Raw genomic sequence first — 41686 nt, forward strand, 5'->3', positions numbered from 1 at the left:
ACAGCGACTGTATGGAAAAAGTGGGCTTTTAAAGCAAGGTGAATTGACTTTTCATACAGGTGGTGGGTTACGTATTAGTGGACCTTTTTCTTTTGATGAAGAAGGATATTTGACAGCAGAATTCGAACTTGTCCATATTCAGCCCATGAAGCTTCTTAACACTTTGCAGCGCTTATTTCCCGCGCAGGACAATAATCTTCAAGCGTTATTTTTTATTTTGGGTGCACTGCCTAAAAATGCCGATGGCGCTCCCGTTCTCCCCTTGCTCATTAATAATGGGTGGGTAAAATTAGGTTTTTTAAAACTTGGTCGTCTCGCTCCACTTTAGGTTTTGTACCCAAGCCTTTTTTCATTTTTACCACCAAATTTCGATTTTTTCTGATTTTTACACTTTTTTTGCAATTTTAGAGTGTCAAAATCTATTTTAACAAAATGCGTATTTAATGGTAAAAAAATAGCTGTAAAAATAAAAAATTACCACTTACTCCTAACTAATCCCACCTCTTTTCACTTAGTACAAAATCTTATGTCAAACTACATATAGCAACAGTGTTTGTGTGGAAAAAGTGGCATTTTAAAGTATGCTGAATTGCCTTTTTATACAGGTAGTGTGGTGCCGTGTTAGGAACCTTTTTTCTTTATGTATGGAATTTTGAGCATATTGCAGATGTCTGTTTAGAGTGACCTTTGAAATAGGTAAAACAGCTTAGTTGGATGAGAATATGAAGTTGTAAAGAGGAGAATGGACGTCCGTTTTTACTGTCGTTTTTTATTTGATTTCACGTATTTCAAAAGCAGTTACAGCCATATCTTTTAAATAATGGATTAAGCATATCCTTTTGTTTCTGATGTTTTTTAATGCAGCCATATGTCTTCCACGTAAAACAGAATATATTTGTATTGCATATTTACGCATTTGTTAAAAAAATATTTCTCAGTGCTTTCTATTTCACGATGTTGCCTATGAATGGTATAATGATAAAGCCATTAAGCACCACCATCTTTTCGTTTATGGAGTAAGAAGCTAGAAGGGGGCATTTAGTTCTTTCTTTAATGTTTTTTATCTATACGCTTTTCTCATTTGCAATATGCAAGGGGCAATGCGTTTAATTGATTGAATATAAACAGACTTGAAATAAGAAAAACTTAGAATATCAGCTTCTCCTTCAACATAAAAATAATAAAACTATGATTGTAAATCAATATATTATATTTTTATGTTGAAGGATATTTGACAGTAAAATTTGAATTTATTTTTTATTTTAAGTGCTTTGTCTCAAAATGCGGGATAGCGCTTCCGTTCTTCCCTTACTAATTAGTCATGTATGGATAGAACGGGAGATTGAATGGGTTGTTTTGTATCTGCTTTAGGTTTTAAAGCCAGTATTTTGAAGTTGAGAAATCAATCCTGCTGCAAAAGTAAAACGAGAAATATTGAGATCATTTTCAATAAGGGCACTAATGCGGTTTGTAATGTTGTGAATATGATTTTCTTCTGTTTTTTTCCAAGTGTCAAAAGGATCTTTTTTCTTTCCATAATTTTTGAGGATTTTCATAACGATTTGCCGTAAGCTTTCAGAAACATTTTCTTTGGCTTGGCTTAAAGCCATACTATCATAATAATCTACTACAGGAATTATACGACTTGCTTCGTTAATGCGGTTTATACGAATGATTTGTGCAAGTGAAAAATAGATCTCTGCGGTTTTAATAAGATCACTGTTGCTTTTTTTTGCAATTAAAGAAATATCACAGATTGTTGAAGCAGCTTCTAAGAGAGCTAATTGCTTCGCTAATGCTTTTGGTGCTCCCTCTTCGCTGTAGTGTAATGCTTTTTCCTCAATCTTTTGCTTAATATCGTTGTCGTGAGAATGCATAAGCTCTTTTTCAATAATGCTACGGGCTTGCTTTATTGTTTTTACGATTTCTTCTAATGGACGTGAGAGATCTATGTTGTGTAAACCCCAACTGGTTGTTTCAAAGAGCATTGGGGTCATTGCTGCGTAGAATTTGTTTTGGACAAGACCGGGTATTTTATTATCAAGCTTATCAATTTGCTCAGACAATTGAGGAATTTCAAAACCATCGCGAATGGCAATGAAAACGCGAATAATATTTTCAGCTTTTTGTTCTGTTGCATCGTGTAGTCTATTAACAAAAGTGGGGCCTCCACGATTTACAATATCGTTGGCAATCAGCGTTGCTATAATATTACGACGCAATTGATGGTTAATGACTTCCTTCTTAAAATTTTCTTGAATTTGTGTTGGAAAATAGTTCAGCAAGGTTGTATTGAAATAGTGATCATCAACAATGGGGCTATTAGCAATTTCTTCTTTTAAGGTTAATTTAGCATATGCAAAAATAACAGCGAGTTCTGGACGGAGAAGACCTTTGCCTTGGGTTGTTCTTTGTCGTAAAATTTGCTCATCAGGGAGTATTTCAACTCTACGATCTAGAAGCTTTTTTTGTTCCAAATCGTGCATAAAGCGTATTTGATAGGGCAAATCAGTAGTGCTTTGATTTTCCGCCAAAGAAAGAGCAAGGGGTTGTAGATAATTGTTGCGCAAAACGAGTTGCTCGACTTGAGGTGTCATTTTTTTCAAGAGCTTATTGCGATCTTCGCGGGTTAACGTTTTGGCACGTAGTGCTGATGCAAGAACAATTTTGAGATTGACCTCAATATCAGAACAATTCACACCAGCAGAATTGTCAATGGCATCCGTATTGCATCGACCACCATTTAAGACATATTCAATCCGTCCGCGTTGTGTAACACCAAGATTAGCCCCTTCGCCAATAATTTTTGCACGCACTTGCTCTCCGGTAATGCGTATCGCATCATTCGCACGATCACCTACTTGGGCATCATTTTCTGTTGCTGCGCGGATATAAGTACCAATGCCGCCGAACCATAAAAGATCAACAGGGGCTTTGAGAAGAGCAGATATAATTTCAAAGGGTGTTCCTGTTTGTTTTTCGAAACCAATGGCTTGTGCTGCTTCAGGTGAGAGAGTAATGGTTTTTTCTTTTCGTGAGAAGATACCACCGCCCTTTGATAATTTGCTTTGATCGTAATCTTGCCAGCTGGAGCGAGGAAGTTTAAAAAGGCGCATACGCTCTGCATAGCTTTCGTCTATGCTTGGATCTGGATCAATAAAGATATCGCGGTGATCAAAAGCGGCAATCAATTTTGTTTGTTTGGAAAGTAGCATCCCATTACCAAAGACATCGCCAGACATGTCTCCAACACCGACACAGGTGAAGGGCGTTGTTTGAATATCCTGATCAAATGTTTCTCTAAAATGTCTTTTGACAGCTTCCCATGCACCTTTGGCTGTAATACCAATGGCTTTGTGGTCGTAACCTGCTGAGCCTCCAGAGGCAAAAGCATCATCGAGCCAAAAGTGATTTGCTTGGCTGATGGCGTTGGCGGTATCAGAAAAAGTTGCTGTTCCTTTGTCTGCTGCGACAACAAAATAGGGGTCAGGGTCATCATGACAGATGACATTGGGGGGAGAACTTATTTTGCCGTTAATTAGATTGTCTGTGATTGAGAGCAAAGCTGTGATAAAGTCTGTATAAGCTTGTTGTGCTGCTTCTATAATGAGAGCACGGTCATTTGTTTGGGGAAGCCGATGGGGATAAAAACCCCCTTTTGCACCTGCAGGAACGATAACTGCATTTTTAACTTGTTGGGCTTTGACTAAGCTGAGGACTTCGGTACGATAATCTAATGCGCGGTCAGACCAACGAATGCCACCACGAGCGATAGGTCCAAAACGCAAATGTACCCCTTCAACTTCCGGTCCATAAACAAAAATTTCTCGGTAAGGGCGTGGTTCAGGCAAATCCTCAATTTGGCGCGGATTTAATTTGGTGGCTAAAATACGCCGTGGACTTCCATCGTCAAGAGGCGTAAAGGCATTCGTTCGTAAACTCGCATCGATAAGGTTGCAATAACGGCGTAAGATGAGATCATCATCTAAACCAGACACTTTCCGTAATTTTTCTCCAATACGCTTTTGAATAACCTGTTGGCTTTTTTCCCGTTCTTTTTCTGTATGGCTTTGGTGAAACTTTAAATGAAATAAAGCATAAAGATCTTGGGTAATGTCAGGATAAGCATTTAAAGTTTGGGCAACGCGATCTTGCGAATAAGGAATACCAGCTTGCTGGAGATAGCGCCCATAATGGCGCAAAATAACAATTTCATGCCAATCAAGTTCAGCTGTTTGGGTGAGTGCATTAAAAGCGTCATTATCAGCATTTTGTGCCCAAATTGCCTCAAAGGTTTCGGCGTGTTTTTGACCGTTTTTTTCAAAATCGATATAGAGCTGGAAAGTACTTTCCAGCTGCATATCATGAAGATACACAGAGTGCCCATAGCCATCTGGTAATTCAAGGGTTTGTTCGGCAATAACGCGAAACCCCATGTTTTCAAGGAGTGGTACGCGTTTGGAAAGGGCAAGAGCTTCATGGCGGTGAAAAAGCCGAAGAGAAATAGTACGTTTTTCTTTATTTTGTGTGTGATAAAAGTTCACGAAAAGGGGCTTCTCATCATGAAGATTTAAAATATGTCCTGCATCGTTAATAGCGTCTTCAGCTGAAAATAAATCACGATAGCTGTTGGGAAATTCGCTGGCTAGACGTGTTTGTTGCTCTGTTGTTTTCTGAGTAAGAGCGATGGCTTGAACGCTGTCTTCCCAACTTCGTGCAATCGAACGTACATGTTGTTCAAGTGTGGAGCGCTCGTGAAGGGGAACAGTCTCGTTTCCTTTGCGATGGATGATATAATAGACACGTATAAGGGTGCTTTCCAAAAATAGCGGATAAGATTCAAAAAAGTCGCCTTTATAGAGCTCAACAAAATGTTCGCCAACTTTTTCACGCAGGCTGCTGCTATATTGGTCACGCGGTACGTAGACAAGGATAGAAACAAAGCGCCCAAAAGAATCAGTGTGGGCAAGAACCCGTAAACGTGGGCGCTCATCTAATTGTAGAATAAGTTTAGTGTTTTCTGTCAATGTATCAACATCAGAGCGAAACATTTCATCTCTTGGATAGGTTTCTAAAGCACTGACGAGTGCTTTTCCTGAATAATCGGCGTGATTGTGTCCAAGACGTTGAATAATAGTTTGGGCTTTTTCTTTTAAGAAAGGAATTTGCAAAATAGAACGTGTATAAGCTGAGGAGGTAAAAAGCCCTACAATGCGTAATTCTCCACAGAGTTGTTTTTCTTTATCAAATATTTTAAGACCAATATAATCGAGCCAGACAGAACGGTGAATTTTGGAGCGACTGTTAGCTTTTGTCACGATAAACAGATTATCGCTTTCCATGAAGGATAAAACTTCTTGAGGAGGTTCTTTCATACTTTCATCGTCAACAATATGAATAGAAGCATCCGTGAGTATACCAAGTTCAATATTACTCGCTGTAAAGGATTTTAGGGGTTTTTGGTCTTTGATGAAGTTGTAAGTGCGCATACCAAGGAAAATGAAATTATCGTCCATTAGCCAGTGAAGAAATTCAATAGCCTTTTCACCTTCTTGTTTGTAGTGCGGGGGAAGGCTTATTTGGTAGGCATGAATATGCTTTTTAACTTCTTCAAGCATAGGTTTCCAGTCTTGTACAGCAGCATTAACCTGTTCAAGAACTAAGATGAGTTCATTTTCAAGTTTTTGTATTTGCTGTTTGTTTAATGACTCGATGTGAATTTGCATCAGACTGATGCGTTTTCCAGAAGTACAATCAAGAATAGGGTGCGCAATTAAATAGATATGGTTTTTGTGTTGATTGAAAACATTTAAAATAGAATCGAGAAGGAAGGGTTTGTTATCATTGACAAGCGTGATAGCGGTTATAGGCTTGTTATTACGGGTCAAATTTTGGTCAAAGTAGATAGTATTTTTTCCCGTCTGATGGAGATTAAAAGCTTTTACTGCGATGGCTGCGGCTTTTTGAAGTTCTTTATTTTCGTAATAAACAATATCTTCTTCATCTGTTTGAGCAAAAAGGATTTCTTCTATTTTATCTTGGGTGTTTTTTGTTTCTGTTTTTTTTTGTTGCAACACATTCACTCTCCCTTTTTGCTCTTAGGGGTCTTCTCTTCTCTTTTTAAAAGCAGACCATTATATTTTTGTATACTGTAACACCTTCTTCTTGAAGAAAATAGCTCTTTATTTGGAAAGAATGAGTTTGTTTTTGCTGTTTTTTAGTAATATTTTGTACTTTAAAGAAATATTTTGCTTCAAGGAAAGGGCACTTTTAGTATTTTTGTATGTTAATAGTTTGTTTTTTAAAATATACAAAATGAAAGTAAAAAAAGAAGCAAAAGTAAAGAGAGAATGGCGCGTTTACCAGAAAGACTTTTAAGTGGTTACCAAAACTTTATAAACAATCATTTTTTATATAAAATAGCAGATTATCAGCAATTGGCGATTGAGGGGCAGAAACCTGAAGTTTTGGTCATTGCTTGTTGTGATTCGCGTGCAGTACCAGAAATGATTTTTGATGCTAAGCCAGGGGAAATTTTCACTTTGCGCAACGTGGCGAATGTGGTTCCTCCTTTTTCTCCTGATGACCAATATCACGCAACATCAGCAGCTCTTGAATATGCTGTGCAATTGCTTAAGGTGAGACATATTGTCGTTTTTGGTCATGCCCATTGTGGAGGCATTCGTACTGCTCTTAATGAGACATATAAATCTTTATCATCAAATGATTTTATTGGTCAATGGATAAGTCTCTTAGCACCAGCAGCAGAAATCGTTTTGAATAATAAGTCGCTGTCGTGGCCAGAAAAACAGACGGCATTAGAGCAGCTTTCTATTCGCCATTCGTTGAGAAATTTAGAGACGTTTCCGTGGATAAAGCTTCGCAAAGATCAAGGTTTTTTGACATTGCATGGGGTTTGGTTTGATATCTCTAGCGGAAAATTATGGAGTATAGAACAGGAAACAGGTTGTTTTATGCGTGTTGAAGTTGAAAGTTTTGAAGTATAGTATTTGCTGTTTTTATTTCTTCGTATAAAAAGACATTTTATGATAAAACTTGACAAAGCTGGGGTTTTATTGTTTGAAGGAGCAAGCTTTCAGTGACAAAATTAACTTGGAGCCACCGACTGAGACCCCAGTTTAAGGGTATAAAGAGATCTCAGAGGTCAACATCCGACGGCGCGATGCGTTCTCGGATGTTATTTTGGTTTGTTTGTTATGCAACAATGAGGTAAATGATGTTTGAATCCTTGCAAGAGCGACTTGGTTCTATTCTGTCTCATTTGACGGGACGTGGCGCTTTATCGGATCAGGATGTTGTAGAGGCGCTGCGTGAAATTCGTCGCGCTTTATTGGAAGCTGATGTTGCTCTTGATGTTGTACGCTCTTTTACCGATAGGGTTCGGGAAAAAGCTGTTGGGGCCGAAATCGTTAAATCAATTAAACCAGGCCAAATGGTGGTTAAAATTGTTCATGATGAATTGGTTCATATTCTTGGAAATGAAAGCGTTCTGAGTGATTTAAATGCACCAGCTCCAGTTGTTATCATGATGACTGGTTTGCAAGGTTCCGGAAAAACAACCACAACAGCAAAGCTTGCAAAACGTTTTACTGATAAGCATAATAAAAAAGTTCTCATGGCGTCATTAGATACACGCCGTCCCGCTGCACAGGAGCAATTGCGCCAATTGGGAGAACAGGCAAAACTTGCAAGCTTGCCTATTATTGCGGGTCAGCTGCCTGTTGATATTGCATCACGTGCCGTGCAGGCTGCTAAATTAGGTGGTTATGACGTGCTTCTTCTTGACACAGCAGGACGTAATCATATTGATGAAGCTTTGATGCTTGAATTGGCTGAAATTAAAGCATGTGCCCTTCCTCATGAGATTATGTTGGTGGCTGATAGTTTGACGGGGCAAGATGCCGTTCATCTTGCTCGTTCTTTTGATGAGCGTGTAGGGATTACAGGGATTATTTTAACACGGATGGATAGTGATGGGCGTGGTGGTGCTGCTCTTTCTATGCGTGCTGTTACAGGTAAACCAATTAAAGCAATTGGAACTGGTGAAAAAATAGATGCCTTAGAAGAATTTCATCCCAGTCGTATTGCTGATCGTATTCTCGGAATGGGGGATATTGTTTCTTTGGTTGAAAAAGCTGCTGAAACAATGGATCATGAGAAAGCTGCTGCTTTTGCAAAAAAAATGCAAGCCGGAAAATTTGATCTGAATGATCTTGCAGAACAGTTGCAGAAAATGAAAAAACTGGGTGGAATGGGCGGTATTATGGGCATGTTGCCAGGAATGGGGAAGGTCAAAGAGCAGATTGCGGCTGCGGGGTTTGATGATCGTTTGTTTGATCGTCAATTGGCCATTATTTCATCTATGACACTGCAAGAGCGGGCGAATCCAGAGCTTTTAAAACATAGCCGCAAACAGAGAATTGCTAAGGGATCTGGTACAACGGCAGCTGATATTAATAAACTTTTAAAGATGTATCGCCAAATGGCTGATATGATGAAAGCCATGGGTGGTAAAGGAAAAAGTGGTTTGATGGGAAAAATGTTGGGAGGACTTGGTTCCAAAATGGGTTTTGGTGGTATGGGAAATTTGGGGGGGGATTCTCCAGCGATGCCTGATTTGTCAGGATTGGATCCAAAGCAATTCTCAACGCTTCAAAAGCAAATTGAAAATGGTAATGGAGAGAAGTTCTTGCCCGGACTTCCCAAGCGTGGACCTATATTTCCTGGTCTTTCCAATGGCATTGCCGATAGGGGAAAATTTCCTCAGCATCCTAAGAAAAAATAAGATGTGAAGAGGGAAAGGAATATGATGCAGGAAACAGTATTAAAAGAATTAGCACATTTACGAGCATCTATTGATAATTTTGATGCAACTTTGATTCATATCTTAGCAGAGCGTTTTCGTTGTACGAAAGCTGTTGGGCGCTTAAAAGCGCGTTATGATTTGCCTAAAGTAGATCCTCTGCGTGAGCAATATCAGGTAGAGCGTTTGCGGCAATTGGCTATAGATAGTCATCTTGATCCTGATTTTGCTGAAAGATTTTTAAAATTTATTATTAAAGAAGTTGTGAGTCATCATGAAGTTATTGCTGAAGAGCAAAAAACAAAAAAGTCAATTTAAACGAAAGCCAGAGCTGACAATAGGAGATAAAATATGGCATTGAAAATTCGTTTGTCCCGTGGAGGTTCAAAAAAACGTCCTTATTATCATATCGTCGTTGCAGATGTTCGTAGTCCGCGCGATGGGCGGTTTCTTGAGCGTGTTGGTGCATGGGATCCAATGTTGCCTAAAGATGGACCGAGGGTAAAACTTAATGAAGAACGTATCCAATATTGGCTTGGGCAAGGGGCTCAACCAACAGATCGCGTTTTACGGTTTTTAGATGCAGCTGGCTTGAAAAAGCGTCCAACTCGTAATAATCCACATAAAGGTGAACCGGGTAAAAAAGCACAAGAACGTATAGCAGCAGCAAAGCAAGCGGCAGAAGAAGCAGCGGCAGCGGCTGAAGCAGAATCTGCTTCAGCATAAGAAGCATGGTTGTTTATCAACGTGTCTTTAAAAGCTTTAGAAAAATAAATATTATCCGTTTTTGTTTATCAAAAACGGATTTTCTTTAAAAAGTGGCTTGTTTAAACAGCGCTGGTTTTTTAAAAATCAATGGTTTTAAAAGTCAATAGCGCGGCCTTTAATTTCCCAGTCTCCATAGCGGGAAGGGTCTTTTCCGCCGCGTCCGCCGTTTTCTAAAGGTTGTTCTTTTTTTGCTGCGCTTTTTCGCCTTTCTTCAGCTTCTTTAAGGGCGCGTTGTGCTGCGGGAGAAAGAGATTGCTGTTTAACGACAGTTGCGTTTTTTTTGCTTGTATTCTCATCTTTTTTATTCATTTTACACCTATTCCATTGAAGAAGCAGAAAGAAAACACCATCATATAATATTGATTGACTTTTATCATGGAGTTTTTTGAGTAATGAATATAATGCGTACAGCCATGCTTTTGGCTTTTTTAACTGCTCTTTTTATGGGAGTTGGTTATCTTGTTGGAGGGGGCGGTGGCATGGTCATTGCTCTTTTGATGGCAAGTGGTTTAAACTTTTTTTCTTATTGGAATTCGGATAAAATCGTTTTACGCATGTACGGGGCGCGTGAAGTTGATCAGCATTCAGCACCAGTTTATTATAAGATTGTAAGCGATTTAGCACAAAGGGCTTCTCTTCCTCAACCAAAGGTTTATGTTATTGAGAATGCACAGCCAAATGCTTTTGCGACGGGACGTAATCCGCAAAATGCTGCTGTTGCTGCAAGTACTGGGTTGTTAGAGCGGTTGAGTTCAGAGGAAATTGCCGGCGTTATGGCGCATGAGCTTGCACACATTGAGCATCGTGATACCTTAACAATGACTCTAACCGCGACGATTGCAGGGGCAATTTCAATGCTTGGTAATTTTGCTTTCTTTATGGGAGGACCGCGGAACTCTTCAGAAGATTCTCATGGCGCTGGGGCAATTGGAGGATTTATTGCATTGCTCGTGGCACCTTTTGCAGCGATGCTGGTGCAAATGGCGATTAGCCGTACGCGGGAATATGCTGCGGATCGGAGAGGGGCTGAAATATGTGGTAATCCTTTATGGTTGGCTTCGGCATTGCGTAAGATTGCTGATGGGGGACGTGGGGTATATAATGAAGAAGCAGAGCATAATCCAGCAACCGCGCATCTGTTTATTATTAATCCTTTGAGCGGTGAGGGAGCGGACAGTCTTTTTTCGACACATCCAGCAACTGCAAATCGTATTGCTGCTCTTTATCAGCAAGCAGAAGAGATGAAAGGGGCTCTTGCCAAAAGTGTGGGATGGAATAAAGAAGACGCTATACATGAAAAAAGCAGCGGGATGAGCTATGCGGATTTTCATAGTGGTCAGGCTCATACATTAGGTGAGCAAGAAAACAGTCCTTTTCAGCGTGTTACAAAGCGTCCTTCTTGGCTTCGTTATGAAAATTCAAAAAGATCTCGTTCATAGAGTTATTGAGGGATTTTTTAAGGAAATAGTGATATAAAGGTGGTGTTTTGAAACACAAAAAAGCGGGGCATGTGTCTGAAAAAAATGTTCCAGGGTTAGCTGTTCGACAGGTGTGTGTGCGTCTTTTGGGGGCGGTAGTTGATAAGTACACGCCTCTGTCTGGTTTGACGGATAATGAACACGGACATCCACAATATTTAAAGCTTTCACAGCGAGATCGTTTGTTATGTCGGGCTATTTTAACAGCTTCATTGCGTCATCGAGGGCAGATTATGGCGGCTCTCTCACGCTTTTTGGCGCGTCCTTTGCCTTCACAAGCACTTTCACTTCAGCATCTTTTGCATATCAGTGTTGCACAAATTCTTTATCTTGATATTCCCGATCATGCGGCTATTGATTTAGCTGTGCGTGTGGCGAAACTTGATCCTCGAATGCGCCGTTTTTCAGGGGTGGTGAATGCTCTTTTGCGCAATGTTGTACGTGAGGCAGAGCCTTTACGTCAACAAGTTCCTACCATTGAAGGTGTGCCAGCGTGGTTTGGACAGCTTTTAATATCAGCTTATGGAACAGAAAAGGCGCATCAGATTATAGCAATTCAAAGTGTGGAACCCCCTTTCGATTTGACAGTGAAATCTGACAGTGTTGGATGGGCTAAAAGGCTTGGCGGTGTGGTGTTGCCCAATGGTTCTGTTCGATTAAATCGTCTAGAGAGTTCTGTTTCTGATTTACCAGGCTATAGTGAAGGAACTTGGTGGGTTCAAGATTTCGCTGCAGCGTTGCCTGCTTGTTTACTAGGAACACTTCGGGGTAAACGAGTTGCTGACCTTTGTGCGAGTCCTGGGGGAAAAACAGCACAATTGGCTTTACAAGGGGCAGAGGTGACAGCAATTGAGCTTTCTGCTAACCGCGTAAAGCGTTTAAAAGAAAATATGGAACGGCTTCGTTTTTCAGTTCACATTTGGCAGGGTGATGTGAGAAATTTCCATCCCACACAGCTTTTTGATGCGGTTCTTCTCGATGCTCCTTGTTCTTCTACTGGAACGATCCGTCGTCATCCAGATATTTTATGGACGAAATCGAGGGGAGATATCATCAAGTTAGCGGCGTTGCAAAATGATTTACTTGTCGCAGCAATTTCCTTGGTAAAGGTGGGGGGACGGATTATTTTTTCCAATTGTTCATTGGCAAGAGAAGAAGGTGAAGATCTTATTGAAAAAATTTTATCGACACGCAATGACATTGTTTTAGAACCTATTTATCCAGGGGAAATGGGAGCACTGGCACATTTGCTTTGTGGGGGGATGTTACGTACAACGCCTGCGGATTTTTGTCATAAAAATTTTGATGCTGAGAAAACCGCATTTTTAGGAATGGATGGTTTTTTTGCTGCGCGCTTACGAAAAATTGCTTAATTAACGCTTCATTTACAAAAATGGTCGAAATTGTATTTGATTCAGCATAAATGGAGATGAAATTTTGGCGGTTGCGGTAAAAGCTCCTCAGGTAAAAGTGGCAGCCTGTATCGATACGATACAGAATATTATGCGGCGTTTATGGGTTGGACCATTGTTTCGTTGGCGGTTTTCAGGGTTTCGTCCTCATAAAATTTTAGCGCATCCCATGGATTTGCATGTAGCAGACCCTATGATGGCGCATGAATTTTATCATGGTCGTTTTGCTTTTGCTGGTCACATTGTTCATTCTGGTGCTGTTTCGCCGTTTTCATTGGTTCCACCAACGCTAGAATGGGAAGAGGCTCTACATGATTTTCATTGGTTGCGCCATATGGAGGCAGCAGGAAGTGATTTAGCTTCTGCACATGCACGCTCTCTTTTAGAAGATTGGTTTGACCATGCTGGAAAGAAGGTAAAAGGGCTTGCTTGGAGTGGTCCTGTTGTGGCGCGGCGCTTGATTTCATGGATTTGTCATTCGAAAATGTTGTTAGAAGGGGCAAGTGAACGGTTTGAAAAACGCTTTTTACGTGCGCTTGGTTTGCAATTTCGTTATTTGCGCGTAACAATTTGCAGTATGGAGCATGATGACCGACGTTTACAAGCAGCAGCGGCTTTGACGTTCGCATCTCTTGCTTTGCCTGTTTCTGTGGCAGTGAAAAAAAAGGTACAAACCACACTTATAAAAGAGCTTTCCCGTCAAATCCTAGTTGATGGTGGGCATATTTCTCGTAGTCCTGTTATTTTGCTGAATTTGTTATCGGATTTATTGTCGTTACGGCATCTTTTTATGCGTAGCAATGAAACAGCACCACGTATTTTGATTGATTCTGTTGAGCGTATGTTGCCAGCTTTACGATTCTTTATCCATGAGGATCAAACGTTGGCTCATTTTAATGGGGTTGGTCCCCTTGTGTCGGAACGGTTATCGTCCCTTTTGAAGCTTGATGAAACAGGAGGGCATCCTTTTAGTTATGCCCGTTATTCAGGATTTCAGCGCTTAAAAGCCAATCAAACAACAGTGCTTGCAGATACAGGAAAGTTTCCACCCCGCTTTGTAGCACAGCAGGCTTGTTCGGGGTGTTTGTCTTTTGAAATGTCTTCACAAGGGCACCGTTTTATTATCAATACTGGTGTTAATCCTGATGGTCGGGAAGATTATCGACATTTAGGGCGTGTTACTGCAGCACATTCAACAGCTACGCTTAATGATTGTTCAGTGGGTGCTTTTTATCATAAAAAGAAAAATGGCGCGCCATTTTTGTTTGATGGACCCAGGGAAGTTCAAGTGCGCCGTATAGAGGATTCAGAGAAGACGGGTTTTATTGCGAGTCATAATGGTTATGTGCGACCTTTTAATCTTATTCATGAGCGTGGTGTTATTTTGGCGACAAATGGAGATATGATCGAAGGTTTTGATCGCTTTTTTATGCCAAATAAAGGGGGAAAGAGACACAAGAGTGTGCAAAATGAACAAAATCATGTTGCTGTTCGGTTTCATCTTCATCCACAAGTTGAAGTTAACTATGATGGCAAACGTGTCTGTTTAGCCGTAAAGAACGAGAACGTGAAGAGCGAACAAGTATGGTATTTTATATCGCCTGATGCAGATATTTTTCTTGAAGATTCGATTGATTTTGCAGAATTAACAGGTCCACAACGGACACAACAGATTGTTTTATATTTTCGTCCTGCATTTCAGGAAAAAGTTCGTTGGCGTTTTATCCGTAAAGCGTTTGATAAAAAATCAGAACATTGTTCCAACCCATAGTATATTGCGTTTTATCTTCGTGGCGCAAAACATCATCGTTTATTGTGGTAATATTCTCAAAATTTGAAGATCATATAAATTTTATACATGAAGCATTTTGTTAGAGTATAGGTTGGATGTTTTTAGGCAAGGTTTGCTCATAGAATCTCATGAGGTGATGCTAAGAGGGATTGGCTCCCGAAAAAAGAGTTTTTAACAGACCATTGTTGACAGATGAGTACTGGTTAAGGATCTTCATTCTTTAAAGCTGTGGAGAGAAAATAAAGCTGTTGCTTATCTTCGATAAGTTCTTAAGTGTGCTGTTGGGATCAATATTTCTCTCTGAGAGAGTTGCATTAATAGGGTTACGTTCCTCACAAAAAACAGAGCGCTATTTATTGCATATTCACGGACTTATATTAAAGAAAAATCCCTTAATACTTCCAAGCCTATTTCGCGACGATGTCTGTGATGGGTATAACGGTAAATCCATGAAGCACCTCATCTTTACGCAAGGAGCAATTCGGCACTATCACACTATTTATAGTGCCCAATATTTGTAACAAGCTCTTAGCATTAGAGATGGTTCATAAGAGGCATTTTTAGAATTTTCTTAATAGTTTTTATCCACACAGGACCCCCTGCTTGTAACGTGCAAGCGAATGGTTTTGGTTGATTCAACACACATAGATTTTGAATGGGAGAATCTTCGGTATTCGGGGTTCTAATTCAATATGAATAACGCTAAATTATTAATCAAATATTATACATCACAGAAGCACTGAAAATTCAAGAAACAATACATAGCAGCGCCCGAAAAAGACAGCCCCTCCGCTCTTTGTTATTATACTAAAAATGAAGTCATAATAACAAACCACAAAATGAGTGTTTTTTCATAGCAAAGCACTCTCTCAAATGCTTCAAATAACTTTTATAAAGATTTACGCGAATAACGCCGTGCAATCGAATCAATATCACCGCGACAAATTCCAAGATCGCTGAGTTCATATGTTGAAAGACAACTTAATGCATTAACGGTTCGACGATAACGGCGCCAATTACTATAAAAACGTAGAATATTCATATCCTCTACTCAAACTTTTCATTTCACTCTTTGGTTTAAGAATAGAGCATATTACTAAAAAGAGTTGTGTTATAATATCATAACAGGTATGCATCTACATACAAAATAATACCCTTTTAACATTTTGCTCATGTGAAAGGGAAACCATTAAAAATATTAACAACGACAATATCCTATCCCTAAATAATGATTAAATTATGTGCATTTTCTGTGGTGATAAACTTCTTCACGAGTAGATTCTTTGGATTGAATAACTGCTTCCATTTCAACAGTTATCAATAGTCATACGATGATTATGAACAGTTCCTTGAAACATTTGTCTCATATAATAGAGAGAATCAGCAAAATTATTAATGGCGGAAGTGTCGTGTTCCTGTGAAAACCATCGCTAAACCCTGCGCATCAGCAGCCGTGATAACTTCTTCATCACGCATGGAGCCTCCTGGTTGAATAACTGCTGTTGCTCCTGCTTCAGCTGCTGCTAATAAACCATCTGCAAAAGGAAAAAATGCATCTGATGCAACAACCGATCCTTTTGTGAGAGTTTCTGTTAAGCCTGCTCTTTGGGCACTTTCTGCTGCTTTACTTGCAGCAATTTTTGCTGAATCGATGCGGCTCATTTGTCCGGCTCCAATTCCAACTGTTGCGCTATTTTTCGCGTATACAATAGCATTTGATTTAACGTGTTTTGCTACACGAAAAGCAAATTGAAGATCACGCATTTCATCTTGAGTTGGTGCCCGCTTTGTCACTACTTGCAATTTAAGATCATCAACCACTACGTTATCACGCGATTGCACTAAAATCCCTCCTGCAAGTGTTTTCGCAAGAAGTCCTGCACAGCGTGGATCAGGAACTCCACCTGTAATGAGCAAACGAAGATTTTTTTTCTTGGCAATAATTTCACGTGCCGCCATTGTGGCATCAGGAGCAATAATCACTTCTGTGAAAATTTTAACAATCTCTTCAGCACATTCCTCATCAAGGGGTTGATTTAAAGCAACAATTCCACCAAATGCCGATACATTATCACACATAAGAGCTTTCAAATAAGCTTCTTTCAAATTTTCTCCTTCCGCAACACCACAAGGATTGGCATGTTTAATAAGAGCGACAGCAGCGGTTTTTTGCGGATCAAATTCTGCCACAAGTTCAAAGGCTGCGTCTGTATCATTCAGATTGTTATAAGAAAGCGCTTTGCCTTGTAAAAGTTTTGCTGTTGCAATACCAAAACGTTTTTCATTATTGCGATAAAATGCTGCCTGTTGATGTGGATTTTCTCCATAGCGCATAACACTTTCAAGATGACCAGAAAAACTCTGCCACGATGGAGTTTCAATTTTTAAATCCCGTGCAAACCACGATGCTATTGCCGTATCATAAGCAGCCGTGTGTGCATAAGCGCGCATTGCTAGCTGATGACGCATAGATAAGCTTAAACATCCATTATGCTGCTTTAATTCAGCTAGAATCGAATCATAATCTTTTATCGCTGTTACAACACCGGTATAAGCATAATTTTTTGCCGCGGCGCGAATCATCGCCGGTCCACCGATATCAATATTTTCAAGAATCGTTTGTCCATCGGCTCCCGATAGGATCGTCTCTTCAAAAGGATAAAGATTCACCACCAAAAGATCAATTCCATGAATGCTGTTCTTTTCCATAGCTTCCCTATGGCTAGGATCTTCTCTTACCCCTAACAAAGCACCATGAATCAAAGGATGGAGTGTTTTTACACGCCCATCCATTATTTCAGGAAATCCAGTAACTTCAGCAACATCTTTTACCGGTAAACCAGCCGCTATGAGGGTTTTGGCTGTTCCTCCTGTTGAGATTAATTCAACATTGTAAGTCGCATGGAGGGCTTGTGCAAAAGCAACCACACCCGTTTTATCAGACACAGAAAAGAGAACACGACGAACCCGATGAAGATCAGGTATGGGAAAATTTTTGGCAACAACACCCATAACAGAAGCCTTAAAAATTAAAGAGTTAAAATTCTAGTAAAACACGCTTATACATTTATAGCATAAGCCTTTAGCAAAATACACTGAAAGGATAAACTGTCTTTTTAGAATATAGGATGACTCATCTTTTTTATTATCCTGTAAAAACACTCTCATTTGAGGTGTGGTGGTGGGTGTAAAGTCTCATTGAGACATTAAATGTTTTTTTGTTGCTTATAACTCAACATCTCATCTTCATAGCAGTTTTGAAACAAAAAATGCATCCGTATATTCTCTGCTATATTAGCTTTTATACTAGATGAAGGCGAAAGTATTGCGTATATCAGTTGGAGTAATCTCTGAAATGGGAAACAATCTAATGAAGCAAGAATATAAAATTATAAAAGCAAAAATGAGTGCCTATCTTTCCTATCATTTTTAAATTTGGCTTTATGTTTTTCAAAAGCGTTTATGACAATGTTTTTTTAGAATGAATTTTTTTAAGAGTGGAGATAATGCGTTGTTTCACATTTTTGGGCATTACATTTTTAATGAATCATCCCTCGTTTTATGATGGTTTTTTAAAGAGTGTCGCGTAAATCTTTTGTGGATGGTATAAAGATCCATTGTATGCCTATGATCTTTATTTAACAAAGGCGCAAGTTAGTAGATTCTATTCTCTTTATCACTTGAGATAGAAGAGATCTTTTTTTAGTTTTTTTGCCGTAGCAGAAAAAGAAAAGCTCCTAACACACCAGCAGCTAAAATAAACCACGTGATTGCATAAACGAGATGATTATTTCGAAAATGGATAATCGTAAGACCAACGACGGGAAGGTTTGCTTGTGGAGATGTTTTTCTGGCATCAATGAAATAAGGGGCAACAGTGGACAAACCAAGTTTTTGTGCCATAGCGGGGAGATCGCGCGTATACCATAAATTTTTGTCCGGATTATTTTTACGCGGGAAAAAACCATTTTTTTCACTCATGCGTAATAAACCTATAATCGTTGTTTGTTCTGTGTCCGTGGTAGAATTTTGCTGAGATGAGGCATTTGTATGCGATTGCTCTGGGTTTTGAAAATTGTTACGTTCATCCATGGGGATAAAGCCACGGTTGATAAAGATCAGTGCATTATCAGTAGTCTGTAAAGGAGTCAAAACCCAATAGCCTGTAGTATTTTGAGCGGCTGCAGTGACTAAAATATTTTTGTCTGTTAAAAATTTTCCTGTGATAACAACAGGTTGATATTCATTTTTTTCAAAAGTAATATCTGACCATTGATTTTTTAGGGGGGCTTTTATGGGGGGCAAATGAACGCGCTGATTGGCACTGGTGATAAGATTTGTTTTCCAGTTTAACCGTTGTACTTGCCATATACCTAATGCGCTAAAGAGAAGAAAAAAACAAATACATAAAGTCCCAAACAAAAAAGAAGAAAAACAGCAAGAATTTCCCTGAAGCTTTGTCATGGGGGGCACTTTTTTGCTCATGATTTATGCTTCCTTTCGGGACAATAGGCTTTTATTCTAACATGGTATGTATTTAAAAAAAACATTTTGTACGCTTTTTGGCAGAATTTGCACGCCTTAATTGAGAAAAAAGATGAAGAATGAGCCCGTAAGAGATGAAAAAGGTTTTATAAAAGACTTGACCTTTTGTTGTCGACCCCCTATTAGAAAGAAACTTCCCAATGATGCCCGTTCAAGGTTGCATTGTGCGTGTTTTGCGTTCATTGTGTCTTTTGGGTATGGGAATTTGAAAGTTTCTTAGAGTTTAAGGGTGAAGTTTATGTCTCGTGCATGTGAATTGACAGGGAAGACGGTTCTGTATGGTAATAATGTTAGCCATGCAAATAATAAGACTCGGCGTCGTTTTTTACCAAATCTTTGCAATGTGACATTGATTTCAGAAGTGTTACAGCAAAGTTACCGCTTGCGCATTTCAGCAAGTGCGTTGCGTTCTGTTGAGCATCGTGGTGGACTTGATGGTTTTTTGGTCAAAGCAGACGATAAAGAGTTGTCGCAACGTGCGCGTTTGCTAAAACGCCAAATCATTAAGAAAAAAGCTGAGCAAGAAGGTGAGCAAAAGGCTGAACAAGCAGCGTAATTGCTATCGTCATTCTTTTTTGTTTATTGACGCTTTTATTCCGGTTTTCTGTTCTAGACGTTAAGTTTTTTGCAGGTTGATCGTTTTATTTTATTGGTCCCGTATCCTAGGTTTAAAAAATGCCCTCAAGCAGTCTTTTACGAGAACAGCAAAAGAAAAGGTATATTGTTTTTTCTATTTTAGCAATGTGCCTTGCTGTCACTGCTTCTAATATTTTTGTTCAATATCCTGTTTATTGGTTTGATTTAAATGAGCTGTTGACTTATGGGGCTTTTACCTATCCATTTGCTTTTCTGATCAATGATTTGACCAATCGTTTTTATGGTCCATCTGCTGCGCGGCGTGTGGTTTATGCTGGTTTTTTTGCGGGGGTCTTTGTTTCTTGGATATTGGCGACGCCACGGCTTGCCCTTGCTTCTAGTTTTGCATTTTTATTTGGACAACTCCTTGATATTGTTGTTTTTACTCCTTTACGACGTAAAACATGGTGGAAAGCACCTTTAGCAGCAGCGTTGGTTGGTTCGGCTTTGGATACAGTGCTGTTTTTTGCTCTTGCTTTTTCTAGCTCTTTTGCTGTTCTTGATAAGATAACAGGGTACGCTGATAGTTCACTGGTGGAGAGTACTGTTTTGGGAGGGATAGGCATGCCAGTTTGGCTCTCGCTTGCTTTTGGTGATTTTTCGGTAAAAATTATTATGAGCCTGTTTATGTTGATTCCCTATGGAACAATTCTTAATATTGTAAAGCTTCCTCTTTATCAAAGTCATTCAAAGAATGATTCTTCTTTTGTTTGTAACAAATAATGATCTTTGTCTTTTTGTTTTGCTAAAGAAGAGAAGGTTGTGCGTTATGCTTCTGCGAACAGAATTTGAGTGGATTCAAAAAAGGGATTTTGATTCTTTTCTCAAGTTGTATTTATCCATACATCATTTATGCTTATGATGTGTAAGGAAGTGCTTTTGACTGATTCAGTATGAGATAAGAGCATCTTATCAGTATTAAAAACAGATAATCAAGCTCTTATAAAGGATCAAAAATGTCTTGTTAAGAATTGTGATTTCTTACTTATGATTATTTGAGTTATAAGAAACTTGGTTCTTATAAAGGAAAAAACATTTCGATAGACATTTGGGTAGTATATAAATAGAAAAATAAATACCAATGGTATCAAGTCCTTTTTGACAGTTTTAAAATTGGGTTATACTGGTATTTATCATTATTTTAGTAACAAATGTTTGTGCAGATATGTTAATGAATTTACAATTTGTTATAATGCGATCTCTGTAGAATTTGGCAAACGCTTCGAGTATTTATTTTAGACAATTGTAGGTTAGAAAATGCGATACTTGGAGCTGATAGTATGAATAAAATGATAAATCAAACAGATCATACAGAGGCTTTATTTGATAATTTTGTATTAACTTCCTTGAAAAAACAGAGAGAGACTAGGGAGTTGCCTATTGTAAAATCACCTCTTCGTTATCCGGGAGGGAAAAGTCGTGCTGTTCCTATAATTATTAATAACTATATAAGGAAATAAAAAACTTTATGTTCTCCTTTTGTAGGAGGGGGGACAATTGAATTAACCTTAGCAAAAAGAGGAACAAAGGTTTATGCTTATGATGCTTTTAAGCCGCTTGTTATTTTTTGGCAGATGCTTTTGAAAGCTGCTTCAGCTCTTGCAGAAAAAGTAAGAGAATATGAAGATATGACTCCCGTAATGTTTTATAATCTCCAAAAAACTTTTGGGAATATTAAAAATCAATTAGAGATTACTGCTGTTTTTTCTTACTCTTAATTGCTCTTTTTTCCGGAAAAATACTTTCTGGCGGTATGTCTCCAGGACATCCTCGATACAATTATCGTTCTATTGAATGGCTTAAAGATTTTAAGATTGAAAATTTCACAATGGAACACAGAGATTTTACAGAAAGTATTCCTAAACACTCTAACGATTTTCTTTATTGTGATCCTCCGTACCTTATTAATCAAAAACTTTATGGTCAAAAAGGCGATAAACATCATCCTTTTGATCATCAATCTCTTGCTGAGCTTTTAAGAAAGCGTCACAGATGGGGTTTTATCTTATAATGATTGTCTGGAAATTAGAGAACTTTATAAAGGACATACAATACTTAAATCCTGAATGGACTTACGGTATGGGAAACAATAAAAAATCAAATGAACTCGTAATTTTGAGTAAGGATCTTTAGGAAATTGCATGAAACAGGTAAGAAAATGGAAAAGCCTTTGAATATGCTTTGGCTATGGGTTTTAAAAAAGCAACAAAGGCTTCTATAGAGTTTAACTCGTCTTTTCAAATAGCGGTGTCTTTTTATAATTTATTTAATAATACTGAAAAAAAGGCTTTTAAATCTTGCTTCTATTGAAGCAGCCGTTTTTTTACAGTTACATGATAAAAATATTAGAAACACGAAAACTTTTGTTCTTTAGGAAGATTTTGTTGGGATCAAAGGAGATGTCCGTGATATTATTTTAAAAGTTCCTGAAAATCCTATTGGTATTTCTGCAAAACATAATCATAGCGCTATCAAACATCCTCGCCTTTCTGGTAAAATAGATTTTGGTAAAGAATGGACGGGTTATTCTTGTAGCAGCGTTTATTTCAATGAAGTTAGGCCTATTTTTGATTATTTAGCAGAGCTTAGAGATAAGAAGATGTTCTTTAGAGATATAGAGGATAAAGACAGCAGAGTTTATCTTCCAATCCTAGAAGCTTTTTCTAAAGAACTTCAAAGGCTTTGTTTAGATTATCAAGATAAATTTGTGAAGCTATTGTTTCAGTATGTTATAGGTTCTTATGATTTTTATAAGATTATGATAGATACAAGATCTAAACAAAAACGGGTTATTATTCAGTCTTTTAATTTGAATGGCACTCTGGGATATGGTCGTAAATGGAAAATTCCAAGCAAAATTTTATCAGTTGCACTAAAACCAGAAAGTAAAAACAAACTTATTATAATTTTTGAAGATGGTTGGAGCATTTCTTTTAGAATTCATAATGCATCCAGTAAAGTAGAAGCTTCTTTAAAGTTCGATATTCAGTTTGTGGGATTATCTTCTCAGGTTGTTAGTCATCAAATTCCGATGGTTTAATGCCGATGGTTTAATGATGGAGATAATTTTTTAAGATGTAATTGTTGGCTGTTTCAAGGCAGATTTATTTCTTATGAATATGAGGCTTTTTATCACTAAAAAGTATTTCTAATTGTTTTGTTATGGCGTCGGCGAGTTCTTCAGCATTCATAATTGTTACAGCACGTTGATAATAACGTGTGACGTCATGACCAATTCCAATGGCAATGAGTTCGATGGGGGAGTGTGTTTGGATTTCTTGAATCACTGCGCGTAAGTGTTTTTCTAGATAATTGCTGGAGTTGACCGATAGTGTCGAATCATCAACAGGAGCACCATCAGAAATGACCATGAGGATACGACGTTGTTCACGCCGCGATAAAAGACGTTGATGAGCCCAAATTAAAGCTTCTCCGTCGATATTTTCTTTTAATAATCCTTCTTGCATCATCAAACCTAAATTGCGTCGTGCGCGACGCCATGGGGTATCAGCACTTTTATAGATGATATGGCATAAATCATTGAGGCGTCCAGGATTGTGGGATTTGTTTTGGGTAAGCCATTGTTCTCGCGATTTTCCTCCTTTCCACGTTTTAGTGGTAAAACCTAAAATTTCAACTTTGACAGCACAACGTTCAAGAGTTTGTGCCAAAATATCAGCACAGCTTGCGGCAACGCTAATGGGGCGTCCGCGCATTGAGCCAGAATTATCAATGAGAAGTGAAACAACCGTGTCCCGAAATTTGGTGTTGCTTTCCATTTTAAAAGAAAGGGGTTGCATGGGATCAATAATTAGACGTGGAAGCCGTGCTGTATCAAGATACCCTTCTTCAAGGTCAAAGCTCCAGTTGCGATTTTGTTGCGCCATCAAGCGGCGCTGGAGACGGTTTGCTAAACGTCCAACGATGTTTTGAAGATGATTGATTTGCTTATCAAGATAACGGCGTAAGTGATCTAACTCGTTTTCAGAACAAAAATCTGTTGCTTCCAAAATTTCATCAAATTGACGGGTGAAGATTTTATAATCACCAAGTCTTTCCATTTGTTCCGAATCGGAAAAAAGGCGTTTGGGTCTGCTTGGCTTTTCTTGCCAAGGTTCATTTTTTTGTTCGCCGTCAGCTTGATCATTGTTGTTTGATTGTGTCGCTTGTGTTTTTCCGTCGTCTTGCACATCACTTTCTTGTTCAGTGCTGGTTTGTTCTTCACTTTGAGCGTGTTTTTTGTTTTCACTCTCTTCTTCTGCTTGGGCTTGAGGTTCACATTCGTTTTTTAATTTTTTATTGTTTTCACTGTTAGAAGCTTCAGCTTGTTGCACTGTCATTTTGAGTGTAGCAAGCATTTGGCGAACAATCTGTGCAAAAGTTTGTTGGTTGTAAATATGATGAGTGAGTTCATCGAGTTCTGCTGCTGCTTTTTGTTCGAGTTCTTGACGCCACAATTCTAAGACAGGACCTGCTTCTCTTGGAGCTGTGCGCTTTGTTATTTTTTCACGCAATAAAAGTGCAATCGCTTCTTGGATGGGGGCTTCACTTTGGTTGCTAATCTTATGATAATGGGCTCTTTTGTATTTATCGGCGAGCATGACATCAAGATTTTTTGCAAGCCCCTCCATGGCTAAAGTACCAATTGCTTCAACGCGTGTTTGTTCTAAGGCATCAAAGACAGCACGTGCTTCTGATTCTAGTGGAGCAAATTGCATGTGAATGCGGTTATCATGCCATGCTTTGCGTAGAGCCATGGAATCACCTAATCCGCGGGTAATGGTGATGTCTTTATTCGTTGCGTATTGAGATAATTCTGGTAAACGCGCACAACTTTCGCTTAAAGATGGTCGGTTATGACTAAAGGAAACTTCAAGGTTTTTTGTGCCTGCAATTGCACGCATACAGGTGGAAAGTGCTTTTTTAAACGCTTCAGCATTAAGAGTGTTGTTGGAAGAATCTTTTGCCAGATTTTTGTTGTCGCCAATATCGGTAGCCATGAGTGACAGATTCCTTAAGGCGAAACACCATGAATGAGTGATTCGGGAAGCTCTTGTCCAAAGGCGCGTTGATAAAATTCTGCAACAGTGGCACGTTCGAGTTCATCACATTTATTGAGAAAGGTTAATCGGAAGGCAAAGCCGACATCTTGAAAAATTGTTGTATTTTCTGCCCAAGTAATGACGGTACGTGGACTCATGACAGTTGAAAGATCTCCATTGATAAAAGATTGGCGTACCATATCAGCAACATGAACCATTTGTGAAATTATCTTTTTTCCTTCAGTCGTTTGAAAGGATTTGACCTTTGAACAAATGATATTAACCTCTTTATCATGGGGTAAATAATTGAGTATTGTAACAATAGACCAACGGTCCATTTGAGCTTGATTGATCTGTTGGGTACCATGATAGAGACCGGTTGTATCACCAAGACCAATGGTGTTTGCTGTTGCAAAAAGACGAAAGGCTGGATGTGGAGAGATGACACGGCTTTGATCAAGTAAGCTTAATTTTCCAGAGGTTTCAAGAACGCGTTGGATGACAAACATAACATCGGGACGCCCCGCGTCATATTCGTCGAAAACAAGAGCAATATTATTTTGATAAGCCCATGGCAAAATGCCTTCTTTAAATTCAGTGATTTGTAAGCCATCTTTTAAAACGATAGCGTCTTTTCCTACAAGATCGATACGACTTACATGACTATCGAGATTAATTCGGACACAAGGCCAGTTGAGGCGTGCAGCAACTTGTTCAATATGTGTTGATTTCCCTGTACCGTGATAGCCAGAAACCATTACACGACGGTTAAAGGTAAAACCTGCGAGAATCGCTAAAGTTGTTTGCTGATCAAAAAGATAATCAGGATCAATATCAGGGACATGGGGGGTTTTTGTGCTAAAAGCAGGAACTTTCAGATCTGTTTCAATATGAAATAGATCGCGAGCAAAAAGTGTAATATCGGGCAAATTTTCAACGGTAAGATTTGTCATTGTGTTTCTGGAAGGGAGAGGACGCTATTTATTCATTAGAAACGATACAAGAGTTAGAGTATTTATGCAATGCTCTATAATGAGAGCCTTAGATATTGAAGGAAGATTTTTTGCGTATTCTATAATGTTTTGAAAAAAAATAATATCTTGCGCAAATAATGGTGGTCTAAATGAAAATAGGCTCATATAAGCGCGTATTTTTAGCACAAACCAGACTTTTTTAGCAAATTATAAGCATGTAAAACATCACGAAAGCGCTCTTCTGAGGCACGATTACCACCATTGGAATCAGGATGGTGCTTTTTTACCAACTCTTTATATTTCATTTTGATGTCTTCTGCTGAAGCGTTTGCCTGTAGTCCCAGTGTATCAAAAGCTTTTGCTTCTAAGGGCTTTAATTTTCGTGAGAAGTTATTGCTTGAATGCCGCTCCGTAAAAAGCGTGAAGGGATCGCGCATGCGATTTTGATAGGCAGCTGTTCCAGAGCGAATCTTTGCATAATTAGCAGCTGTTTTTTTCGTTGTACCATTGCTTAGATCTGTAGGCCATGTCGGACGATGTCCTGTAAGAGCATCCTTTTGAAATTTTGCGATATCTTTATTGCTAAGACCAGAGAAGTAATTAAAATTTTTATTATAGGCGCGTACGTGTTCAATACAAAAATATAAATATTGTCCTTCGTGATTTCGACCTGCTGGTGCTTTATGGGATCCTGTTTTTTCACAACCTTCCCACTGGCACTGTTGCGCTTCTGGCTCAGCTTTTTGTTTTTTATTTGAGCTTATGCGAATTGAATCGAATAATTTAGATGTTATTGTCATATTCTTGGTTTATGCAAAATTGATTAATTTTACAAGAATTGACTTTTGAAAAATTTGTTTTCACACTTAATTTTATTATGAAAAAGGTGTATTTTTGCACGTTCATTTTGTTTGAGGAATGAAAAATGTTTATAGAAACAATAATCAAGAGAAAGCTTCAGGATGCTTTTCATCCGCAAAAGCTTGAAGTGATTAACGAAAGTCATCTTCATGAGGGGCATCCTCATAATGAACATGCTTTTGATGGTAAAGGAGAAACACATTTTCGAGTGAAAATTTTATCTTCTTCTTTTTCCAATATGACACGCGTAGAAATACATCGAGCGATTTATAAAGTTTTACAAGAAGAGTTAGCTACTTGTGTCCATGCTTTGGCACTTGAGGTTGAAACACTCTAATTTTTTGATGAGACGTTTTTAGGAACGGGGATGGGCCTTTTGATAAATTTTTAACAAATGGTCTGTATCGACATGGGTATAGATTTGTGTGGTGGAAAGACTAGCATGCCCAAGAAGTTCTTGAATCGTGCGCAAATCTCCTCCCCGTGATAAAAGATGGGTGGCAAAAGAATGGCGCAGTGTGTGAGGCGTTGCAGTTTCTGGTAAACCAAGACTTGCTCGTAAGTTGCGTACAGTTTTCTGAATAATGGCCGGTTGTAGGGGACCGCCTCGCGCTCCGCGAAATATGGGTTGGTTATCTCTTAAAGGATATGGGCAACATTTGAGATAATTTTGTACAGCTTCGTAAACAATTTTGATGAGAGGAACAAGGCGTGTTTTTCCGCCTTTTCCTGTTATAAATAAACTTGTTTTTTCAGGATCAGAAAATTGTTCTGGTGTGAGACTTAAGGCTTCTGATATTCGCATTCCACAGCCATAGAGAAGCATGAGGACAGCCGCATTACGAGCGCTAATCCAAGGTTCATTTTCTAGCTGGTTTTCTTGTTTGACTATGTGAAGTGCTGATTTGATCGCTAAAGGTTTTGGGAGCGATTTTGGGTGTTTGGGGCTTCGGATAAGTTGAGCCGCAGGGACATTGACGATTCCTTCACGTGATAGGTACTTGAAAAAAGAACGTATGCCTGCCACTCCGCGGCTTAAAGAGCGAGCACTTACATTGTTTGTACGCCGATAAGCAAGATAAGCACGCAAGTCACTGATGCGTAAATGAGTAAGATCTGTAAGGGTTGGTATATGGCTTAAGTGTTGACAGAGAAAAGACAAAAATTGCCGCGTATCACGTTCATAGGCTTGCACTGTTTGTGCCGACATACGACGTGTTTGGATGAGACACTCTAACCAATTTTTCCTTGCGTTTAAAATTGCATGGTCTGCTGGAATGAGAGGAATATTTTTATCTTTTCTCTTGTCGTTTTTGATAGGCATTATCTAGTTGAGAGTTTCTTTCTTTTTAGATTTTTCATCGTTAGAATGACCATTCTTGTTTTGGGGTTGCTCTTCACGATTGATAAGCTGCTTTTCACCTTTGAGAGAGAGTATTTTTAAGAGATTGTGTGTTGACATCAAATGCGCAAAAATTAATCCTAAAAAGCCATTTTTATGAAGTTTGGCAAGTTGGCTTGCTGATAATTTATTCAATTTTTCTTCATCAACAACCCAAAAATGTTCTAACTGCGCTGAGAGACCTTTATCGTTTTTCACATTGATGGATTTTTGGCTTAGAAGATCCATTTCCACAAGAGCATCAATAAACTCAGAGGTTTTTTCCATGGCTATTTTAAAACTTTCAAGAAAACGAATACGTTCTTCCATAAAAGGAGAAATAGAGCCGTCGGAATTAAAAAGTTCTGTTCCTGCAACTTCATTAAACATACCTGACTGTTGATCAAAGCAAACAGAAAGTTCTTTTTCATTGCTAATTTGCGCCAGAACAAAAGGATAGCGACGGACAAAAGCAGGGACATAAGTATTGGTTTTCCAACTTTTATCAGAAGCGATATAGTCATTTTCGTCATTAGAAAGACCGACAAGAGCCGCGGATGTGTAGTGCCGTTTTTTTTGTTCATCTTCGGCGCACATAAATAAAATAGGATAGTCTAGTGCTGCTTGAAAATATTCAGTACTTGCTAAAGGAACCCAGTGAGTATCCTTGGCAAAAGACATATCACTTGGAGGAGCAAATTTTAGATTTTTATGGGAAACTTTGTTGATTGGTGTGATATCTTTGTAAAATAGCATAATATTTGCCATAAGACTTTCTCCTTTATTAATTTGTTTTTTGTTACCAAGAAAGGTCTTTTAGAAGATTGTCTCATATGGCAACAAGATTGAATAGAAAACTATAAGATTGAAGGGTTCATTTTTGAGAGATAATATTTTCGCATGAAGTATAATAAAGAAAAGCTTAAAAATAAAGTCTATCTTGCCATTATTGGTATGCCTCATGGTATAAAAGGAGATGTTTTTGTTAAAATTCTAAGTGCTGAGCCACAGCGTTTCAAGTTTTACAGCACTCTTTATGATGATATGGGGCGTTCTTATGAAATTGTAACTCTTCGCATACAAAAAAATAAGGCGATTGTACGTTTTAAAGGGGTAGAAAATCGTAATGTTGCTGAGTCTTTAAAAGGTATTCGCCTTTATGTGATGCGTGATCAATTAATTGATGATCTGGATGAGGATGAGTTTTATCAAGTTGATTTAATAGGCTTTCGTGTTCAAGACTGTGGGGGAAAAGTCTTGGGGGAAGTGTGTGGTTTCTTTAATTTCGGGGCTGGTGATTTGCTTGAAATACGTTTGAATACGGGTAAAAGAGTTCTTATTCCCTTTAGTAAGGTGGCGGTACCAGAAATTTGTATGGATTCTGGTTTTCTTGTTGTTGATCCCATGGCAGCTGGTTTAAGTGATGGGGGAGACAATGATAAAAAGGAAATAGCTTGAATCTAAAAATAAAGATGAAGGTAAAAAATAACCGATTAATTTCGTCAATAAAAAGTGGAAAGTGTGGAAATATTAAAAATGCACTTTTGAGCAGATATTGTAAGCACTTTATCTCGAGACAGTCCTGAATTTTTAGAGTCTTTTTTTAGTGGAAATGTTTAGAAGGATTGTATTGAATATGGCGCATATCAAGGAGATTCAATTTAACGTTATAGCGTTAAATATCTTGTTTGTGCTATTTTTGCTATTAAGAGTCTGTTTAAGAAAATAAGGATGAGAAATAAAATGAAGTTTCAGGCGCGCGTTTTAACCCTTTATCCTGAAATGTTTCCTGGTTTTTTAGGGTATTCTTTAGCAGGGCAAGCTTTAGAGCGCGGAATTTGGTCACTGGAGACAGTACAGATTAGGGATTTTGCTATGGATAAACACCATAGCGTTGATGATACACCTGCTGGTGGGGGGGCTGGTATGGTAATGCGGGCGGATGTATTGGCGGCTGCTCTTGACTGTTGTCCACAGGATTCGCCAAGATTGTTGATGAGTCCACGTGGGCGCCCTTTTGACCAAGCTTACGCGCATAGCTTGGCTCGTGATACGGGTGTAACATTAGTTTGTGGACGTTTTGAAGGGGTTGATGAGCGAGTCATAGAAGCACGAGAATTAGAAGAAGTCTCTATTGGTGATTATATTCTTTCAGGGGGTGAAACAGCCGCATTGGTTATCTTAGATGCTGTTATACGTCTTCTTCCTGGAGTGATGGGGAATGCAGCTTCTGCAAAGTGTGAAAGTTTTGAAAATGGCTTACTGGAACATCCGCAATATACACGTCCTTCTCTTTTCGAAGGGCGGGGTATCCCGCCTGTGTTGCTCTCAGGTCATCACAAAGCGATCGCAGATTGGCGTCAAAGGCAAGCCGAATTGTTAACACGTCAACGTCGCCCTGATCTTTATGCGCGTTATGATAAAAATCATCAGAAAACTTGATTCATATGATAAGGTGGTGTATTGCATGGCTCTCTTTTTAGAGAGTTTTTTATAAAAGGTTTTCTGTAGTTCCAAAATTAAAATGAAGGAATGGTGTATTCGCTCCTGTGTAAGGCATAGCCTAAAGAGCTTCTTATTCTTAATAAAGGCTTTTTTGGTAAGAGTTGAGCGCTCTGACTGTTCGATAAAGAACATGAAGGATAAAAGAAATGAATATTATCGCACAACTTGAAGCTGAACAATGTGCAAAAATTGAAGAAAAGCGACAATTTCCAGCCTTTCAGCCAGGAGATACAGTCCGTGTCATGGTGCGTGTGACGGAAGGTACGCGAACGCGTGTTCAGGCTTACGAAGGTGTTTGTATTGCGCGTTCCGGCGGTGGGTTGAATGAGACCTTTACAGTACGCAAGATTTCTTATGGTGAAGGGGTGGAACGGGTATTTCCTGTTTATTCTCCGTTGATCGAAGGTGTTGAGCTGGTGCGCCGTGGTAAAGTGCGCCGTGCAAAACTCTATTATCTTCGTGGTTTGAGAGGTAAAGCTGCGCGTATCGCTGAAAAGAGAGATTATCGGAAAAAAGCTGAAAAGGTTGTTGAGAAAGTAGAAGCAGCAGCTGTAAGCATAGATGTTGAAAAGCAAGTTGCTGAGTAGAGATTATATCGGCTAAACTTTATGCAAAAGCGGCTTTTATGCCGCTTATTTGTGTCTTTCGTGATTCGTTTTGTCTTTTAAAAGGCTTGGAGGAGACATAAAAATGTTTAATCTATCAATTTTTGCCTCTTTTTATTCTTAATCATGGGGTCAATTTAAGATATCATTGCATATATCGTGGATCCTCAAAAAGATAAGTTTAATCTGGAAAAATTCCTATTTTATATTTGAGAAAAGATGTTAGACCTTTGACGTGAAGATAAAATTGTATTAGATTAAAGCAAGTTTTGCGGATCATATCCGTGGAGTAATCGGTTTTTTTATGCGTGACCTTTAATCCGTTATTTGAGACAACCGACCTGTAGTATCGGTATCTTGAGATGCCAAACAAGTAAAAACGAGATAATATATTTAGTCGTTTTATGCGGTTTTTCTCGTTCATTGCGGTTGCAGTAAAAACCAGGTCAGGATATTTTATGACAGAGACAACTAGGATAAAAGAGCGCCCTCGTTCCCCTCATATAAGTATTTATCGTTGGACAATTACTATGGCTATGTCCATTGCACACCGCATTACGGGTATGGTACTTTATGTTGGAATGGTCTTTCTTGCTGTTTGGTTAATTGCTATTGCGTGTGGGGAAGAGGCATTCAGAACGGTTCACGAGATTTATAGTTCTTGGTTTGGATTGTGTATCTTGTTTCTTTATACTTTGGCAGGGGTTCATCACATGGTTGGTGGTGTTCGCCACATTGTTTGGGATCTGAAGCCTTGCCTTTTGGCAAAAGAAAAGGCAACAGTCACTGCTTGGGCGACAGTGTTTATTTCTCTTATTGTTACTTTTGCGATTTGGATTATTGGATATACCGTTGTTTAGCTGGGGGTGAAAAGAGATATGAAAAAAGATTTTCGAACGGAACTTGGGAAAGTACGGGGGCGTGGCAGTGCTCATGAAGGAACAGAGCATTTTTGGCTAGAACGTTTGACAGGGTTTATCAATCTACCACTTTTGATATTTTTTATTGTTCTTATTCTTTCGCTTGTGGGAAAGGACTATAGCATTGTGCGTGCAAGACTTGCACATCCTATTGTTGCTATTTTGATGGGATTGATGACTTTTTCGGTCCTTTATTATATGAAACTTGGTATGCAGGTGGTGATTGAAGATTATATTCCACGTGAAGGTTTCCGGATATTCTTTTTGACGTTAAATATTTCATTTTGTTTTCTCATAGGTGGTATCATTATTTTTTCTCTTTTGAAAATTGCATTAGGGGGTTAAACAAGTATGGCGGGTACAGGATCATCTCTGGGCGCTAAAGCAGGTAACGCCCCTTATCGCACTGTAGATCATAAATTTGATGTTGTTGTTGTTGGGGCAGGTGGTGCAGGATTACGTGCAACGCTTGGTATGGCGGAACAAGGATTAAAGACAGCTTGTATCACGAAGGTTTTTCCAACTCGCTCGCACACGGTTGCAGCACAAGGGGGGATTGCTGCATCGCTTTCAAATATGGGACCTGACAATTGGCAGTGGCATTTATATGATACCGTGAAAGGTTCTGATTGGTTGGGTGATACCGATGCAATGGAGTATTTGGTGCGTAATGCACCTGCTGCTGTCTACGAATTAGAACATTATGGCGTTCCTTTTTCGCGGACGCAAGAAGGCAAAATTTATCAACGTCCTTTTGGTGGACATACGACACAATTTGGTGAAGGTCCACCTGTTCAGCGTACTTGTGCAGCAGCTGATCGTACAGGCCATGCCATTTTGCATACGCTTTATGGACAAAGCTTAAAGCATAATGCGCAATTTTTTATTGAATATTTTGCACTCGATCTCATCATGACGGATGGGGTTTGTACGGGGGTTGTGGCATGGAATCTCGATGATGGTACAATACATCGTTTTTCTGCCAAAATGGTTGTTCTTGCAACTGGTGGTTATGGACGAGCTTATTTTTCCGCGACATCGGCGCATACCTGTACGGGTGATGGTGGTGGAATGATCGCACGTGCTGGATTGCCACTTCAGGATATGGAGTTTGTACAATTTCATCCTACAGGGATTTACGGTTCTGGCTGCTTAATTACAGAAGGAGCTCGTGGTGAAGGAGGCTATTTAATCAATTCTGAAGGTGAACGCTTTATGGAGCGCTATGCACCCTCCTTTAAGGATTTGGCTTCACGTGACTTGGTTTCGCGTTGTATCACACTTGAAATTCGTGAAGGACGTGGCGTTGGACCTAAGAAGGACCATATTCATTTGGTTCTCAATCATATTGATCCTGCAATCTTGCACGAACGTTTACCGGGAATTTCGGAATCAGCACGGATTTTTGCAGGTGTGGATGTAACAAAAGAGCCTATCCCCATCTTGCCAACGGTTCATTATAATATGGGCGGGATTCCTACCAATTACTACGGGGAAGTTCTCAACCCAACGGCTGATTCGCCTGATCGTATTCAACCAGGGCTGATGGCGGTAGGAGAAGCAGGATGTGCTTCTGTTCATGGAGCTAATCGCTTGGGGTCAAATTCATTAATTGATCTGGTGGTGTTTGGTCGTGCTGCTGCCATTCGCGCGGGTGAAGTTATTGATCGGAATGCAGAAATTCCACCCATCAATGAAGAAGCTGTTGACGAAATTATAGGGCGTTTTGATCGTTTACGTTTTGCACAAGGGGCGATACCGACAGCTCTATTGCGTGAAAAAATGCAACGCACGATGCAAGAAGATGCGGCAGTGTTCCGTACAGAAGATTCTTTGCAACAAGGATGTCAACGGATGAATAAAATCTGGGGGGAATTGTCTGACCTCAAAGTCACAGATCGTTCTCTGATATGGAATTCTGATTTGGTTGAAACATTAGAGCTTGAAAATCTCATGGCGAATGCAATCACGACTGTTCATTCTGCACAAGCCCGTTTAGAAAGTCGTGGCGCTCATGCTCGTGAAGATTATCCAGAGCGTGATGATAAAAACTGGCGTAAACATACGCTTTCACATTTGTCAAAAGAGGGTAAGGTGACGTTATCATATCGACCTGTCCATGTAGACCCGTTAACATCTGAAGCTGATGGTGGGATCGATTTAAAGCGCATTGCACCTAAAAAACGGGTTTATTAAGGGGAGACACGAATTATGGTACAAATTAAGCTTCCCAAAAACTCTCAAGTAAAACCGGGGAAGGTTTGGCCTAAACCTGAAGGTGCGACAAAACTGACAGAATTTCATGTTTACCGTTGGTCGCCTGATGATGAGAATAATCCTCGTCTGGATACTTATTATGTGGATCGTTCTGCTTGTGGTCCAATGATTCTTGATGGGCTTTTGTTTATTAAAAACCATATTGATCCAACTTTGACACTTCGTCGATCTTGCCGTGAAGGCATCTGTGGTTCATGTGCGATGAATATTGATGGAACCAATACATTGGCTTGTACCAAAGGAATGGATGATGTAAAACACCCCATTAAAGTCTATCCTTTGCCTTCCATGCCTGTTGTTAAAGACTTGGTTCCTGACTTGAAGCGCTTTTATGCGCAACATCGAGTCATTGAGCCTTGGTTGCAAACAGTTTCTCCTGAACCTGCAAAAGAATGGTTACAAAGTCACTCCGATCGCCAAAAAATCGATGGCCTTTATGAGTGTATTTTGTGTGCGTGTTGTCAGACTTCATGTCCAAGTTATTGGTGGAACGGTGATCGTTATTTGGGCCCCGCTGTTTTGCTTCAAGCTTATCGCTGGATTGCGGATTCACGTGATGAGATGTGTGGTGAACGTCTTGATAATTTAGAAGATCCTTTCCGCCTTTATCGGTGCCATACGATTATGAATTGTGCGCAAACTTGTCCAAAGGGATTAAATCCAGCGAAAGCGATTGCTGAAATTAAAAAACTCATGGTTGAACGCCGCCTTTGAAAATTTACTGATTGATGAAAATAAAGCGCAAGGTAGAAAATTGTATCTCCTTTTAGCAATTAAATCTCTAAAAGAAGATTGGCTGCTTATGGGGGCGCAGTAGCTATAATCATTCTAAAAGCGCAGTAATCTCTAAAAACTAACCAATCCTTGTAGGAGCAATCCTTGCAATGGCTGAGCAGAAAACTCATAGTTGAATATTACTTTGAAAATTGACCGATTAACGAACAGTAAAAAGAAAAATAGAAAATTGTGCGTGTTTTTCGTGCTTCTCGAAACTTAATCTCTAAAAATTTATTGGCTTCTATGAGGCGGTTAGCATAGTTATTATCACCTTTAATAAAGGCATTAGCCTTTCGGGTAGACGATACTTTAAATAGCGTTCTATATAAAAATAATAAAATCAATATGCCATGTGTTTTTATTTTTATTAAATTCGTATCAGAATTTGCACTTTAATGCAGATTCAATTAATCATTTTTTATAAAAAAGATAACTCTGTATAAATAGAGCACAAAAAATAAATGCTGATACAAATATTATAACGCATGTAAATTATTCAAATGAAATACAAAGGAGTAGTCATTATGACAGTTCGTCATTTTACGATACGTTTATTATAATATCGAAAACATTGCTAATATTCAGGGATTAGGAATTTTTGATAACATCATTATATATTTAAAGGTCATATTTTTTCTTTTAAAGATTGGATTGTTAATCGCATTAAAAAACAAAATTTATAGTTCTCAAAATGGAGAACGAAAAATCCCTATCTATTGTAGAGATAGAGCATACAGTTAAAGGGGCAGTAATTTAAAACTATTGTAACATCATAGATTTAAATTCATTAAAGAGCAGATAAGACGTTTTAAAAAATATCAAATTTATAGTTTTTTCTAAAAATTTAGAAAACGGTAGTGAGAATTCTAAGAACACGTGTTGCGAATGTAGAATAAGGGATGTTTATAGGTTAGTTTGAGTTGAATGAATTCAATCATCAAAGCAAATATGTTATATTTTGACGAGTTTCGGAGGTTTTGATTTTATATGTTTTTATCTATAAAAACATAGAGATTTCTAGGTTTAGATCTTATTTATTATGTTTTGGTATTTATTCTGTTGTGCCATAAAACACTATCGTATTTAGGATGTGGTAATTAAAGTGGTTTGAAATCTGCTAGGCGAAGGGGCGGATTGTTTGCATATTAGTTTGTGTGTTAAGAGGCTTCGTCCTTTGAGGTGTGATAGGTGGAGTCTGTTAGCCAATTACGTAAACGAGAGCGAAATCTACGTGGACAGGTTTTTAGTCTAATCTCTCTTATATATTGTGATAGGAAATTCACCTTAATAAGGACCATGACCGGTTACAGAAAAAAGAAATCATTGCGAAAAAACAAGCGTGTTTGTTTTAAAATTTTTAATGCTTCTGATCATAAGGGCACGCGAAATCTCCTGTAGTATCACGCAGACCTTTCATATTCTCGAGCCAAGAATTGTCTATATATCCTCTTCAATCTGATCTTCACGAATTGATGTAAGAGATGGGTACGAGCACCTGTAAGAATAAGCAGACGCAAAGCCAGTTGTATCATTATTTTTGCTTTGCAGAGTGCTTGATAAAAATCTAGAACATTTCTCCAATTCATTGTCGGTTTATTAATGACTTTATGGCGTTGTTTCTCTAAAAGAGCTTTTGCTGTTGCAGCTTTTACCTATCAGATGGGAGTTAAGAGTATTACTTATCTCTCTGTTGGCATAATCTCTGAAACCGGTATACAGTCTCCTAATTTTGGGGGAATATGAAGCTGTAAAGGTGTAAACCAGTTTCCATTTTAGTTCAGTTTTATGACTTTCAAAAGCGTCTAGAGTAATGTCTTTTAAATAATAGAGATTACGCATTGCTTCACGCTTTTGTTTCTCTCGTTCTTTAAAAAGATCACAAATAAGATCACAACCCTTATGCAAAACAGAACGCCCCAAACCAAATACACTTGGCTTGTCAATTTATGCGCTTGTTTTGAAAAAACCTTTCTTTAAGGTTCCCAAGCTCATTTTGCGACAGTGCTTGTAGATGGTATAATGGTAAAGTCCCGATGAACAATATACAATTTATAGAGTATCTCTATATATCCACACTTCATAAAAGAACAAGCTGGGCGCTGTTATACACTTTGCTAACTCCCAATGTTGCGACAGTTTTTGGCGTTTGCGACGGTTTATAAGAGGCATTTTTAGTTCTTTTTTATACAGTTTCATTCTATACGGCTTTATTTACTTGTAATGTGCAAGAGACATAAAATGAGAGAATCTTACGGTACTAAGATCTTTTATCCAACATGCAAAACAATGAACACTCTTTATAAATTAATGTGATGCATCTTAAGAAGTGGGATTTTAGATCTGTGCTTTTAGGAGTTTTTGTTTTTTGAGGCGCAGAAAAGAGAACAGGAATATTCAGAGTAGAGCTTACCTTGTGTAATCTATGGATATCGTCTTTAGGATGGGGATATAAACCACGTGATATGGTTAGCAAAGCTTGTTTAAGAGAAACTTGATTGTTTACGAACAGCTGGAGGTTAAAAATCTTTCTTCGTCCGAAGAAGATGTTGATATGCAACTATACTTTTTATTACCAAATAGAATGTGGTTTATAGATGCTAAATCGAAATGATAGTTTATTTCGTATAAGCTTTTCCGTATCTGGAGATTTTTTGGTTAAAAAACATATTTATTAATCACTTGAAAATAGCACTTAGAATTTTTAAACGATAAGTTTTGGTCTTGATGACGATCATTATTTGTGATGATCGAAGTATCTATTTTACGAAGCTTTCATTGATAGGCGAATCAAAATTTATTCTTTTCTTTTGTTGAAATATTTATTTCGCAGCTATTTTTTTTGCATCAAACATACTTTTTCAAAAGATAAATGGAAAAAATGATCAAAGGTAAGAGAATAGAGAGAGCCTTATGTATATTTGGTTTTCTTGTAAAGTTGTTGTCTATTAACTTTTTTCTTCTTTTATTCATGAAGAGTGTAGAAAATCCATTGGAGAAGCAAAGAGAATAGGAAGAGTTAAATAAATAGCCGTAACAATTAGTTACGGCTATTTTTTGTTTGCATCATATTATCGAGAGAGGAAGCTCCCCTTAAGCGATTTTTGATTTAGCAAAAATAGGGTCGTAAAAGACTTCAGAGAGTTTTCTATCTTTAAAAAACAACACGACGTCAACTGTTGTATAGAGAACGATTTTTATCATTTCTAACTCGAGTTGCCGACCAACTTCTGATCTTTTAATCAAAGTGGCACATCGTTCAAATGTCTGCAAAGCGCTGTTGGCATGCGTCGTTGTAATCGATCCGGGATGACCCGTGTTTAGTGAATTGAGATATTCCCACGCTTCATTACCTCGCAATTCAGCGAGAAAAATTCGGTCGGGCGACTGACGCATACACGCATCTAGGCATTCTTCAGCTGAAACACGGCCTACATTGTTACCATAAATCATATGTACATGATTGGGATGATTGGGTAGAAAAAGCTCATGAACATCTTCAATTGTGATAATACGCTCCTCTACAGGGACCTTTTCAATTAAAGAGCGAGCAAATGTTGTTTTACCAGATCCTGTCTTGCCTGCAATAATAATGTTGCGTTTATGAAGGACGCATTCTTGTAAAAATTCAAGAATTTTTCCATCACGTTTATGTTGCAAGAGTTCAACTTCAAATGGTTCCAACCTTGTGAAGTCCTGCTTCGATAACAAGTCATTTGCTTCTTTTTTTGAAGGTTTGTTAAAACTTACATCAGAGAAATCATCAAATGCACCTTCTTCTTTGAGTTCTTCTAACGTCTTAACTATAAGAGAATGTTTACGAATCACAAAGGAAAGAGCACCATCAACGACAGCTGGCGTTTGTATAATTGTACCACGTTGTCCACCAGGCAATAGCACATAATTAATACTTCTGGGAGCCATACCGTTATAAACGATAATAGCTGTAATGAGCGTTTGCAAAAAATTGGTTGTTAACTCTGGTACGCTATGTACTTGCCAACCCTTTAAGCTTTTCGTCCATACTTCACAGGGGCGGCAAATCGATAATTCAGTGATCGTGGGATCTTCTAAGAAACAATCAAGCGGTTGTAGAAGCTGAAAAACTGCTTGATCTTTCTGTATTGGGTTAACGTGTGACAAGACTGTAGACATCGCTGAAATCCAGATCACGAGCAACAAAAATATTTACTCGTTCGCCTTGGTTTTTGTAAAGTGTTGGTGTGATATTGATGGAATTTTGAAGGACATCGATTGCTATAGATTCAGCATTCTGATTACCTTTATTTTGTGAGTTCTCTTTATTTTCTTTGCTGATTTTACTAACTTTTCCTTTTACCCATTCTCCTAAATCACCGATAATGCTTACCATAATTGCACTACCAAATCTCTCCCAAAAGCGTCTGTCAACCCAGCCACCAATACCCGCTTCACCCAGAGGACCTGTGCCAGGTGAGTCAAGATTGACAACAACACCAGAAGGTGTTTCGATGCGTGACCATTGCACAAACACACGCGTTTGTCCTTGTTGTATGCCACTTTGGTAAAAACCAACGACTTTAGAACCACGGTCAAGCAAAACAACACGACCACTTGTGGAATAAATATCGCGTGTTAAATGACATGTCGTCATTCCGGGTTGTGATGTAATGATCTTTGTTTCTAACGTGCAATCTATTTGTGTTCCTTGCGTAATCAAAAAGTCACGGTTACGAAGTTGCGCCGCATGTGATTGACCTAAACGCACGGGCTGAAGGTTATCAAATAATCCGCCACTACCTCGATCATTATTCGATGCTTTACTATTTGTATCTGTAGATCCTTCGCTACCACCGCTGTTAAGGCTAGAACTGAGCATACGTTTGCGTGCTAATTCTTCAGAATCTTGGAGCATGTGTGGAGGAATGGCTGTTTGAAGAAGCTTACTCAAGGCCGGTGGAATATCTAGGTTTGAATCTTCAATTTGTGCTGGTTTTTCTGCTTCTTCTACAATCTTTGGCTCTTCTATAATCCGAGGGACGTAGTTTGGTATAATTTGCTGTACTATTTGTTGTGGGTTTTCTTCCTCAACTTCCACGGTATTACGCATTTTAAAAGCTTTCCAAGTCAAGGCAATCGGTATCGTTACTATGACAATAAGTCCTACCACTAACAATGCACGGGTACCTGGAATTGTCGGACGACGTTCAGAACCTAGTTCCGATCCTCCATAAGTACCTTCAATATGTTTTTGCTCGACGTTGTCCAGTTTTGTACCTTTTCCCTCTCCTTCCTTATTGTCAAACATCATTTTCCTCCTTTATTGATACGATAAACCACCGAAGATACTGTCCCTGTTGTGTTTGGTACGCCATTGGGGTCATAGGCTTCATTAAAAACAGCTAGAGCGCGTTTACCAAGCCGTATGAGCCATTTAGGATTGACCTTATGGACGGCGATAATATCATTAGAACTGCCGATAACGGTGCGTGGTATTAAGCTTTCATTGCCTTCAGCATCTACGACATAAATCGATGGCATATCTATGTTAGCGGGAAATTTGAAGTAAGTAATACGCCCATTGTCCCAAGCATTTATCGGAGCAATATCTTGGTGACCGCTCATGGTGTAACTGAGATTATAGCCATTGACGCTTTGGTGAAAACCACGTTCAATCGCAAGGCGCCGGTTGTTTTCTTCTGACTTTTCATCATTTGAATCGGGATAATGGAAAGCTAATTCATATGTTGATCCTGCACGGTCATTTCGAAATTGTAGTCGGAATTTGTAACTCCGTTTGTCAGTTACAACGATGAGATTGGTATTAGCAAGTTCTGCTTTTGGTTTAATAAAAATATGCCGCCCTTTATGAGCAAAGGCATAGGCTTCAGAATCGCCAAAGGCATGAGTGATATACTGTTCACCTTCTTCAAGAATAATATGTGTTGCCACACCAAGAACTGTTTCAATTTGAACCACATCAGCTTCGTTATATGTTATATAGCGAATGCGGTGGTCATATTGTGAATTTGATGGACTTTTGAGCGCCTGCACAGGTACTGTATAAAGAGAAGAAAACGAAGACAATAGAACAATGAACGCAAGTTTTTTCATAACAATCAATTCCTTAATCATTTAACAGTATTTCTGGGTCAGAACGGTAACTTGTTATTTGAAAACCAAGGGGGTTAAGCAATCGATCAGATGATTTCATGGGTGCACCGACATAGGTGTAACCAATTGTCGCAATCTGGTGCTGTTTTGGTCCGGTAGTAGCACCGCTGCTGTCAAGCTGCTGAGTCGTAAAACGTACGGTTGCTTGACCTAGTCCATTAAGCTGGATTGATCGTACTTTGACTGTGATACGTGCTTTATTGGAAAGCACTTTATCCCGTGCATTTTCTCCATCATAGATTTTATAATATTCTTGTTGAACAGATGCTGCACTTAAAAGTGCTGTTGTGTCATAGTTCAGTTGAATGGTATCGTAGTCGTAATTTTCACGGTTAAGCACATATTGGTTTAGCCAATATCTATCTACAACTTCACCATAGCTGGTCTCGTGTTCACGCATGACTGAAATAACATCAACCGCACCCGTCGTGTTATCAACGCGCAATACTAAGGGAGTTGGAGCTGGTTGAGAAAACCCAACGACTCCACATATCATACCGAACAAGCCAAAAAGACCAACAGTACTCGCTACACGCCATGCCGTTCTGCGCGACCTTATAAATTCATTTATAAGATCACGTTCTAAGCCACGGCTTTCTTCATAATAACTGCTAAGTTTTTCGGCTTTCACTGGTTTTACTTGTTTTGTTTTCATCTGTCTCCTCGCTTGATTTCGGCAGGGATTGTTTTATTAATAGGCACACGGTTTCTATCATTGGGCTGTTTTAGCTTTGGTGCT

The 41686-nt window shown here is 38.8% G+C and carries 34 protein-coding genes and 4 pseudogenes; 23 read left to right on the top strand and 15 right to left on the bottom strand.

Going from position 1 to position 41686, the window contains the following annotated elements; translation table 11 throughout:
- Positions 1–328: DUF2125 domain-containing protein (locus ACFIKE_RS01370; protein ID WP_375648224.1), on the top strand; the 328-nt coding region annotated here is incomplete at its 5' end.
- 1039 nt (positions 329–1367) lie between these two features.
- Here ACFIKE_RS01370 and ACFIKE_RS01375 read toward each other — a convergent pair.
- Positions 1368–6077, bottom strand: a complete 4710-nt coding sequence (locus ACFIKE_RS01375; protein WP_375626029.1) for an NAD-glutamate dehydrogenase — start codon at positions 6075–6077, stop codon at positions 1368–1370.
- Between the two features lie 273 nt (positions 6078–6350).
- On the opposite strand from ACFIKE_RS01375, the gene ACFIKE_RS01380 reads away from it, so the two are divergent.
- From ACFIKE_RS01380 to rpsP, 4 genes and pseudogenes are all read left to right on the top strand, one after another.
- The gene (locus ACFIKE_RS01380) at positions 6351–7007 is read left to right on the top strand and encodes a carbonic anhydrase (RefSeq protein WP_375626027.1); all 657 of its coding nucleotides are present in this window, start codon (positions 6351–6353) and stop codon (positions 7005–7007) included.
- A gap of 230 nt (positions 7008–7237) precedes the next feature.
- Positions 7238–8806 (top strand): signal recognition particle protein, encoded by a 1569-nt coding sequence (gene ffh / locus ACFIKE_RS01385; RefSeq protein ID WP_375626291.1) that lies wholly within the window; start codon positions 7238–7240, stop codon positions 8804–8806.
- Between the two features lie 24 nt (positions 8807–8830).
- A pseudogene (locus ACFIKE_RS01390) lies at positions 8831–9159 on the top strand (chorismate mutase).
- 16 nt (positions 9160–9175) lie between these two features.
- Positions 9176–9550 (top strand): 30S ribosomal protein S16, encoded by a 375-nt coding sequence (gene rpsP, locus ACFIKE_RS01395; protein ID WP_273787601.1) that lies wholly within the window; start codon positions 9176–9178, stop codon positions 9548–9550.
- A gap of 135 nt (positions 9551–9685) precedes the next feature.
- On the opposite strand, the gene ACFIKE_RS01400 is transcribed toward rpsP, so the two are convergent.
- Positions 9686–9901 carry a DUF1674 domain-containing protein gene (locus ACFIKE_RS01400; RefSeq protein WP_015857055.1) on the bottom strand — a complete coding sequence of 72 codons (216 nt, stop codon included), beginning with the start codon at positions 9899–9901 and terminating at the stop codon, positions 9686–9688.
- 83 nt (positions 9902–9984) lie between these two features.
- Here ACFIKE_RS01400 and htpX point away from each other — a divergent pair, with 83 nt between their 5' ends.
- The 3 genes from htpX (at position 9985) to ACFIKE_RS01415 (ending at position 14253) form a co-directional block, all read left to right on the top strand.
- The gene (gene htpX / locus ACFIKE_RS01405; protein WP_375626328.1) at positions 9985–11031 is read left to right on the top strand and encodes a zinc metalloprotease HtpX; all 1047 of its coding nucleotides are present in this window, start codon (positions 9985–9987) and stop codon (positions 11029–11031) included.
- A gap of 47 nt (positions 11032–11078) precedes the next feature.
- Positions 11079–12443, top strand: coding sequence for an RsmB/NOP family class I SAM-dependent RNA methyltransferase (locus tag ACFIKE_RS01410; RefSeq protein WP_375648225.1), 1365 nt, complete (start codon positions 11079–11081; stop codon positions 12441–12443).
- Positions 12444–12507: 64 nt separating this feature from the next.
- Positions 12508–14253, top strand: coding sequence for a heparinase II/III family protein (locus ACFIKE_RS01415; RefSeq protein ID WP_375648226.1), 1746 nt, complete (start codon positions 12508–12510; stop codon positions 14251–14253).
- A gap of 910 nt (positions 14254–15163) precedes the next feature.
- On the opposite strand, the gene ACFIKE_RS01420 is transcribed toward ACFIKE_RS01415, so the two are convergent.
- From ACFIKE_RS01420 to ACFIKE_RS01430, 3 genes are all read right to left on the bottom strand, one after another.
- Positions 15164–15316: a DUF1127 domain-containing protein gene (locus ACFIKE_RS01420; protein ID WP_273787606.1), complete on the bottom strand. Its 153-nt coding sequence runs from the start codon at positions 15314–15316 to the stop codon at positions 15164–15166.
- A gap of 350 nt (positions 15317–15666) precedes the next feature.
- The gene (purH, locus tag ACFIKE_RS01425) at positions 15667–17286 is read right to left on the bottom strand and encodes a bifunctional phosphoribosylaminoimidazolecarboxamide formyltransferase/IMP cyclohydrolase (protein WP_375648227.1); all 1620 of its coding nucleotides are present in this window, start codon (positions 17284–17286) and stop codon (positions 15667–15669) included.
- A gap of 690 nt (positions 17287–17976) precedes the next feature.
- Positions 17977–18759, bottom strand: coding sequence for an SURF1 family protein (locus ACFIKE_RS01430; protein WP_375648228.1), 783 nt, complete (start codon positions 18757–18759; stop codon positions 17977–17979).
- A 298-nt stretch (positions 18760–19057) separates the two neighbouring features.
- On the opposite strand from ACFIKE_RS01430, the gene rpmB reads away from it, so the two are divergent.
- From rpmB to ACFIKE_RS01465, 7 genes and pseudogenes are all read left to right on the top strand, one after another.
- The gene (gene rpmB / locus ACFIKE_RS01435) at positions 19058–19375 is read left to right on the top strand and encodes a 50S ribosomal protein L28 (RefSeq protein WP_273787609.1); all 318 of its coding nucleotides are present in this window, start codon (positions 19058–19060) and stop codon (positions 19373–19375) included.
- 119 nt (positions 19376–19494) lie between these two features.
- Positions 19495–20178, top strand: a complete 684-nt coding sequence (locus ACFIKE_RS01440) for a VUT family protein (protein WP_375648229.1) — start codon at positions 19495–19497, stop codon at positions 20176–20178.
- 348 nt (positions 20179–20526) lie between these two features.
- Positions 20527–20694 (top strand): transposase, encoded by a 168-nt coding sequence (locus ACFIKE_RS01445; RefSeq protein ID WP_375648239.1) that lies wholly within the window; start codon positions 20527–20529, stop codon positions 20692–20694.
- Between the two features lie 41 nt (positions 20695–20735).
- The gene (locus ACFIKE_RS01450) at positions 20736–20915 is read left to right on the top strand and encodes a hypothetical protein (RefSeq protein WP_375648230.1); all 180 of its coding nucleotides are present in this window, start codon (positions 20736–20738) and stop codon (positions 20913–20915) included.
- A 12-nt stretch (positions 20916–20927) separates the two neighbouring features.
- Positions 20928–21173, top strand: a pseudogene (locus tag ACFIKE_RS01455) (DNA adenine methylase); the annotation flags it as partial.
- A gap of 35 nt (positions 21174–21208) precedes the next feature.
- Positions 21209–21466 (top strand): DNA adenine methylase, encoded by a 258-nt coding sequence (locus tag ACFIKE_RS01460; protein ID WP_375648231.1) that lies wholly within the window; start codon positions 21209–21211, stop codon positions 21464–21466.
- A gap of 375 nt (positions 21467–21841) precedes the next feature.
- Positions 21842–22495 (top strand): annotated as a pseudogene (locus ACFIKE_RS01465) (HaeIII family restriction endonuclease); the annotation flags it as partial.
- A gap of 64 nt (positions 22496–22559) precedes the next feature.
- On the opposite strand, the gene cobT reads toward ACFIKE_RS01465, so the two are convergent.
- From cobT to ACFIKE_RS01480, 3 genes are all read right to left on the bottom strand, one after another.
- Positions 22560–24455 (bottom strand): cobaltochelatase subunit CobT, encoded by a 1896-nt coding sequence (gene cobT / locus ACFIKE_RS01470; RefSeq protein ID WP_375648232.1) that lies wholly within the window; start codon positions 24453–24455, stop codon positions 22560–22562.
- Between the two features lie 14 nt (positions 24456–24469).
- Positions 24470–25450, bottom strand: a complete 981-nt coding sequence (gene cobS / locus ACFIKE_RS01475) for a cobaltochelatase subunit CobS (protein ID WP_375648233.1) — start codon at positions 25448–25450, stop codon at positions 24470–24472.
- Positions 25451–25650: 200 nt separating this feature from the next.
- The gene (locus ACFIKE_RS01480) at positions 25651–26271 is read right to left on the bottom strand and encodes a J domain-containing protein (protein WP_375626002.1); all 621 of its coding nucleotides are present in this window, start codon (positions 26269–26271) and stop codon (positions 25651–25653) included.
- 125 nt (positions 26272–26396) lie between these two features.
- Between ACFIKE_RS01480 and ACFIKE_RS01485 the strand changes: the two genes are divergently transcribed.
- Positions 26397–26669 (top strand): BolA family transcriptional regulator, encoded by a 273-nt coding sequence (locus tag ACFIKE_RS01485; protein ID WP_015857043.1) that lies wholly within the window; start codon positions 26397–26399, stop codon positions 26667–26669.
- An 18-nt stretch (positions 26670–26687) separates the two neighbouring features.
- Here the strand turns inward: ACFIKE_RS01485 and ACFIKE_RS01490 are convergent, their stop codons facing one another.
- Together ACFIKE_RS01490 and ACFIKE_RS01495 are read right to left on the bottom strand one after the other, a co-directional pair.
- Positions 26688–27656 (bottom strand): tyrosine recombinase XerC, encoded by a 969-nt coding sequence (locus ACFIKE_RS01490; protein ID WP_375648234.1) that lies wholly within the window; start codon positions 27654–27656, stop codon positions 26688–26690.
- A 3-nt stretch (positions 27657–27659) separates the two neighbouring features.
- Positions 27660–28481, bottom strand: a complete 822-nt coding sequence (locus tag ACFIKE_RS01495) for a SapC family protein (protein ID WP_015857041.1) — start codon at positions 28479–28481, stop codon at positions 27660–27662.
- A gap of 132 nt (positions 28482–28613) precedes the next feature.
- On the opposite strand from ACFIKE_RS01495, the gene rimM reads away from it, so the two are divergent.
- From rimM to ACFIKE_RS01530, 7 genes are all read left to right on the top strand, one after another.
- A complete protein-coding gene (gene rimM / locus ACFIKE_RS01500) occupies positions 28614–29171 on the top strand; it encodes a ribosome maturation factor RimM (protein ID WP_375625997.1) in 558 nt (185 codons plus the stop codon).
- A 285-nt stretch (positions 29172–29456) separates the two neighbouring features.
- Positions 29457–30155 (top strand): tRNA (guanosine(37)-N1)-methyltransferase TrmD, encoded by a 699-nt coding sequence (gene trmD / locus ACFIKE_RS01505; protein WP_375626287.1) that lies wholly within the window; start codon positions 29457–29459, stop codon positions 30153–30155.
- Between the two features lie 209 nt (positions 30156–30364).
- A complete protein-coding gene (gene rplS, locus ACFIKE_RS01510; protein WP_375648235.1) occupies positions 30365–30805 on the top strand; it encodes a 50S ribosomal protein L19 in 441 nt (146 codons plus the stop codon).
- Positions 30806–31281: 476 nt separating this feature from the next.
- The gene (sdhC, locus tag ACFIKE_RS01515; protein ID WP_375625994.1) at positions 31282–31683 is read left to right on the top strand and encodes a succinate dehydrogenase, cytochrome b556 subunit; all 402 of its coding nucleotides are present in this window, start codon (positions 31282–31284) and stop codon (positions 31681–31683) included.
- 18 nt (positions 31684–31701) lie between these two features.
- Positions 31702–32088, top strand: a complete 387-nt coding sequence (gene sdhD, locus ACFIKE_RS01520; protein WP_375625992.1) for a succinate dehydrogenase, hydrophobic membrane anchor protein — start codon at positions 31702–31704, stop codon at positions 32086–32088.
- Positions 32089–32094: 6 nt separating this feature from the next.
- Positions 32095–33939, top strand: coding sequence for a succinate dehydrogenase flavoprotein subunit (gene sdhA / locus ACFIKE_RS01525; RefSeq protein WP_375625990.1), 1845 nt, complete (start codon positions 32095–32097; stop codon positions 33937–33939).
- Positions 33940–33954: 15 nt separating this feature from the next.
- A complete protein-coding gene (locus ACFIKE_RS01530; protein ID WP_273723297.1) occupies positions 33955–34734 on the top strand; it encodes a succinate dehydrogenase iron-sulfur subunit in 780 nt (259 codons plus the stop codon).
- 3153 nt (positions 34735–37887) lie between these two features.
- Here the strand turns inward: ACFIKE_RS01530 and virB11 are convergent.
- From virB11 to ACFIKE_RS01555, 5 genes and pseudogenes are all read right to left on the bottom strand, one after another.
- Complete coding sequence (virB11, locus tag ACFIKE_RS01535; RefSeq protein ID WP_375648236.1) at positions 37888–38949, bottom strand: P-type DNA transfer ATPase VirB11; 1062 nt, start codon at positions 38947–38949, stop codon at positions 37888–37890.
- A complete protein-coding gene (gene virB10, locus ACFIKE_RS01540) occupies positions 38924–40081 on the bottom strand; it encodes a type IV secretion system protein VirB10 (RefSeq protein ID WP_375625985.1) in 1158 nt (385 codons plus the stop codon). Before virB10 ends, virB11 begins: the two co-directional genes overlap by 26 nt.
- Positions 40081–40887, bottom strand: coding sequence for a P-type conjugative transfer protein VirB9 (gene virB9 / locus ACFIKE_RS01545; protein WP_375648237.1), 807 nt, complete (start codon positions 40885–40887; stop codon positions 40081–40083). Before virB9 ends, virB10 begins: the two co-directional genes overlap by 1 nt.
- Before the next feature lie 13 nt (positions 40888–40900).
- Positions 40901–41602, bottom strand: a complete 702-nt coding sequence (locus tag ACFIKE_RS01550) for a virB8 family protein (RefSeq protein WP_375648238.1) — start codon at positions 41600–41602, stop codon at positions 40901–40903.
- Positions 41599–41686 (bottom strand): annotated as a pseudogene (locus ACFIKE_RS01555) (TrwH protein); the annotation flags it as partial. The gene ACFIKE_RS01550 and the pseudogene ACFIKE_RS01555, both read right to left, overlap by 4 nt.

Origin of the sequence: Bartonella sp. MU70NMGDW (assembly GCF_042194085.1) — a bacterium.
GTDB classification, from domain to species: domain Bacteria; phylum Pseudomonadota; class Alphaproteobacteria; order Rhizobiales; family Rhizobiaceae; genus Bartonella; species Bartonella grahamii.

What these genes read in the sequence shown, in the direction of transcription:
- sdhC (WP_375625994.1), top strand. Translation starts at nt 31,282, where the DNA reads ATGACAGAGACAACTAGGATAAAAGAGCGCCCTCGTTCCCCTCATATA.
- cobT (WP_375648232.1), bottom strand. Translation starts at nt 24,455, where the DNA reads ATGGCTACCGATATTGGCGACAACAAAAATCTGGCAAAAGATTCTTCC.
- ACFIKE_RS01490 (WP_375648234.1), bottom strand. Translation starts at nt 27,656, where the DNA reads ATGCCTATCAAAAACGACAAGAGAAAAGATAAAAATATTCCTCTCATT.
- virB9 (WP_375648237.1), bottom strand. Translation starts at nt 40,887, where the DNA reads ATGAAAAAACTTGCGTTCATTGTTCTATTGTCTTCGTTTTCTTCTCTT.
- ACFIKE_RS01420 (WP_273787606.1), bottom strand. Translation starts at nt 15,316, where the DNA reads ATGAATATTCTACGTTTTTATAGTAATTGGCGCCGTTATCGTCGAACC.
- purH (WP_375648227.1), bottom strand. Translation starts at nt 17,286, where the DNA reads ATGGGTGTTGTTGCCAAAAATTTTCCCATACCTGATCTTCATCGGGTT.
- sdhA (WP_375625990.1), top strand. Translation starts at nt 32,095, where the DNA reads ATGGCGGGTACAGGATCATCTCTGGGCGCTAAAGCAGGTAACGCCCCT.
- rplS (WP_375648235.1), top strand. Translation starts at nt 30,365, where the DNA reads ATGAATATTATCGCACAACTTGAAGCTGAACAATGTGCAAAAATTGAA.
- ACFIKE_RS01495 (WP_015857041.1), bottom strand. Translation starts at nt 28,481, where the DNA reads ATGGCAAATATTATGCTATTTTACAAAGATATCACACCAATCAACAAA.
- ACFIKE_RS01440 (WP_375648229.1), top strand. Translation starts at nt 19,495, where the DNA reads ATGCCCTCAAGCAGTCTTTTACGAGAACAGCAAAAGAAAAGGTATATT.
- trmD (WP_375626287.1), top strand. Translation starts at nt 29,457, where the DNA reads ATGAAGTTTCAGGCGCGCGTTTTAACCCTTTATCCTGAAATGTTTCCT.
- ACFIKE_RS01380 (WP_375626027.1), top strand. Translation starts at nt 6,351, where the DNA reads ATGGCGCGTTTACCAGAAAGACTTTTAAGTGGTTACCAAAACTTTATA.
- rimM (WP_375625997.1), top strand. Translation starts at nt 28,614, where the DNA reads ATGAAGTATAATAAAGAAAAGCTTAAAAATAAAGTCTATCTTGCCATT.
- ACFIKE_RS01530 (WP_273723297.1), top strand. Translation starts at nt 33,955, where the DNA reads ATGGTACAAATTAAGCTTCCCAAAAACTCTCAAGTAAAACCGGGGAAG.
- ACFIKE_RS01400 (WP_015857055.1), bottom strand. Translation starts at nt 9,901, where the DNA reads ATGAATAAAAAAGATGAGAATACAAGCAAAAAAAACGCAACTGTCGTT.
- ACFIKE_RS01550 (WP_375648238.1), bottom strand. Translation starts at nt 41,602, where the DNA reads ATGAAAACAAAACAAGTAAAACCAGTGAAAGCCGAAAAACTTAGCAGT.
- sdhD (WP_375625992.1), top strand. Translation starts at nt 31,702, where the DNA reads ATGAAAAAAGATTTTCGAACGGAACTTGGGAAAGTACGGGGGCGTGGC.
- htpX (WP_375626328.1), top strand. Translation starts at nt 9,985, where the DNA reads ATGAATATAATGCGTACAGCCATGCTTTTGGCTTTTTTAACTGCTCTT.
- ACFIKE_RS01460 (WP_375648231.1), top strand. Translation starts at nt 21,209, where the DNA reads ATGTCTCCAGGACATCCTCGATACAATTATCGTTCTATTGAATGGCTT.
- virB10 (WP_375625985.1), bottom strand. Translation starts at nt 40,081, where the DNA reads ATGTTTGACAATAAGGAAGGAGAGGGAAAAGGTACAAAACTGGACAAC.
- rpmB (WP_273787609.1), top strand. Translation starts at nt 19,058, where the DNA reads ATGTCTCGTGCATGTGAATTGACAGGGAAGACGGTTCTGTATGGTAAT.
- ACFIKE_RS01485 (WP_015857043.1), top strand. Translation starts at nt 26,397, where the DNA reads ATGTTTATAGAAACAATAATCAAGAGAAAGCTTCAGGATGCTTTTCAT.
- rpsP (WP_273787601.1), top strand. Translation starts at nt 9,176, where the DNA reads ATGGCATTGAAAATTCGTTTGTCCCGTGGAGGTTCAAAAAAACGTCCT.
- virB11 (WP_375648236.1), bottom strand. Translation starts at nt 38,949, where the DNA reads ATGTCTACAGTCTTGTCACACGTTAACCCAATACAGAAAGATCAAGCA.
- ACFIKE_RS01430 (WP_375648228.1), bottom strand. Translation starts at nt 18,759, where the DNA reads ATGAGCAAAAAAGTGCCCCCCATGACAAAGCTTCAGGGAAATTCTTGC.
- ACFIKE_RS01480 (WP_375626002.1), bottom strand. Translation starts at nt 26,271, where the DNA reads ATGACAATAACATCTAAATTATTCGATTCAATTCGCATAAGCTCAAAT.
- ACFIKE_RS01450 (WP_375648230.1), top strand. Translation starts at nt 20,736, where the DNA reads ATGAATAAAATGATAAATCAAACAGATCATACAGAGGCTTTATTTGAT.
- cobS (WP_375648233.1), bottom strand. Translation starts at nt 25,450, where the DNA reads ATGACAAATCTTACCGTTGAAAATTTGCCCGATATTACACTTTTTGCT.
- ffh (WP_375626291.1), top strand. Translation starts at nt 7,238, where the DNA reads ATGTTTGAATCCTTGCAAGAGCGACTTGGTTCTATTCTGTCTCATTTG.